Origin of the sequence: Actinokineospora fastidiosa, assembly GCF_014648415.1 — a bacterium.
GTDB classification, from domain to species: domain Bacteria; phylum Actinomycetota; class Actinomycetes; order Mycobacteriales; family Pseudonocardiaceae; genus Actinokineospora; species Actinokineospora fastidiosa.
Genome location: NZ_BMRB01000002.1, coordinates 662,776 through 718,697 on the forward strand (window position 1 = coordinate 662,776; position 55,922 = coordinate 718,697).

Below are 55,922 nucleotides of genomic sequence, written 5' to 3' on the forward strand. Positions count from 1 at the left end.
AAGTCGAAGATCCGGTTGGGCTCCTGCCGGAAGGTCACCGGGTCCGGCTTCAGCGCGTGGATCACGTCGGGGAACTTGACGGCGTCGCGGATGAAGAACACCGCGAGGTTGTTGCCCACGAGGTCCCAGTTGCCGTCCTCGGTGTAGAACTTCACCGCGAACCCGCGCGGGTCGCGCGCGCACTCCGAGGAGTCCCGGCCGCCGATGACCGTGGAGAACCGCACGGCCACGTCGGTCCGCTTGCCGCGGCCCTGGAACAGCTTCGCCCTGGTGTAGCGCTCGATGGGCTCCTCGCCCCACGACCCGTAGCTCTCGAAGTACCCGAACGCCGTCGTCCCGCGCGCGTGCACGACGCGCTCAGGGATGCGTTCGCGGTCGAAATGGCTGATCTTCTCCAGGAAGTGGTAGTTCTCCAGGGTCGCCGGACCCCTCGGCCCGACCGTCCGCTGGTTCTGGTTGTCGTAGATCGGATGGCCCTGCCGGTCGGTCAGCGTCGCCCTCCGGTCGTCCGGGCCCGGTCCCGTGTTCGCCACATCCACCATGTGCACAGGCCTACCCAGCGAGCCCCGGTCTGAACCTACCCGGCCCAGCCCTCCTGCCGGTCCGCCCGGCCTGCGTCGGTCCGCGCGGCGGCGCCCTGGGCGAGCGCGGCCACCGCCTCCGCCAGCTCCCGCCGCACCTCGCCCTTGTCCCCACGGGCGGTGTTCAGCCGCACGGCGACCCGGCTGCGGTCCCCGCCGACCTCGTGGACCACCAGTTCGCCGCGGTAGTCGTCCTGGCCGGGGACGCCCCACCGCAGCGTGCGGCTCGCCGCGTCCGCGCGGAACCACCCCTCGCCGTCGACGTGGTGCCCGTGGACGTCGGCCCGCACCTCCACCCGGTCGCCGCCCGTGCGGTGCGCCTCGGACACGACGGACAGGAACTCGGGCAGGTTCGCGGGCTCGGCGGCGTACTCGAACAGGTCCTCCGCGGGCACGTCGACCGGCGCCTCGTACTCGTGAACGGTCATCTCGTCCTCCTCCCCCACCGGATACCCGCCGACTGCCAGACCATCCGCGCGCCCGGCGACTGTGACGCGTTTCGAGAGGCCGCGCGTGCCCGGGCGGTTCGGCGTGGGGGCGGGCGCCCGCCCCCACACGGTCCCCTAGTCCTTGAACGTCAACGCGTTGCGCACCTCCGGCAACGGGAACGGGTGCGCGCTGAGGCGCTCGATGTGGGTGGCGAGGCTGCGGAGGAAGCGGCTCGCCAGGTCGACGGTGAAGCCCTGGCGGCACACCACCCTGATCACGTCGACGTGTTCGAGGTCCGGTGGGAGGCTGTAGGCGGGCACGTGCCAGCCGTCGGCCTTCAGCGCCTCGGACAGGTGGTAGACGGTGAACCCCGCCTGCTCGGGGTCGCGCATGCGGAAGGTCACCACCGGCAGGTCCTCGCCGTCGGCGACGAGTTCGAGCAGGTCCAGCTTGCGCACGCCCGCGGCGATGTGGCGGGCGGTGTCCTGGCAGCGCTGGGCGATCATCCGGAAGCCCGCCATCCCGTTGCGCAGGAACTGGTAGTACTGGGCGATCACGCCGGACGCCGGGCGGGAGAAGTTCAGCGTGAAGGTCGGGTGGTGCCCGCCGAGCACGTTGCAGTCGAAGACGAGCGACTGCGGCAGGTACTGCGGGTCCCGCCACAGGCACCAGCCCGCGCCCGGGTAGACCAGCCCGAACTTGTGCCCGGACGCGTTGATCGACACCACCCGGGGCAGCTCGAAGTCCCACCGGATGTCGGTGTCGACGAACGGGGCGAAGAAGCCGCCGCTGGCCGCGTCCACGTGCAGCGGGACGTCCGGTCCACCCGACTCGGCCAGCGCGTCCAGCTTCGCGGCGATCCGCTCGATCGGGTCGTAGCGGCCGTCCTGGGTGCTGCCGAGCACGCCCACCACGCCGATGGTGTTGCCGTCGACGGCCTCGGCGGCGAGGGTGGGGTCGAGGGTGGTCCGGTTGGGCGCCAGCGGGACCGTCCTGGCCTCGACGTCCCAGAAGTTGCAGAACTTCGGCCAGCAGACGTGCACGTGCGTGCCGAACACCAGGTTCGGCACGCCGCTGCCGCCGCGCTCGCGCCAGCGGCGCAGCATCGCGAGCCCGGCGAGCATCGCGGCCTCCGAGCTGCCGCTGGTCGAGCAGCCGACGAACCGGCCGTCGTCGTCGTGCCAGAGCCCGGCGAGCGCGTTGATGCAGTCCTGCTCGATCTCCGAGCTGGCCGGGTACTCCTCGCGGTTCATCAGGTTGATCGCGGCCGTCTCCGCGTAGACCGCCTCCAGCTCGGGCTCGGCGGCGGTGGTGCAGAAGGTGGCCAGGTTGAGCGCCGCCCTGCCGTCGAGCAGCAGGCGGGACCGGATGATCCCGGCCGCGACGGCGGCGGGCATCGGCGACTCGGGCAGCCTGCCGCGCGGGATCACGTCCTCGTCGATGCGCTGGGCGAAGACGGGTGAGATCTGTAGTTCGTCCGTGTCGGTGATCGCTCTCTGCAAACTCACGTTGGCTCTCCTCGGTCGAAACACCCTCCCGGGTCGAGCTTCCCGAGGTCGCGGCCGAGGTGACGACACCCTCACGGGTGGTCGGGCCCCCCGAACGGATGAGGAGCGCGCCGCCACGCGTCGATGACGAGAACCGGGCGCATACCAGCGTTCTCGTAGAGGCTCAAGGCAGGCGTGGTGTTGTTGGTGTCCACGTGCAGGATGGTGCCGCGCAGCCCGGCGGCGCGGTCGGCGGCGAACGCCGTGCGCAGCAGGAAGCCGGCGATCCCCCGCCCGCGCGCCTCCTTGAGCACGCCGAGGTCGGCCACGTACCCGCAGTCCTCGTCCTCGACGAACTCGCGGTTGGTGAGCAGCACGCCGACCGGCGTCCCGTCGAGTTCGGCGACGGTGAGCCCGGGCCAGTCGAACACCGGGTTGTCGTCCAGCGCGGTCTGCCAGTCCGCGAAGGGCTTGCCCACCCAGCCGAAGTGGTCCTTGAACGACTCGACGAGGACCGCGTGCGCGGCAGCGGCCACCTGCCGTCCGGACCGCAGGGTCACCCCGCGCGGGGCGATCGGCGGGTCGGCGTCGCCGTCGTGGTCGATACGCATGCGGTGGAAGGCAGTGGCGGGGGCGAACCCGTGCCGCTCGGCAGCGGCGCGCAGGGCGTCGTCGGCCCGGTAGAAGCCCATGTCGACCACGCCACCCGGGGACATCTCGTCCGCACGGGCGAGCACCCGCGCGAAGAGGAAGTCGACCGCGGGCGGTTCGGCGATGACGTCGACCTGGACCTGGCCCGCGCCCTTGTGGTACGCCCAGCCGTAGCCGAGCAGCGCGCCGTCGGGCCCGTGCACCAGCCAGGAGTCGGTCTCCGGCGCGAACCCCGGCTCGGCGAGGTCGGTGCGGATCTGGTCCAGGGTGGTGTCGGCGCGGCCGATGACCCGCTCGTTGTACGCCGACACCAGCGCCAGGATCGCCTCGGCGTCGGCCATCGTCGCGGGTCGGCTGGAGTGACCGGGGGGAAGCATCCCGACAGGGTGATCGCCCGCCCCGGTCCTCGTCCACCGGATTTCCGCCCTCGGCTGAGGAACCACATGTTCACCCGGCCGTCGATCGCCGGACGGCGAAACGACCGGAACGCCCACCTAGGGTTTCGCCCGTCCCCGCCCGACGAACCCCTCCAGGAGAGACCGTGGTCGACACCCCGCCCGCCCCCGGACGCCGCGCGTTCCTGCGCACGGGCCTCACCGCCGCCGCGGCGCTGACCGCGGCCGGTCCGCTCACCGCGCTGAGCGCGCGCACCGCGGGCGCGGCCCCGATGTCCAAGTTGGACGCCAGCCCCGACTACGGGCCGCTGATCCCCGCGCGCGACCACACCACCGGCCTGGCCCTGCTCTCGCTCCCCCGCGGCTTCGAGTACCTGACCTTCGGGTGGACCGGCGACGCCATGAGCGACGGCGTGGCGACCCCCGGCGCGCACGACGGCATGGCCGCGTTCCGCAGAGGCGACGGCAAGGTCGCGATCGTCCGCAACCACGAGGTCGGGGCCTACCGCGGCGCGTTCACCGAGACCGCCTACAACCCGACCGCGGGCGGCGGCACGACCACGCTGGTGTTCGACCCGGACAAGGGCGAGTTCACCGAGTCCTGGGCCAGCCTCGGCGGCACGATCCGCAACTGCGCGGGCGGGCCCACCCCGTGGGGCACCTGGCTGACCTGCGAGGAGACCACCGAGATCGCGCCGAACGGCACCCGCCACGGCTACGTCTTCGAGGTCCCGTTCGACGGCGCAGGGGACCCGGAGCCGCTGCGCGCCATGGGCCGGTTCAGCCACGAGGCCGTCGCCGTCGACCCCTCCACCGGTTACGTCTACCTCACCGAGGACGCCACCCCGTCCGGCCTGTACCGCTACATCCCCCGGCGCCGGGGCAACCTCGCCGCGGGCGGGGACCTGCAGATGCTGGCCATCGAGAGCGCCGAGGGCGGCTCGTACTCGACCTACACCGACGGCACCGGCACCGAGTACCGCACCTCGTGGGTGCCGATCGCCAACCCCGACTACGCCCCCGGCGAGACCCGTCCGGCCCTGCAGGGCGCGGCGCTGGGCGGCGCGGTGTTCCGCCGCCTGGAGGGCGCGTGGTGGGGCAACGACCGCCTCTACATCGTCTCCACCAGCGGCGGCCCGAAGGGCCAGGGCCAGGTCTTCGAGTACGACCCGGCCACCGAGCGGATGCGCGTGCTGTTCGCCTCCCCCGACGCGAAGGTGCTCAACAACCCCGACAACCTCTGCGTCAGCCCGCGCGGCGGCATCGTGCTGTGCGAGGACGGCAGCGAGAGCGAGTACATCCACGGGCTGACCACCGACGGGCAGATCTTCCCGTTCGCGCTCAACACGGTCGTGATCCCCGAGGGCGGCGTGCCCGGCAAGTCGGTCCGCGCGGGCGACTACTCCGGCTCGGAGTGGTGCGGCTCGACGTTCGAGCCGAAGAACGGCAACTGGCTGTTCTTCAACGCCCAGTCCCCCGGCATCACCTTCGCCGTCACCGGCCCGTGGCGGCGGGGCTCGCTCTGACACCGCGCGTCCGACACCGCCGGTTGACATTGCCATCCTGATGACCAGGTGTTACTGAGAGAGGGGTAGTCAAGGGCCGATCGACACCCCGGAGGCCAGTGATGACGGCAGGCGAGCGCAGGTCCGTGGTCGAGCGTTTCCCGAGCGGGCACCTGCCGCCGCCGCAGGTCAGGCCGCTGCCGGACGCGCCTGCCTCGACCTGGCGGATCATCGGGCCGGGCGTCATCGCCGCGGGCGTCGGCCTGGCCTCCGGGGAGTTCATCCTCTACCCCTACATCGCCTCCCAGGTCGGGCTGGTGTTCGTGTGGGCGGCGCTGGTCGGGCTGGTCACGCAGTTCTTCCTCAACATGGAGATCGAGCGCTACACCCTGGCCACCGGCGAGACGGCGCTGACCGGGTTCAGCCGGTTCTGGCGGCACTGGGGCCTGGTGTTCGCCCTGATGACGTACTTCGCCAACCTCTGGCCGGGGTGGGCGACCAGCTCGGCGACGCTGATCACCTACCTGTGGGGCGGCGAGGCGCGGTGGATCGCGATCGGCATGCTGGTCGCGATCGGCCTCATCCTCACCCTCGCCCCGGTCGTCTACACCGCGCTCGAACGGGCCGAGATGCTCAAGGTCGCCGCGGTGCTGGTCCTGGTCGTCGTCGGGGTGTTCGTCGCCATCTCCGCCGAGGCGTGGGCCGACGTGCCCACGATCGTCACCGACGCCAGCATCCCCGTGCAGCAGCTCGGGTTCGCCGTGCTGCTCGGCGCGCTGGCCTTCGCCGGGGGCGGCGGCGGGCAGAACCTGGTGCAGAGCAACTGGATCCGGGACAAGCGCTACGGCATGGGCGGCTACGTGCCGCGCATCGAGAGCCCGGTGACCGGCAAACCGGAGGCCGCGCCCGGCACCGGGTTCATCTTCGAGCCGACGCCGGAGAACCTCGGCCGGTGGCGGCGCTGGTGGCGCTTCGCCAACCGGGAGCAGCTCTACACGTTCGTGCTGATCTCGTTCATCTCGATCGTGTTCACCTCGCTGCTGGCCTACTCCACCGTCTTCGGCCGCGACGACCTGCCCAACGACATCGAGTTCCTCCGGCTGGAGGGCGACCGGCTGAGCGCTACGGTCGGCGGCTGGTTCGGGACGCTGTTCTGGGCCATCGGCGCCTTCGCCCTCTTCGCCGCCGCGCTGGGCATCGTCGACTACACCAGCAGGCTCGCCGCCGACGTCCTCAAGACGAGCTACCTGACCGGGCAGAAGGAAAGCACCATCTACTTCGGACTGGTGTGGGGCCTGGTCGTGATCGGCTGCGTCGTGCTGCTGGCCGGGTTCAGCCAGCCGCTGGTGCTGATCGTGATCTCGGCGTGCACGGGCGGGCTGATGATGTTCATCTACTCCGGCCTGCTCATCCTGATCAACCGCAGGCTCCTGCCGGAGGAGATCAGGATCTCCTCCGGCAGGATCGCCGTGCTGTGCTGGTCGATCGTCCTGTTCGGAACGCTGGCCGTGCTGACGATCGTCAACCAGGTGGGCAGGCTGTTCTAGCGGGCCGCCCCCGCGCCCACCGGCTCGGCCTGGGCCGGGCGGTCGGTGAGGGCGGCGCCCTCGACGTCGAGGGTCGGCAGCCACCGCAGCCACCGGGGCAGCCACCACGCGCGCTCGCCGAGCAGCGCCAGGGCGGCGGGCACCAGGACCATGCGCACGACGAAGGCGTCCGCGAGGATGCCGACGGCCAGCGCGAAGGCGATGGACTTGATCGCGGGCTCGCCCGCGGGCACGAAGCCTGCGAACACCGCGAACATGATCAGCGCGGCGGCCACGACGACCGGCGCGGCCTGCCGGAAGCCGGTCACGATCGCCGCGCGCGGCGCCGCGCCCTTGTGGTGCGCCTCGTGCATGCGCGACACCAGGAAGATCTGGTAGTCCATGGCCAGCCCGAACAGGATCCCGATCACCAGGATCGGGGTGAGGCTGATCAGCGGCCCCGCGCTGTCGAGGTTCACCGCGTCGGCCAGCCAGCCCCACTGGAACACCGCGACGGTGGCGCCCAGCGACGCGCCGACGGTCAGCAGGAAGCCGAGCACGCCCACCAGGGGCACCAGCAGCGACCGGAACACGAGCACGAGCAGGATCAGCGCCAGGCCCACGACCAGCACGAGGTACACCGGCAGGGCGTCGTCGAGCGAGGTGGCGACGTCGACGCTGACGGCGGTGGCCCCGGTGACGGCGGCGTCCGCGCCGTCGAGGTGGGCGCGCAGGTCGGCGACCAGGCGCTCGGTGGCCTCGCTGGTGGGCCCGGACTCGGGCAGCACCGTGACCATCGCCGCCGTGCCGTCCCGGTTGGGGATGCCGGGCGTGACGATGGCCGTGCCGTCGATGGCGTCGATCGGCCCGACGGCCTGGTTGGCAGCCTGCACGGCGTTCTCGCCCTCGAACAGCACGATCAGCGGTCCGTTGACGCCGGGCCCGAAGCCGTCGGCGAGCAGCTGCTGGGCCCTGGCCTGGGTGCTGTCGGCGGCCGGGGTCGGGACCAGCGTGGTGCGCATGGCGGTGACCGGCACGGCGATGACGCCGAGGCCGACGATCGCCAGCAGCAGCGCGGCCACGCGGCGGCGGGTGACCGCGCCGACCCAGCCCGCGTGGAAGCCGCGGTCGGCGGTCTCCACCCCCGCTGTGCGCTGCTTGCGGGGCAGGGCGCGGCGGCCGAGGTAGCCGAGCACCGCGGGAACCAGCGTGATGGCGACGAGCACGGCCACGACGATCGTCGCCGCGGCGGCCACGCCCATCTGGCTCAGGAACGGGATGCCGACCACGACCAGCCCGACCAGGGCGATGATGACCGTGATGCCCGCGGTGACGACCGCGGAGCCCGCCGTGCCCACGGCGACGCCGATGGCGGTCGGGACGTCCGCGCCCTGCCGCAGTTCCTGCCGGTACCGGTTGATGATGAACAGCGCGTAGTCGATGCCCACGGCCAGGCCGAGCATGCCCGCGAGCGCGGTCGTCGTGGACTGCAGGTCCATGAACCCGGTGGCGATGGTGATGCCCAGCACGCCGATGCCGACGCCCACCGACGCGGTCAGCAGGTTCATCCCGGCCGCGACGAGCGAGCCGTAGGTCAGCGCGAGGATCAGCAGCGCGATGACGACGCCGACCGCCTCGGTGGCGCCGCCGATGTGCGGGGCGGCCTGGACCGCCTCGCCCGTCACCTCGACGGTCATGCCGTCGGCCCGCGCGGCCTCGACGGTCCTCAGCAGCGCGTCCTGCTGCTCGGCGGTCACCTCGCCCATGGGGGCCGCGTAGACGACCGTGCTGTACGCGGTGTCCATGTCCCGGTTGACCGCGGGCGCGGCGGGGTCGAACGGGTTGCTCGCGCCGACCACCCCGGGCAGGGCGTTCAGCTCGGCCACCAGCTCGCCGACCGCCTGCGGGTTCTCGGTCAGGGTCCGCCCCTCCGGCGCCCTGACCACGACGCGGGCCTTGGCGCCGCCGGAGTCGAACTCCGCTGTGATGGTCTCCAGCGCGGTGGTGGACTCCTGACCGGGGATCGAGAAGCTGTTCGACGTCGTGCCGGACAGCGTCAGCGCGCCGACGCCCGAGCCGACCAGGACGACCAGCCACAACAGGACGACGGCGAGCCTGCGCCGCTGCGCGGCCATGCCGAGCCGGTATAACAGACGTGCCACGGGATTCAGGCCTCCACCTGGTTCGGACGGGACGCGAGCGCGTCGGAGCAGGTCGCGATGATCAACGGCCGCCACGCGGTCTTCTCCTCGCGCAGGTTGGCGGCCAGGCTCAGCACAGCCAGCGCGCTGAGCGCGCCGATGACGCGGACCTGCCGCTCGGTGTCGGCAGCGTCGACGGCGAAGACCTCGGAGACGAACACGTCCTGGTCGTCGAGGACCGCGTCGGACGCGGTGACCGAGCGGAAGGCCAGGGCGACCAGGCCCGGCCGGTCCAGCGCGATGTCGGTCAGCAGCTCCAGCGCGCGCCGGTCCCTGGCGGGACCCGGCGGCAGCGGCGCGACCTGGTCGAGCACCCGCCTGGCCTGCGCGTCGCCCACCTTCCGGGCGGCCTCGTACAGGGCTTCCTTGGTCGGGTAGTGGTGCAGCAGCCCGGCCTTGGACAGCCCCACGGCGTCGGCCAGCGCCTTCACCGACGTCTGCTCGAACCCGTGCCGGGCGAACAGCGCGGCCGCGCGGTCGAGGATCTCGTCGTCGACGTGGTGCCGGAACGGGCGTGCCATGAACCCGACGGTACCGGCGGACCGACCGATTCGGTCGGTAAAGCGACCGAATCGGTCTGTGAGCCTGCCGACACGGCGTCGGCTGCCTACGGTGCTCCCATGGATGCCGACCGATCCCGGCGCGAGGCGGTCCGGCGGCACGTCGACCGGGCCATCATCCTGCGCTGCCGCGTCTACCTGGCGATCTTCCTGGTCGCCTCGGCCGTCGCCGTGGTCGAGGCCGTCCTCGCGGGCGGCTGGACGCTGGTGTTCGCCGCGGCGGGCCTGCTCGCGGGCATCGCCGTCGGGCACGTCGTGAGCCGGATGTTCCGCCTGGAGTGGCACGAGTTCGAGCGCAAGGCGGTGGGCAAGATCGACGTGGTGGGCGCGGTGATCCTGGTGGCCTACCTGCTCGTCGCCGTCAACCGCGCCCGCCTGGTCGACCTGTGGGTGCCCGCCGCGTCGGCCGGGGCCACCAGCATGGCCGTGCTCGCCGGGATCATGCTCGGCCAGGTCCTCGGCATCCGCCGCGGCCTCATCGCCCTCTACCGCAGGACCGTCGCGGCGGGGTGAGGGTCAGTACGAGTGGGCCTTCCCCTTGTGGTTCGCGGCGACCGTGCGGTCGGTGTCGCGGGGGTAGGCGATCCGGTCGGGCACGCCGTCGGAGGTGTAGCGGCTCTTCGGCGCGGCCGCGAGCTTGTCCAGCCACACCGACGAGCCGAACGCGGCCTCGTCGCCCGTCGGGCCCTGCGAGCGGATGCGGGGGATGCGCAGCGGGTCGAAGTCGGCCGAGTACGGCGACGGCGCCGGGTTCGCGCCGACGAGCAGCGCGCCGATGTAGTCGTAGGCGACGCCGTCCGCGCTGCCCTTCGTCGCCAGCTCCGCGCGGTCGGGGTGGATGCCGAACGGCAGCGAGATCGTCCGCGCCCGCACGCCCGCCGCGCGGATCGCCGCGTCGCCGCGGGCGATGTCGCGCTGGGCGGCCTCGGGCGAGGCGTTGCCCAGGTTGGAGTGGGTCAGCGTGTGGTTGCCGACCTCCATGTCGTGGTCGACCAGCCACTTGAGCGTCCGCTTGCCGCCGGGGTCGTCGAACGGGTCGCCGTTGACGTAGAAGCTCGCCACCGGGCGGAAGCGCGGGTTCTGCTCGGCGACCTCCAGCATGATGGCGACCGCCGTGCCCGCCACGGGCTCGCCCTGCGGGGTCAGCGCGAACTGCGAGGGGTGCCCGTCGTCGAAGGTGAGGACGACCGGGTGCGTGCCCGCCGGGATGTCGATGTCGCCCGCGGCGTACTCGGCGGTGGTGACCGGGACGTACTTCTCCTTGGCCAGGCGCAGCAGCTCCGCGCGGAAGTCGGCGGGCGTGCGGTCGTAGACGGTGGTGGGCTTGTCGGTGATGCGGTGATACATCAGGACGGGGACGTCGCCCAGCTCGTTCGCCGCGTGCTCGGCCGGGTCCGGCGGCGGCGCCGAGGTGCGCGCAGGCGGGGCCGGAGGCGCCGCCTGCTGGACGGCGGCCGGGGGCGGCCCCGCGGTGCCGCCGCACGCGCTCAACAGGACAGTCAACGCCCCCAGTGCGCCTACCCGCATACCAGTCACACCACCACGGTCGGCGGCGGCGGTCGGAGAACGCAACGGGGCGACACGAAGGTGTGGGATTTGGTTAGCCGAGGTCATCCTGGATACGCCACAGCGGTATGAAATCGGTCGGGAGGGACGCATATGCGATCGCAGAGGAAAAGTCGCCGGACCGCCGTGGTCGTGGGAGCCGTGGTGGTGGTCGCGCTCGCGGTCGTCACCCCGCTGACCGTCCGCGCGCTCTCGGCCGATCCGGTCGTGATGGGCATGGAGGACGGCGCGGTCATGACCGCCAACGCGGCGCGCGACCTCGCGGTGACGGTGCCGGAGGGCACGAACCCCGACGAGGTCGAGCTGCTGCTCGACGGCAAACCCGTGCAGGCCAAGGCGGACGGGAACCGGCTGGTGCTCGCCGACGCGGACCTCGCCGAGGGCGAGCACACGCTGACCGCGCGCTCGCCCGGCTCGGTCCCGCTGCTGCCGGACGACGAGGTGAGCAGGCGGTTCACCGTCGACGGCACCCCGCCGAAGCTGACCGTGGCCGCCGACGCGGTGACCGACCTGCGCAAGCCGGTCGAGGTCCGCGGCACCGCCGAGGGCGCGTCCGCGCTGACGATGGACGGCAAGCCGGTGGAGCTGGCCCAGGACGGGCGCTTCGCCGTCACCCTGCCGACCGCGGCGACCGTCCAGTTCCAGGCGCGGGACGCCGCGGGCAACATCGCCGAGCAGAAGTTCACCGTCGACACCCGCCACCCCGGGATGCGCGCGGTGCACATGTCGGCGGCCGGATGGCAGTCCAAGGGGCTGCGCGAGCCGGTGCTCGCGATGGCCAGGGAAGGCCGCATCGACACCGTGCAGCTGGACATCAAGGACGAGAGCGGCGAGATCGGCTACAAGTCGAACGTGCCGCTGGCCAAGGAGATCGGCTCGACCCGGGACTACTACGACGCCAAGGCCGTCACCGACGAGCTGCACAAGATGGGCGTGCGCGTCGTCGGCAGGCTGGTCGCGTTCCGCGACCCGATCATGGCCCGCGCGTCCTGGGAGTCCGGCAAGAAGGACCGGGTCATCCAGACCTCGGGCGGCACCCCGTGGGCCAGCTCGTACGGGCAGTACTCGTTCACCAACTTCGCCCACCCCGACGTGATCGCCTACAACATCGGCCTGGCCGAGGAGGCCGCGAGCCTGGGGTTCGACGACATCCTCTACGACTACATCCGCAGGCCCGAGGGCGCGCTGTCGAGCATGAAGCTGCCCGGGCTGAAGGGCACGCCGGAGGACTCGATCGTCGACTTCGTGGCCAAGAGCCGCGACGCGGTGCGCAAGCACGGGGCGTTCCTGGGCGTGTCGGTGTTCGGCATCGCGGTCACCCGGCCCGCGCCGGTGGCGCAGGACATCCCGGGCATGGCCAAGTACGCCGACTACATCGCGCCGATGGTCTACCCGTCGCACTGGGGCCCGGGCGAGTACGGCGTCGCGCGTCCGGAGAGCCAGCCGTACGACATCACGGCGCGCTCGGTGGGCGATTTCGTGAAGAAGGTCGAGGGCACCGGCAGCGAGATCATCCCGTGGCTGCAGGCGTTCAGCCTGGGCGTGTCGTACGGGCCCAAGGAGGTGCGGGCGCAGATCGACGCGTCCAAGTCGGTCGGAGCGCCGTCGTTCCTGCTGTGGGACCCGGCCTGCCGGTACAACCCGGCCGCCCTGGACCCGAAGACCTGACGGCCGTCGCCACGACCAGCGGCGGCGTGTCCTGGCCCCTCGGCAGCCCCGACGGCCAGCGACGATCGATGCGGTCGTCGCCGCAGGCGCGGTGTGAACGGCGTCTTCTCCCGTTGACAAGCACCTGACAAAGATCCACTGTCAATTTGGGACCCCAGCCCCGCCCGCTTACGCTGGAGATCGATATCCGCGTGAACGGGGGAGGCGCCTCATGCCCGACGACGAGCGAAAGCCCCCCGACCACGCCCAACTCACCCCCAACCCCCCAGCCGAAACCGACACCCCCACCGACGACTGGCCCTGGCTAGGCATCCAGTGCTGCTCAGAACACGGCTGGCCCATGCTCAACAACCCAGGCGCAAGCTAGAACAGCGAGAGCCAGGGAGAGGCCCGAAGCCGGGACAGGCTGAGGCAGGAACCAGCCGACCGGGGAAGACCGAGGGCAAGCAAGAAGGCCATCGAGGTGACCACACCGGGCAGAACCGGTCAGGTTCGCCGGACGTAGGGACAAGCAACCGAACTGAGGGACAAGCCAGCAGCGGCCCCCACAGCGAAGGCAACTCCGCACGCCAACAAGGCAAGTAGTACAGGCAGAGCACGACAAACGGGACGAGCACTCCCACTGTCCACTCTCTACTACCCTCCGAAGCAACGGGACCACAACGCAACGCAACACGCCCCGGATAACTGTCCGATGGGGTGGACTCGCATTCGTGGGGAGCGAGACGGTGCTACCCTCGCTCGGCGCGGAACGGCTTCGCCGCTCCGCCCTTCTTTCCGCGCCGCGCCGTCTCGCTTAGGGGCCCCGCGAATGCGAGTTCACCCCATCGGACACCCACAAAGCAACTCGCGAAACACCCCACCCCCCGCCACCCGGCAACGCCACTCCCCGCCCACCGCCCGGCCCCGCCAAGCGCGCCACCCACGGCCCTACAGCGCCAGCAACCTCACACCCAGCAAACAGCACCCGCAGCCCAGCAACGAAGCACACACCACCCCGCAGACACACAAGCACCCCGATCGCGGCAACAGGTTTGTGAGTACCCGCCGCAGGTAAGCCCTACCCGACCCCTTCAGGGAGGACCGATGACGGGTGTGTTCGGGCCAGGTGGTCCTGGGCGGAGCTTCGACGAGTTCCTGGCGCAGTTCTTCGGGGCGGGCGGCGGCCGCGGGTCGTATTCGGTGGACATCACCCGGTTGATGAGTGATCAGGCGCGTGACCTCGTCTCCGACGCGGTCAACCAGACCGCGGGGTGGGGGCGCACGGACCTCGACACCGAGCAGTTGCTCTGGGCCGCCACCCGGCAGCAGGCCACCCGGGTGCTGATCGAGCGCGCGGGCGCCGACCCCGACGAGCTTGCCAGCCGGATCGAGGAGCGGTCGCAGGTGGGTGAGCCGCGGCAGGGTCCCGTGCGGCTCACGCCCGCGGCCAAGCGGGCGTTGTTGGACGCGCACCAGATCTCCCGCGGCCTCGGCTCGTCCTACATCGGCCCTGAGCACCTGCTGCTCGCGCTGGCCACCAACCCGGAGTCGGGCGCGGGCAAGATGCTCTCCGACCAGCGCGTCGCCCCGGAGACGCTGGCCGGGCGGGGGCGCGAGGAGCGGAGCAGGCCGGAGCAGGCCACCACGCTGGAGCAGTTCGGCCGGGACCTGACCGCGATGGCCCGCGAGGGCGGGCTCGACCCGGTGATCGGCCGCGACGAGGAGATCGAGCAGACCGTCGAGGTGCTTTCCCGCCGCACGAAGAACAACCCCGTGCTCATCGGCGAGGCGGGTGTGGGCAAGACCGCGGTCGTGGAGGGGCTGGCCCAGCGCATCGCCGAGGGCGACGTGCCCGACACGCTGGCCCGCCGCCGGGTCGTGCAGCTCGACCTGGCCGCCATGGTGGCGGGCACCCGCTACCGCGGCGACTTCGAGGAGCGGATGACCAACCTGCTGGCCGAGATCAGGGCCAAGCGCGACGAGCTGATCGTCTTCATCGACGAGCTGCACACCATGGTCGGCGCGGGCGCGGCGGAGGGCGCGATGGGCGCGGGCAACATGCTCAAGCCCGCGCTGTCCCGCGGCGAGCTGCACATCGTCGGCGCGACGACGCTGGACGAGTACCGCCGCGACATCGAGTCCGACCCGGCCCTGGAGCGCCGGTTCCAGCCCATCCTGGTGCCCGAGCCGAGCGTCGAGGACACCGTCGCGATCCTGCACGGCCTGCGCGACCGCTACGAGGCCCACCACCAGGTCCGGTTCACCGACGAGGCGCTGGACGCCGCCGCGACGCTGTCCGACCGGTACGTCACCGACCGGTTCCTGCCGGACAAGGCCATCGACCTGCTCGACCAGGCGGGCGCGCGGGTCCGGCTGCGCTCCGGCCGGGGCCCGGCCAAGGTGCGCGACCTGCAGGCGCAGCTGGACCAGGTCACCCGCGACCGCGACCAGGCCGTCAGCGAGGAGGACTACGAGCGCGCCGCGCGGCTGCGCGACACCATCGCCGCGCTGCGCGCCGACATCGAGGCCACCCGCTCCGGCGGCCGCCCGACCGACGTGCCCGAGGTGGTCACCGAGGACATCGCGCAGGTCGTGTCCCGGCTGACCGGCATCCCGGTCAGCCAGCTCACCCAGGCCGAGCGCGAGCGGCTGCTGAAGCTGGAGGAGCACCTGCACGGCCGGGTCGTCGGGCAGGACGAGGCGGTGCAGGCCGTGGCCGAGGCGGTGCGCCGCTCGCGCACGGGGCTGGCCGAGCCCGACCGGCCAGCGGGCAGCTTCCTGTTCCTCGGCCCGACCGGCGTCGGGAAGACCGAGCTGGCGCGCACGCTGGCCGAGGCACTCTTCGGCGACGAGACCCACATGATCCGCCTCGACATGAGCGAGTACGGCGAGCGGCACACGGTCAGCAGGCTGGTCGGCGCCCCGCCCGGCTACGTGGGCTACGAGGAGGCCGGGCAGCTGACCGAGGCGGTCCGCCGCCGCCCCTACTCGGTGGTCCTGCTCGACGAGATCGAGAAGGCCCACCCCGAGGTGTTCAACGTCCTCCTGCAGGTCCTCGACGACGGCAGGCTCACCGACGGCCGCGGCCGCACGGTCAACTTCACCAACACGGTGCTGATCATGACCAGCAACCTGGGCTCGGAGCTGATCACGGCGAGCACCCAGGGCGCGCTCGGCTTCGCCCCCGCGACCGAGCGCGACACCGACCAGCCGCTGCGGGAGCGCATCATGCGGCGGCTGCGGGAGAGCTTCCGGCCGGAGTTCCTCAACCGCATCGACGAGATCATCGTCTTCCGCAGGCTGGAGGAGGACCAGCTGCACCGCATCACCGAGCTCATGCTGGAGCAGACCAGGCGCCGCGCCCACGCCCAGGACATCCGGCTGGAGATCAGCCCGGACGCGGTCGCCTGGCTGGCCAGGCGGGGTCACCAGCCCGAGTTCGGCGCCCGGCCGCTGCGCCGCACCATCCAGCGCGAGGTCGACAACCGGCTCTCCCGGATGCTGCTCGACGGCACGCTCAGCCCGGGCGCGCACGTGCGTGTCGATGTCGCCGACGACAATCTCACCGTGACGAGCCTGCAGTCCGCCTGAGCAGCCGCTTGACGACATACCGCGCGTCGCGCCCGACACCGCGCAGCGTCGCCGACGCGAGGCTGCGCTGCCATTCCATGCCGACGAACCCGAGTCCGGGATGGACGGACAGGCCGCGGCGCGGCTGCCCGGGGTCGGCCAGGTAGGGCAGGTCGGGCCGGTAGCCGGTGGCGAGGATGACGGTGTCCACGTGCTCGCTCGTGCCGTCCGGCCAGGTCAGGCGCGTGCCGTCGGCGGCGGTGTGCAGCGGTCTGCGGTCGGTGACGGCGCGCTGGTAGCGCCCGTCGTCGAGAACCGGTGACGACGGCGGGTCGCGCAGCAGCGGCCCGATCGGGAGGGCGTCCACCCCGGACCGCGTGGACCAGAAGTGGACGTCCCGCCCGAGCGGGCGCTGCGGGACGAACCGCACCGGCGTCCGCGAGGCCAGCGTGACGCGCGCGTGCGGGGCGAGGTCGGCGGCGATCTGGACCGCCGAGTTGCCCGCTCCGATCACGACCACCCGCTGTCCCGCGAACGGACTCGGTTCGCGGTAGTCCGACGAGTGCAGGACCGTGCCGGTGAACCCGGGCAACGGTGGCCGGTGCGGCCGCCCGAAGTAGCCCGAGGCGCAGACGACGATCCGGGCCCGCAGCGCGGAGTCGTCGGTCGCCACCTCCCACCCGTCGCCGTCGCGCCGGACCGACCGGACCCGGTGGCCGACCCGGATGTCGGCGTCGAGGTTCTTGGCGTAGCGGCGCAGGTAGTCGACCACGTCGTCGCGCCCCGGGTAGCGGTCCAGGTCGCCGGGGAACGGCAGGCCCGGCAGCGCGCTGTACCGGGCCGGGGAGAACAGGGTCAGGCTGTCGTAATAGGACGGCCAGGAGCCGACCGGCTCCGGGCCCGCCTCCAGCACGACGGGCACGACGCCCGCCGTGCGCAGGGCGTGCGCGGTGGCGAGCCCGGCCTGGCCCGCGCCGATGACCAGTGCGTCGATCATGGTTTCTCCTTCGGGTGACTGGCCAGGGAGGTGACGGCGGCGACCACGGCGAGGCAGGCCAGCACGAGGAACGCGGCCGGGTAGCCGCCCAGCAGGACGGCCAGGGCGGCGCCCGCGAACGGGGCGAGCGCGCCCGCGGCGGTCGCCGGGGCGGACAGCAGGCCGGTGAGCCTGCCGTAGTGGGCGGTTCCCCACCTGTCGCTCACCGCCGTCGCGTGGAGCAGGGTGAACACGCCCCGCGCGAGGCCTGCGGCGACGGCCGCGACGATCAGCACGGCGATGCCGGTGGCGACCGCGAGGGCAGCGGTGGTCGCGGCCATGGCGAGCAGGACCACCGCCGTGCGGGTCCGCACGCCCGCGCGGCGGGCGAGCGCCGGGTAGCCGAGCCTGCCCGCGACCTGGCCCGCGCCGCCGAGGCCGAGGGCGACGGCCGCGGTCGCGGTGTCCGCGCCGCGGGCGATCAGCAGCGGGACCAGGTTGACCACGACCGCCGACGCGACGAACCCGGCCAGGCACACCGCGGCGGCCAGCGCCACGAACGGCAGGCCGACCGCGGGCGCCGCCGCGGGCCGGGTCCCGCCGGGCCGGTCGGGCCAGGGCGGCCGGAGCCCGAACCAGTGCCCGGGGACGGTCACCGCGGCCAGGATCGCCGCCAGCGCCAGGTACGCCCCGCGCCAGTCCAGCCACTCGGCCAGCGCGGCGGTCAGCGGCGCGAACACCGTGCTGGCCAGGCCCGCGGCCAGGGTGAGCACGGTCAGCGCCCGGACCCGGTCGGGGCCGTGCCAGCGGGTCAGCGCGGCGAAGGCGGGCGGGTAGAGGGTGGCGCCCATGGCAGCGCCCGCGAGCAGCCAGCCCGCGGTGAACCAGCCGGGGTCCGGCGCGGCGGCCACGATCACGACCGCGAGCACCCCCAGCGCCGAGCCCGCGGTCATCACCGCCCGGGGGCCGTGCCGGTCGAGCACGCGGCCGACCGGGATCCCCACCCCGGCGGCGACCAGCTGGCCCGCGGAGAAGGCAGCGGTGAGCACGGTCGCCGACCACCCGGTCGTCGCCGTGATCCGGGACGCCAGCACCGGGAAGGCGTAGAACAGCACGCCCCAGCTGGTGATCTCGGTGACGCACAGGGTGATCAGCACGCACCTCGGGCCCGCCGACCGGGCCCGGGCCATCAGGGCGCGGTCAGGGACAGCGGCTGCGGACCGGCCGGGGCGCCGCAGCAGCCGCTCGTCTGCTCCTCGGCGACGTCGAACAGGCCCGCTCCCCCGCACACGCCGGTCTCCGGCAGGACCAGCTCGACGCGCTCGGCGGCGGCGTGGTCGCCCGCGATGGCGGCGGCGATCGAGCGGACCTGCTCGTAGCCGGTCAGCGCCAGGAACGTGGGCGCGCGGCCGTAGCTCTTCATGCCCGCCAGGTAGAAGCCCGGCTCGGGGTGGGACAGCTCCTTGACGCCGTGCGGGTACACCGTGCCGCAGGAGTGGACGTTCGGGTCGATCAGCGGGGCGAGGGCCACCGGCGCCTGGAGGGTGGCGTCGAGGTCCAGCCGCACCTCGGACAGCCAGGACAGGTCCGGGCGGAACCCGGTGAGCACGACGACCTCGTCCACGTCCGCGACGCGCGCGCCCTCGTCTGACACCAGGGTGAGCCCCGGTTCGACGGCGTGGGTGCGGAACCCGGTGACGACGGTGACCTGACCGGCCTCTACGGCGGCCCGAGCCCGCTTGCCCAGCGCGCCGCGGGCGGGGAGCTGGTCGGCGTCGCCGCCGCCGAACACCGCGCCGACCGCGCCGCGGCGCAGCAGCCAGGTGATGCGGGTGTCGGGCAGCGACGTGAGCGCGACCAGCGCCGTCAGCGCGGAGTGCCCGCTGCCCGCGACGACGACGTGCTTGCCCCGGTACCGGTCCGCCTCGGCGGACAGGTCCGGGACGCGGTAGACGATCCGGTCGGCGTTGGCCGCCTCGCCGACGGCGGGCAGGCCGTCGCCGCCGAGCGGGTTCGGCGAGCCCCAGGTGCCGGAGGCGTCGACGACCGCGCGGGCGGTGATCCGCTCCTCCCCCGCCGCCGTGCGGACGTGCACGGTCAGCGGCTCGGTCTCGCGGCCCGCGTCGACCACCCGGTCCCGGCCGCGGCGGGCGACGCCGACGACCTCCGCGCCGAACCGCACGTGCGCGCCGAGCGCGTCGGCCAGCGGCAGCAGGTACCGCGCCGCCCACTCCGCGCCGGTCGGGTAGCCCTCCGGGTCCGGCGCGGTCCACCCGTGCCCGGCCAGCAGCTCGCGCGCGGCCGGGGCGACCAGCTCCGACCAGCGGGAGAACAGCCGCACGTGGTGCCACTGCGCCACCGCCGCCCCGGCCTGGCCGCCGCGCTCCAGCACGAGCGGGGTCAGGCCGCGGGCGAGCAGTTCGGCAGCGGCGGCCAGCCCCGACGGCCCGGCTCCGACGACCACCACAGGCAGGTCCATGTCCAGCAACTCCTTCATCGACCGACTTCGATTGATTGAGACCATATCGACGGCCGTCGATGGATGCAACCATCGTTTCCGGTCGATATAGTGGCCGCATGCCGATCGAGTTGCCGCAGGCCCAGGTGCTGCCCACGGGCGAGGCGGCCACGTACGCGGAGTGGTTCGCCTGTCTCGCCGAACCGGTGCGGGTGCGCCTGCTGCACGCGGTCGCCACCAGCCGCGCCGGGATCACGGTCGGGGCGCTCACCCGGGTGCTGGGGACCAGCCAGTCCACCACGTCGCACCACGTGCGCAAGCTGGCCGAGGTCGGGTTCGTGCGGCTGCGCAAGGAGGGCACGGCCACGATCGTCACCGTCAACGAGGCCTGCTGCGCCGGGCTGCCGCACGCCGCGGACGCGGTGATGGGCCTGCTCGCGCCCCGGCCGTGCTGCCCCGACGACCTCCCGCCGGACGTCACGGTCCGCGCGCTGGCCGAGGACGACTGGGCGGACGTGCGGCGCATCTACGCCGAGGGCATCGCCACCGGGCTGGCCACCTTCGAGACGGCGGTGCCCAGCCGGGCCAGCCTGGACGCCAAGTGGCTGCCCGGGCACCGCTGGGTCGCCGAGGTCGACGGCGCGGTCGTCGGCTGGACGGCCGCCACGCCGGTCTCCGCCCGCGAGTGCTACTCCGGGGTCGCGGAGACGTCGGTCTACGTCGCCGACGGCCAGCGCGGCAGGGGGGTCGGCCGGGCGCTGCTGCACAAGCAGGTCACCGCAGCCGACGCGGACGGGCTGTGGACGCTGCAGACGTCGATCTTCACCGAGAACCGCGCCAGCATCGCCCTGCACCACGACGCCGGGTACCGCACCGTCGGCATCCGCGAGCGCATCGCCCAGCTCGACGGCGTCTGGCACGACACCGTCCTGCTCGAACGCCGCTCGGCGGTCCGGTGAGGATCGGCACCTTCAACGTCCTCAACCTGGCCCGGCCCGGTGAGGAGTGCTACCCGAACGAGCCGGTCTACACGGCGGCGGAATACGCGGACAAGTGCGCGTGGATCGGCGGGCAGCTGCGCCGGATGGCCGCGGACGTGGTCGGGTTCCAGGAGGTCTTCCACGAGGACGCGCTGCGCGAGGCGGGCGCGGGCGTGTTCGAGCCGGGGTCGATCGTCGCGCCGGGCGCCGACGGGGTGAGCGGGCCCCGGGTCGGCCTGGCCACCCGGCTTCCGCTGGCCGGTCCGCCGGAGTCGATCACGGACTTCCCGCCGGGCCTGGACGTGCCGGTCGAGGGGCTGGCCCTGCCCCTGGGCTCGTTCAGCCGCCCGATCCTCCGCGCCCGCGTGCTGGTGGGCGCGATGACGGTGTCGGTGTACGTCGCGCACCTGAAGTCCAAGCGGCCCGTCCACGCCGACACAACCGACCCCAGCGACCCGCGCGAAGCGGCCCTGGGCAAGGCGCGGGCGCTCATCCGCCGCGCCGCCGAAGCGGCCGCCCTGCGCTTCCTGGTCCTCGACGACCTCGCGACCACCGCCCAGCCCGTGATCCTCCTCGGCGACCTCAACGACGGTCCCCGGGCCGTCACCACGGACATCATCCTGGGCGACCCCCGGGAGCCCCACGCGCTGTACTCCACGCACGACATCACCACCCGGATCACCGGGCAGGACGTCAGCTACTCGCACATCTACCGGGGCCACTACGAGAACCTCGACCACATCCTGGTGAGCGGCGACTTCCACGACCTCAACCCCGACCGCATCGGCGAGGTCACCCGCCTCCACCACTTCACCGACCACCTCACGGGCCTGGACGAGGACCGCGCCACCCGCGCCGTCTCCGACCACGCCCAACTGGTGGCGGAGATCAGGCTGCGTCCTCCCGGGAGCTGAGCGGACCCGGTTCCCGGCCGGGCGGGCGCTCCCGATTCAATGATCGACATCGCAGTCGAACCCCTGGGAGATCCCGTGACCGCAGCACCCCGTGACATCGAGCGCGTCTACTCCACGGCCGAGGTCGTCGCCAAGCTCCGCCGCCTCGCCGACGCGCTGGAGTCCGAGACCGCCTTCCGCATCCAGATCGCGGGGGAGCGCATCCGGGTGCCCGCCCGCGCCCAGTTCTCCATCGAGCACGAGCGGGGCGAGACCGAGGAGGAGATCGAGTTCCAGCTCAAGTGGACCCTCGACGACGACGCCGACGACGACGAGGCCGCCGAGGTCGTCTGACCGTTCACGCACGACGGCGGCCCGGAACCCTCCGGGCCGCCGTGGTCGTCGGGTCACCGGTCCAGGAACTCGTCCACCATCGGCGCGATCCACTCCGCGCGCTGGGTGATGCCCACGTGGGTCGTGCCGGGCAGGACGGCGAGCTGGGCGTCCGGCAGGCCCGCGACGTCGCCGAAGACACCGCCGCCGAACAGCCGGAACATCTCCACGGCGTGCTCGGGCCGGGCCAGGTCCGAGTCGCCGATGAGGACCATGGTCGGGGCGGCGATCCCGCGGACGGCCTCCTCCGACCAGCCGCGCCAGGACAGGTCGAACCCCTTCACCTTCTCCACCAGCGCCGGGAACGCCTGCGGGTCCGGCGCGAGGCGCAGGTACTCCTCCTCGAACGGGGTGCCCACCAGCATGTCCGGGGTCAGCTCGGCCATCCCCTCGAACAGCCCGGGGTGGCAGCCGTCGACGGTGTAGGTGACCGACGCGAGCACCAGCTTGCGCACCGCGTCCGGGTGCCGCATGGCCAGCTCCAGCGCGATCCCGCCACCCATGCTGTAGCCGAGCACGTCGGCGCGGTCGACGCCGATGTGGCGCAGCAGCGCGGCGACGTCGTCGGCCAGCTGCGGGTAGGTCAGCGGCCGGTCGACGTCGGCGGTGCGGCCGTGGCCCTGGAACTCCACGGCGATGACCTGGCGGTTCTTGGCGAGCAGCGGCAGCAGGGCGCCGAAGGACGTCTCGATGCCCGACAGCGCGCCGTGCAGCAGGACGACGGGGTCACCGGCGCCGTGGATCTCGTAGTACATCCGCAGACCGTTCACCGGGGCGTAGGCGTTCATCGTGGGGTTCCTTCCGTTCGTTCCGGACACCACGAACACTGCTCGGCCGCGCTTAAGGCCCGCTTACCGTCGGCTTCAGGTCGGTAAGTTGTGCGGCATGCGATTCGGCGTGCTGGGACCGTTGGCGGTCTGGACCAGCGCCGGGGAACCGGTGACGGTCCCCGGCCTGAAGGTCCGGGCGGTGCTGGCCGACCTGATCGTCCACGATGGCCGTCCGGTCTCCACCGACCGCCTGGTCGAGGACCTCTGGGGCGCCGACGTCCCGGCCAACCCGGCGGGCGCGCTGCAGGTGCGGGTGTCCCAGCTGCGCAAGGCCCTGTCCGACGCCGAGCCCGGCGGCCGGGACCTGATCGTCTCCCGCCCGCCCGGGTACCTGCTCGCCGCCGAGCCGGACGCTGTCGACGCCTGGCGCTTCGCCGCGCTGGCCGCCCGGGCCGAGCAGGCGCCCGACGCGCGGACCAGGGCCGGGCTGCTGGCCGACGCGCTCGCGCTGTGGCGCGGGAACGCCCTGGCCGACTTCGCCGACGACGAGTTCGCCAGGGCCGCGATCGCGCGGCTGGAGGAGCAGCGCCTCGCGGTCATCGAGCTGCACGCCGAGGCGCGGCTGGAACTCGGCGAGCACAGCCTCCTGGCGGGCGAGCTGGGCGACCTCGTTGCCCGCTATCCGCTGCGCGAGCGGCTTCGCGCCGTCCACATGCGCGCCCTCTACCAGGCGGGCAGGCAGAGCGAGGCCCTGGACAGCTTCGCCGACCTGCGCCGCAGGCTCGACGAGGAGATGGGCCTGGAGCCCGGCCCCGAGCTGGTCGCGCTCCAGCAGGCGATCCTGGAGCAGGACAGCGCCCTCGAACCCGAGCGCGCCACCCGCAGGCCGCGCACCAACCTCACCGCCCCGCTGACCGAGCTGATCGGCCGCGACGCGGCGGTGACGGAGGTGCGGGCGCTGCTGGGCGGCGCCCGGCTGGTGACGCTCACCGGACCGGGCGGCGTGGGCAAGACCCGGCTCGCGCTGGAGACGGCCGCGCGCCTGGTGGACGAGACCGCGGACGGCGTCTGGCTCGTCGAGCTGGCCCCGGTCGACGCCGACGCCGTCGCCGACGAGGTGCTGGCCGTGCTGGGCATCCGCGACAGCGACCCCGCCCCCGCCGCCGAGAAGCTGGCCGCCGCGCTGCACGCCCGGCACACCCTGCTCGTCCTGGACAACTGCGAGCACCTGGTCGAGTCGGCCGCCGCGCTGGCGGAGGGCCTGCTGCGCGCGGCCCCCGGCGTGCGCGTGCTGGCCACCAGCCGGGAGCCGCTGGGCGTGCCCGGCGAGGTCGTGTGGGACGTCCCGCCGCTGGACGTGCCCGGCCCCGGCGACGACGACCCGACCCGCTCCGGCGCGGTCCGGCTGTTCGCCGCCAGGGCGGCGGCCGCGGCCCGCGGGTTCGCCGTCGACGCGGGCAACCGCGACGCCGTGGCCCAGCTGTGCGCCCGGCTCGACGGCATCCCGCTGGCGCTGGAGCTGGCCGCGACCCGCGTCCGCACGCTCGGCGTGCACGGTCTCGTCGAGCGGCTGGACGACCGGTTCCGGCTGCTGACGGCGGGCGCGCGGGGCGCGCCCGCACGGCAGCGGACGCTCGCCGCGGTGATCGACTGGAGCTGGGAGCTGCTGAGCCCGGCCGAGCAGGCCGTGCTGCGCAGGCTCGCCGTGCACAACGGCGGCTGCACGGTCGAGGCGGCCGAGGCGACCTGCGCCGGGGACGACGTGTCCGCCGTCGAGGTGGTCGACCTGCTGACCCGGCTGGTGGACCGGTCGCTGGTGGTGCTGGCCGACCAGCAGGACGGCCCGCGGTTCCGGCTGCTGGAGACCGTCGCGGCCTACTGCGCCGACCGCCTGCGCGACGCGGGGGAGTTCGACGAGGTCCGCGCCCGCCACGCGGCGTACTACACCGACCTGGCCGTGCGCGCCGAGCCGTTCCTGCGCGGACCCGAGCAGTCCCGCTGGCTGCGCAGGCTGGACGCGGAGTCCGGCAACCTCCACGACGCGATCGCCCACGGCGCCGACACCCTGCGCCTGGTCAACGCGCTGACCTGGTACTGGTTCCTGCGCGGCAGGCTGCCCCAGGCCCGGCGCGCGCTGGCAGCGGCCATCGCCGGACCCGGACCGGACGACCAGCGCGCCCGCGCGGTCGCCTGGCACGCCGCCGTCGAGGTGATGCAGGGCGAGTCCGCGGGCTGGAGCACCCGCAGGCAGGCAGCGATCGACGCGGTCGACGCCATCACCGACGAGAGCGCGTCGGCGCGGGCCCGGTGGATCCTGGCCTACGCCGAGAACGGCCTGGTCGACACCGCGGGCACCGACCGGCTGCTCGCCGACGCGCTGGCCGTGTTCGAGCGGATCGGCGACCGCTGGGGCGTCGCCGCGGTGCTGACCACCCGGGCGACGATGGCCCACGCCCGGACCGACGTCGCCGCGCTGGAGGCCGACGCCGAGCGCGCCGCCGAGCTGTTCCAGGCCATCGGCGACCGCTGGGGCGTGCTCCAGGCGACCGAGTGGGTCGCCGCGCTGGCCGAGATGACCGGCGACCACGAGCGCGCGATCCGGCTGCACCGCGAGGGGCTGCGGATGGCCGAGGAGCTGGAGCTGTGGCCGGATGTGGCGGGCAGGCTCGGCTGGCTGGGCTGGCTGGCGCTCCAGCTGGGCGACCACGACCAGGCGCGGGAGCTGTGCGAGCAGGCGATGCGCCTGGCCGCCGAGCAGAACTCGCACGCGAACCTGGTCTTCGCCGAGCTGGGCCTGGGCTTCGCCGCGCGCCGGGCGGGCAAGCTGGACATCGCCGAGACCCACCTGCGCAACCTGGTGGAGACCGCCAAGCGCCAGGACGACGGCGCGCACCCGCCGTACCTGTCGATGGTCCTGGTCGACCTGGGCTTCGTCGCCGAGGCCCGGGGGGACGCCGAGGAGGCCATCGCGCTGCACCTGGAGGCCTTCGACGTCGCCGAGCGGATGGGCGACACCCGAGGCGACGCGTACGCCGCCGAGGGCCTGGCAGGGGCGTTGACGCTGGCCGGACGCCCGGTCGAGGCCGCACGGCTGCTCGGCGCCGCCGACGCCCGCCGCCGGTCCCTCGGGCTGCCGCAGCCGCCGGAGGAACGCGACGAGGTCAACCGCATCGGCGCCGCGGTGCGGGCCGCGCTGGGCGATGACCGGTTCGCCGCCGAGTTCGCCGTCGGCGGCGAGACCGGACTCGCCGAGCTGCGGGCCACGCTGGGCCCTCAGCCCTCGGCGGCCGCCGGGCGGTAGCACAGGATGATCACGCCGGAGCCCAGCCGGTGGGTCTCGGCCAGTTCGAGCGGGACCTTGTTGCCGTCGCGGAACAGCAGGCTCTCCGGGGTGCTGTGCCCGGCCAGGATCGGGTGCAGCCAGACCCGGATCTCGTCGAGCACGCCGTTGCGCAGCAGCTCGTGGGCGAGCGGGCCGTAGCCGTACATCAGGATGTCCTGGCCGGGCTGCTCCTTGAGCTTGGCGACCTCGGCGACGACGTCGCCGGTGATGACCGTGGTGTCGCCCCAGTCGGCCTTCTCCAGGGTGGACGAGACGACGTAGTGCGGGAGGGTGTTCATCCGGACGCCGAAGTCGCCGGTCTGCTCCTCCATGTTCGGCCAGCTCGCGGCGAAGCCCTCGTAGGTGCGGCGGCCCATCAGCAGCGCGTCGCTGGAGAACAGCTGGTTGCGGGCGAACTCGGCCGAGTCGTCGTCGAAGTACTGGAAGTGCCACTCCTCCATGTGGTCGACAACGCCGTCGAGCGACATGTTGAAGGATGCGATGATCTTCCTCATCGGGACCGACCTCCGTGGTGTGCCGTGGTGTGTTGTCACCACAGTGCCGGGCCCAACTTACGATCGGCTTCAGGTCGGCTTACGGCCGGTCTAGTCGAAGAACCGGGCGAGGTGCTCGCGGCTCGGCGCGGGCGCGTCGGCGTCCACCCGCATCAGGTCGGCGAAGACGCTCGCGCCGTCGCACCCGGCGTGCAGCGGGTGCCAGCGGCGGTCGGTGTCGGCCCGCTCGCAGATGCCCTTCATGGTCTGCACGTCGAGCAGGCGGACGTGGGTGGGGTCGGCGACGGCGTTGACGAAGCGCCACCACGGGGAGAGCACGTGCAGGATGCCGCCGGGCCGCAGGACGCGGTGGCACTCGTCGACCAGGGGCAGGAAGTCCACCAGGTGCTCCAGGATGTGCACCGCGAAGACCCGGTCGGCGCTGGCGTCCGGGAAGGGCAGGCCCGCCCGCAGGTCGGCGACCACGTCGACGCCGTCGGCCTGCCGCAGGTCGACGCCGATGTTGCCCGGGTACTGCTTCGTGCCGCCGCAGCCGATGTCGATGGCGACCGGCTCGCGCCCGGCGACGCGCACGCGGTCCCACACCGCGAAGACGCCGTCCAGCCGCCCGATGAGGTCGCGGGCGGTCCGCAGCCGTCCCGGGTCGTCGACCGCGCCCGCGAGGTGGGCGACGCCGCCGCGGAACTCGACGCGCAGGTCGAGGCCGCGCAGGCGCTCGTCGTGGGCGAACAACTCGCGGGCGGCGCCGTCGAGGTAGGCGTCGAGGTGCCGGGAGCGGCTTTCGGTGAGCGGGGCGAGGAGCACGGGGCGGTCCTTTCCGGGTCCGGGGGTGTCGATCTCGGGTACCCGGCGACCGGACCGGTGAACGTCGTCCGTCCGGTGGGCCGCGCGCGGCGGGCCCGCCTAGGCTCGGGGCACCATGAACTGGATCGTTCTCGTCGTCTCCGGGCTGTTCGAGACCGTCTGGGCCATCGCGCTGGGCAAGAGCGCGGGCTTCACACGGCTGGCGCCGTCGCTGGTGTTCGGCGTGGCGCTGCTGGTCAGCATGGCCGGGCTGGCGTACGCGATGCGCTCCATCCCGGTCGGCACGGCGTACGCGGTGTGGGTCGGCATCGGGGCGGTCGGCACGGCCGTGTTCGGCATGCTCTCCCTCGGCGAACCGGCGACCACGGTCCGCGTCCTGTGCCTGGTGCTGATCGTCGCGGGGGTCGTGGGGCTCAAGGTGACCCACTGACCGGGTCGAATAGGGTGCGCCGGTGATCAGCATCCAGGAACGCCTGTACCCGTCCCTGCCGTGCTTCGGCTGCGGCCACGGCAACCCCAAGGGCCTGCGCCTGCGCAGCTACCAGGGCGCGGACGGCACGGTCACGGCCACCTTCACCCCCTGGGCCGAGCACGACAACGGCCTCGGCTTCCTCAACGGCGGCATCATCTGCACGGTCCTGGACTGCCACAGCGCCGCGGCGATGATGGTCGAGGCGGAGAAGCAGGGCTGGGCGGCGCTCGGCGGCGCCGCGCTGCCCTATGTCACCGCCGGACTGGACGTGCGCTACCTGCGGCCGTCCCCGCTGACCGAGTCCGTCGAGCTGCGGGCCGAGGTGAGCGCGGCCTCCGAGGCCGAGATCAGCGTCGACGTCGCGCTCTGGTGGGACGACAAGCCCCGCGCGCAGGCGAGCGCGCTGTGGAAGCGGTGGCGTCCGCGCTGATCAGCGGCCGAACAGGCCGACGAGCGTGCCGTGGGCCAGCACATGGCCGTCCACGGCGTTCCTGAGGTCGTCCGCGGTCGCGTCGGCGCCGAGGCGCAGCGGCGTGTCGACGGCGAACACCCGGAACAGGTACCGGTGCGGCTCGTCGCCGACCGGCGGCTCCGGCCCGCCCCAGCCCGTCTCGCCGAAGTCGTTGCGGCCGGGCGTTGCCTGGGCGGGGACGGCGTTCTCGTCGAGCGCGGTGACCTCGGCCGGGATGCCCGACACGACCCAGTGGTGGAAGGTCCCGCCGGGGGCGTCCGGGTCCTCGCACAGCAGGGCGATCTCCTCGGTGCCGGGCGGGACGGCGTCCCACTCCAGCGGCGGCGAGCTGTTGCCGCCCCGGTGCGAGCAGCGGTCGGGGATCATGGTGTGGCCGCTGAACGCGCTGCTGCGCAGCCGCAGGCCGCCGTCGGCCTCGACGCCGCCGCCTCCGCCCAGCGGGCCGCCCGCCCGTTCGCCCACCGGCCGCGGCGGGTGCTCGCGCTGCAGCAGCTCGTTGGCGGCGTCGTCGGCGTTCTGGTCGGGGACACCGTGGTCGTCGAGTTCCCCGCGCAGCCGGGTGCGCCTGATGTCGTAGCGGTGGCTTCCGGGATCGGGCATGTCGGCCTCCCTCACCGGTCGAGGTCGTCGGGCGCGGCGGCCCGGAAGACCTCGGTCAGGTTCGCGTAGTCGACCGGCGGGATGGCGCGCAACGCCTGGACCGCGGTGCTGTCGCCCCGCCGCACGGCGGCGTCGAGCAGGTCGTCCTTGGTCGCGGGGAAGTCGATCTGGTCGAGGCAGTCCCGCAGGTGGTCCCGGGTGGTCGAGGCAGCCATCGTCACTCCAGCCCTCTCTGGTGTGCGGTCACCTCGGGCGGTACCCGAGGGACCAGACGGGGAAACCACCCGCGCGGTGGGTGGGGAAACCACCCGCGCGGTGGGTACAGAGGGGGTGTGTTCGAGGGATTCCGACTCACCGAGATCGAGGTCGGCGCGGTGCGCCTGCGGGTGCGGCACGGGGGCCGGGGGTCGCCGGTCCTGCTGCTGCACGGCCACCCGCGCACCCACGCGACCTGGCACCGGGTCGCGCCGCTGCTGGCGCGTGACCACACGGTCGTCTGCCCGGACCTGCGCGGTTACGGTCGCTCGACCACGCCCGCCCCGATCCCGGAGAACCACACGAAACGGGCGATGGCGGGCGACTGCCTGGTGCTGATGCGGTCCCTGGGCCATGACCGCTTCGCCGTCTTCGGCCACGACCGCGGCAGCTACGTGGCGCTGCGGCTCGCCCTCGACCACCCGGACGCCGTCGACCGGCTGGTCCTCGGGGACTGCCTGCCCATCAGCGAACACCTCGACCGCTGCACCGACGAGTTCGCCCGGCGCTGGTGGCACTGGTTCTTCTTCGCCCAGCCGGACAAGCCGGAGCGGGCGATCCTCGCCGACCCGGCCGCCTGGTACGGCGGGGACCCGGAGCGGATGGGCGCCGAGGCGTGGCGGGACTACCAGGAGGCCATCCACGACCCCGGGACCGTGCGCGCGATGCTGGCCGACTACCGCGCGGGGCTCGGCCCGGACCGCGAGCACGAGCGGGCCGACCGCGCGGCGGGCAGGCGCGTGGCCTGCCCGCTGCTGCTGCTCGACTCCCGGCACGACGACCTGCGCGAGCTCTACCCGGACCTCGACGACATCTGGCGCGGCTGGGCCACGGACCTGCGCACCGCCACCATCGACAGCGGCCACCACATGGCCGAGGAGGCGCCCGAGCAGGTGGCCGCCGAGGTCCTCGCGTTCCTGGGCGGCCGCTAGTCGACGGTGATCTCGCCCATCTTGGACCAGCCGGTGGCGCCCTCGATGGTCGTGCTCACGATGTCGGGGGTGCGGGCGACCAGCTCGCGCATGACCGCCAGGCCCTCGGCGAAGTGCGCGGAGTTCACGTGCGCCTCCCCCGCCCCGTCCTCGAACGCCTCGACCAGCACGAACGTGTTGGGGTCCTCCACGCTGCGGGACCACTCGAACCAGAGGTTGCCCGGTTCGGCGCGGGTGGCCTCGGTGAACGGGCGCACCTTGTCCAGCCAGCTGTCGACGTGCTCGGGCTTGACCGGGAACTTGACCACGATGAAGATCATTCACTGCTCCTGGGAAGGGTGCCGAGGATCGCCGTGACGTCCGCGAGGGCCGTGCCGAGGGGCAGGTCGACGCGGACGGCGGCATAGCCGTCACCGCGGGTCTCCCCGCGGGTCACGATCAGGACGGGCTTGCCCGCGTTGGCCGCGTGCCGGACGAAGCGCAGCCCGGACATGACGGTCAGCGACGAGCCCAGCACCAGCAGGGCGCGCGCCTCGTCCACCAGCCGGTAGCACTGCTCGACGCGCGGGACCGGCACGTTCTCGCCGAAGAACACCACGTCCGGCTTGAGCACCGACCCGCAGTCGGCGCAGTCGACGAGCTGGAACCCGCGCACCACGTCATCGGGCAGGTCGACGTCGCCGTCGGGGTTGATGTCGTCGCTCACGGCGGCGAACCCGGGGTTGGCCGCCCGCAGCCGGGCGTCCAACTCCTCGCGGGGGCTGAGCCTGCGGCAGCCCAGGCAGACCACCCGGTCGAGCCCGCCGTGCAGTTCGACCACGTCCGGGACGCCCGCAGCCTGGTGGAGCCCGTCCACGTTCTGCGTGATGACGCCCGACAGGTATCCGCCCGCGCGCAGCGCGGCGACGGCGTGGTGCCCGGAGTTCGGCCGGGCCCTGGCGATGGCGCGCCAGCCGACGTGGCTGCGCGCCCAGTACCGCCGCCTGCCCTCGACGCTGCCCACGAACTCCTGGTAGGTCATCGGCGTGTGCTTCCGCAGGCTGCCGGACGGGCCGCGGTAGTCCGGGATGCCCGACTCGGTGGACAGCCCCGCCCCGCTCAGCACCACCACGTCGCGGTCGGCCAGCACGCGTACGACCTCGTCCACGCTGGTGGTGCGCGGTAGGGGCGCACCGGTCGCGGTCCAGCTCAGCGTGGGCCGTGTGCGCATGCTGCCAGCTTACGGACGGTGCGTGGCTAACCTGGCCGCATGCGCATCCGACCCGCCGAACCCGCCGACGCCGCTGCGATCGCCGAGATCTGGCGCCTGGGCTGGCTGGACGCCCACCTGGGCAATGTGCCCGACGCGCTCGCCGAGGCCCGCATCGAGGCGGGCTTCACCGACCGCGCCGAGCGCCGCGCCCGCGGCGACGACGATGCCGCGCGGACCCTGGTCGCCGAGGTCGCGGGCGCGGTCGCCGGGTTCGTCATGGTCGTCGGCGACGAGGTCGAGCAGGTCTACGTCGCCGCGGAGCACCGCGGCCGGGGCGTGGCCGGACCGCTCCTCGCCGCCGCCGAGGACGCGGTGCGCGCCGAGGACCACCGGCAGGCGTGGCTCGCCGTGGTCGCGGGCAACACCCCGGCCCGCCGCTTCTACGAGCGCCAGGGCTGGACCGACACCGGCCCGTTCGACCACCACGCGCCCGGCGGCTTCGTCGTCCCGGCCCACCGCTACGTCCGAGACCTCACCCAGCCTGCCCGCCAGGACGCCGGGTAGGCCGGGAACGCGCCCGCCACACCAGCGCGGACCACACCCGGTCCCCGCGTCAGTCCCTCGCCTCGCAGGCCCGATCCAGCGGACGGGCAGGCCGCCCGCCGAGATCGTCCGCTGCCCGGCCGACCCGGCGGCGACGCTCGGCGACCGAGGCGCGGGCTCGGGATTGGGCTGCGGGTGGGATGGGTAGCCGGTGCGCGCCAGGGGTCCGACGATGAGGAGTTTGGTCGTGCGTAGTCGCGTGCGGGCTGCCGGTCACGCCGTGCATCCCATGCTGATGGTGTTCCCGCTGGGGCTGCTGGTCACGGCGGCCGTGTTCGACCTGTTGCAGCGGATCACCGGCGGCTCCGACTGGGCGATCGCCGCGGCGTACACGATGGCCGCAGGCGTGCTCGGCGGGCTGGTGGCGGGCCTGACCGGATGGGCGGACTGGGCGCTGAGCGTGCCGAAGGGCACCCGCGCCCGCCGCGTCGGCCTCGTGCACGGCGCGATCAACTCGCTGGTGTTGGCGCTGTTCGCGCTCAGCTGGGTCCTGCGCCTCGGCGAGCCCGGGTGGGCGCCGGGCTGGACGGCCGTCATCGTCTCCTGGCTCGGCGCGCTCCTGCTGGGCGTCGGCGGCTGGCTCGGCGGCGAGCTGGTCGAGCGCCTGTCGATCAGCGTCGACGAGGTCGCGCAGCCGGACGCCACCAGCTCGCTCAGCGGGCACCAGCAGCGCTTCCGCGCCGCACGCGCCTGACGAGCGGGTCGAGCAGCACGAAGGCCAGCAGGCTCACCCCGAACACCGGCATCGCCCACGCGAGCACCACCGCCACACCGACCAGGGCGAACACCGTCGGCCACGACGCCTGCGACCAGACCGGCCCCGGGACCGGGGCGGGCCTGCGCCGCCACCACATCCGGTAGCCCAGCACGAGCAGCGCCACCGCGGCGGCGGCCAGCAGGGCGAGCAGGATCTGGTTGGCCAACCCGAACAGCGTCCCGCTGTGCGCGTCGATGCCGAGCGTCGTCAGCTTGGCGAGGAGGGGGTAGTCGTCCCAGCCGACCCGTCCGGTCACGTCGCCGCTGCCGGGGTCGATGGCGATGGTGTCCACCTGTGGCCCGGGCGAGCTCTCGGCGACCTTGAGCGGCCGGTCGGGACCGGCGGGCAGGCTGACGGTCAGCTCCCCCGCCAATCCGTCCGCCCTGGCCACGGCGACGGCCTGGTCGAGATCGATCCGGTCGATCCCCGCGGTGGCGGCGGGAGCGGTCAAGGTCGGCGCTCGGCTGTCCAGGGCATCGATGACCTGGTCGACCCGGTCCCCGGCGAACGTCGACCAGGTCAGCCCGGTGACGCTGATCGCGAGCAGCCCCACCGCCGCCCAGATCCCGATTGTCGCGTGCAGACCCCGCAACCGCGCCCGTCCCCGACCGCGGCCGCGCTGCCCCATCCACAGGATCACGCCGCCGACCACCAGCACGGGCAGCCAGCTCGCGACGAACTCCGAATACAGCCTGCCCGCCTCGCCGAGGGTGAGGTTGCCGTGGAACTCCCGCAGCCACACCTGCACCGGCGGCCGCCCGTTGACCGTCGCCAATTCGCCCTGCACGGCGGCGGTGTAGGGATTGACGTAGACGGTGGTTCCGTCGCTCAACACCACCTTAGTGGTCCGTTCCGGGTCATCGGCGACTATCACCGAAGTGACATCCCCGGAGCGCCCGCTCATCGCCGCCCGCACCTGGTCGTCGAGCGGCCGAGGCGTCTCCCCCACCTCGTCGACGTACAACTCCTCGGCGTACACCAGGTCATTGATCTGCGGACTGAACGCATAAACGCCACCGCTCACGGCCAGCACAAAAAGAAAGGGAGCGATAAGCAGGCCCGCGACGAAATGCACGCGCCGGGCCAGCAATCGGACCACGGTGCGCGCAGGCAGCACAGGCGCAGGCGGATCAGCCAATGAAGTCACAGCAACCACCCACGGGTCGGGAACCGGGGAACGGAAAACGCGCAGCCCCACCGGGAATGCGGCAGCGCCGCTCCCGCGTCGAACCGGCGCGGAACCACCACGCCCGAACCTAGCCAATCCGAGGAATGCAAGGATAGTGAGACCGCGAACAAACCCGACGGGGAACTTACGCGCGATCCGCAACGGCGCCCGCCTCGGTGGAGAGTGGTCCAGTCCCCTCCACCGAGGCGAGCCGTGGCCCGAGTCGGCGAACGCCGCCCTTCCCCGACGACGTTCAACCCGGACGGCCCCACCCTACCACGGCCTCGAACGCACGTTCGACTCCTATCGCGATCCTGCCGATAAGCCGAACAGCGCACGATCGCGGATGACGCGATCGGCTGGACGGACCAGGCTGGGCCGGAACCGGACAGGAGAGATCGATGACCACGCTCGACGGCGGACCGGGCCGTCCCGGCGACGCCGTGTTCGCCGATGCCGTCCGGACCGCGAACCTGGCCGCCCCGGCGGAGCCCGCCGCGGCGGTGACCGTCCGGTCGGCCAGGGAGGCCGAGGCCGCCATCCGGTTCGCCAGGGCGAACGGCATGTCGGTCCGCGTGCACACCACCGGCCACGCCGCTGCCACCCAGCTGCCCATGGCGGGCGCGCTGCTGGTCCGCACCGATCTCGCCGAGCCGGTCACCGTCGACGCCGAGAACCTCGTGGCCCGGGTGCCCGCTGGCGCGGTGTGGCGCGAGGTGGTCACCACGGCTGCCCGTCACCAGCTGGCCGCCGTGCACCCGATCGCCCCGTCCGTCGGCGTGGTCGGCTACCTGACGCGCGGCGGTGTCGGCGTCCACGGGCGCGCCCGCGGCGTGGCCGCCAACGCGGTGCGGGCGTTCGACCTGGTCACCGCCGACGGCGCGAGCAGACGCGTGGACGCGGCGTCGGACCCCGAGTTGTTCGACGCGCTGCGCGGCGGCGGGGGCGGGTTCGGCATCGTGACCGCCGTCGAGCTGGCCCTGTTCCCGCTCGCGTCCCTGGTCACGGGCGCGGCGTACTGGTCGCTCGAGCACGCCGACCAGCTGGTGCCGCTGTGGCGGGACTGGACCGTCGACGCCCCCCGTGAGGCGACCACGACGCTGCGGATCCTGTCCGGACCCGCGGTCGCGTGGGCGCCCGGGCCGGTGCTCTGCGTCGCGGGCGCGGTCATCGGCGGCTCGGCCGCGGCCAGCGACGCCGACGACCTGCTCGACCCGCTGCGCGCCGTCGCCGCCCCGCTGCGCGACACCTGGCACGCCGACGGCCCCGCCGCTGCCCTGTTCGCGCACGAACACCCGGCCGGTCCGCGCCGCACCGTCGGGGACCATCTGCTGCTGGACGAGATCGGACGCGACGGCGTCACCGAGTTCCTGCGGGTGGCCGGTGAGGGCTCGGGCTCGCCGCTGCTGGCCGCGGAGCTGCGGCACCTGGGCGGGGCGCTGGCCGAACCGGACCCGGCGGGCGGCCTGCTGGACCACATCGACGCCCAGTTCGCCTACGTCGGCACGGGCTCGGCCGCCGATCCGACGATCACGGCGGCCGCCGTCGAGCACAGCGCGGTCGTGCGGGCGGCGCTGTCGCCTTGGGATGTGGGCACGACCGTGCCGAGCATGGTCGCCACCCGGACGCAGCCGCAGGGGCACCTCGACGCCTCGCGCGCCCTGCGCGCCGAGGCGGTGCGGGCGCGGGTCGACCCCGACGGGCTGTTCGCGGGGGACGTGCTGCCTGGCTCCCCTGGGTGACCGGTCGGGCCGCCCCAGGGGGAAGCGTCAGTCCAAGCCTCGAACGATGGTGGGTTCGTAGTCGTCGTCCTCCGGGGTGCGGGGACGTGGCCAGGTGGGCGCCCGGCCGCCGATGACCCAGTCTTCGGGTGTATCGCTGCTGCCGGGCACCGACTCGGTTGTCGTCATGGTGCCCTCCTGCCGGTTACGGTGCGTTGACCCCTCTGAGGGGACCACACCGCGGGCCGCGGAGCGAGCGCGATTCCACTATTCGGCACACGGGGCCACCGTTTCGGGCGGAAAGCACTCACCCGGTAACAGGTTGTGGCCTCCCGGCGATACAAGGTTTTCGACCCCATACCGCGATGCTGATCTGGGGAATGTCCACGAAGGCCGGTTCCAGCAGCCGGGAGCGGAACTCGGCCAGGTCGTCCTCGGTGACCAGCCCGCGGGCCAGCAGCGCAGGCGCCGCCTGGTCGATCAGCGGTCGCCAACGGTCACGGTCCAGGTTGCCCATGCAGGCCGGGCGGGCGGCGAACCCGATGTCGGCGAGCCCGGCAGCGCCCATCCGGGACGGCACGCCCCGCACCCACGTCAGATCGGCCCCGGTCTGCAGCTTCCGGTAGGCGGCCATGATCCGGGCGACCACCGGGAACGCCGCGGTCTCCTCGGGCAGCTGGAACGGGTCGGTGACCACCAGCCAGCCGCCGGGCCGCAGCCAGCCCGCCGCCCTGGCCAGCACGTCGTCGCGGGCGGCGAGGTGGCAGAGCACGAACCGGGCGTGCACGAGGTCGAACGCGCCGGGGTCGAACGCGGGGTCGGTGATGTCGGCCTCGACGACCTCCGCGGGCGAGTCGGCCAGGTGGGACACATCGATGTCGACGGCGACGACCCGGCCGCGCGGGCACCGTGCGACCAGGTCCTCGGCCACCGAGCCCGCGCCCGCGCCGAGGTCGAGGCAGTGCGCGTCGGGCGGCAGGCCGAGGCCGTCGAGCACGCCGAAGGTGAAGCCGTCGGTGCTCGACTGGATCGAGCCGAGGCGGACGGCCGGGTCGACCGCGGTCACCGCACGCCCTCCCGGGCTCCGGCGCCCGCCAGCTCGGACTCGCGCAGCCGGGCCAGCGTCCGCAGGAAGGCGATCTCGCCAGCCCAGTCGGCGTCGTCGGCCGGGGTGTGCCCGCCCGACGGCGGCGAGTCGACCGGCTCGGTGCCCGCGCCGCGCGCGGCGATGGCCGCCGACAGCCAGTAGGCCACCGCCAGCGCCTCCCGCTCGGCCGGGTCGGCCGCGCCCTGCGCGCGGGCCTGGGCGGCGGCGATCTCGGCCGGGTCGACGTGGTCGCGCAGCACCATGAGGGCGTCGCGGATCTCGATCACCCGCCGGTACAGCCGGAAGTCCAGCGAGCGGCGCGGCACCGCGGATGCGGGCAGCCGCACGTGCGGGACGGCCGAGGTCGTCTCCGCCCACAGCGGCTCCAACGCCCGCAGGTCCCGCGCCTCCCGGACGGCGCGGACACCGCGGGCGACGACCGGGACCAGCACGCCCGCGACCATCAGCCAGGTGGTGATGCCGATGTTGAGCGGGAAGAAGGCGCCCAACCAGGCGTTGTGGGTGAACAGGTAGGCGATGATGACGACCGACCAGAAGAAGGTCGACGAGGTGAACCCGGCGGCCAGCAGCCCGAGCCCCACCCGCAGCGGCCGCGTCTCGGCCAGACGGGCGTACCGGGCGCACAGGACCGCGCACGGCAGGACGGCGACGACGTGCGCCACCGACAGCAGCCACCAGAACGGGCTGTACCAGGGCACGGAGATCGAGGTGACGCAGCCTGCGGCCCCGGCGCCGGTGTCGAGCAGGATCAACGCGACGCTCACGGCGACCGCGCCACCGTAGACCGCCAGGGGCCGCCGCCTGGCGAGCGCCGCGAGCACGAAGTCCAGGATGAACGCCGAGGCGATGACGCCCCAGATGTTCATGATGATGCCGCAGCTGTGACCCAGGATCGTGTTGCGGTTGAGGATGGCGGTGATGGGGTTGAGGTACGCCGTGACGGACCCCGCCAACCCGACCACCGCGATCAACAGCCGCCGCTGCGGCTGCGAATGCCGCGCCCCCGGCAACCGCACGAGCAGCGCCAACCACAGGACGATGCACCCGGAGGTCACCACGACGGTGCCGACCTCCCGCAGGTCATTGGGAGTCACCGCCCGCCCCACCCCGCCCCAACCGCCCCAACCCGCACCGAGTCGCTCATCGCCCACTCCCGGAGATCCATAACCCGCACCGACACTCCGACAAACTCATTCACCCGCGCGGCCCGCCTTCGCCCGCCGCCCAGCCTTCGCCCGCAGCACGCCCCCACAGGCCCAGAACCTCCAAGCCCCCGCCAACCGCCCCGACGCGCACCGAGCCGCCCTTGCCCACCACACGCCCCGACAGGCCCACTGCCCAGCCCGCCCGTCCGCCAAGCGCACCGACTCGCACCGCTCCGCCCTTGTCCACCGCATGACCCGGCAGGGTTACCGCCCGCACCGAACCCCCGCCGATCAGAGCGCCTGTCCGTGCTGAACAGCCGGTGTCCGCCACAGGCTCCGGCAGGCCCGCTGCCCGTGCCGAGACGTCTCGGGCCAGCCCGCCTGCCCGGGGCGCATCGCTCTGGCCCACCACACGCCTCCGCAGGCCCACGGCCCGTGCCGAATCGCCGCCCTCCAGACCGCCTCGCCGTACCGGACAGCTCTTGCCCGCCACGCGCCCCCGCAGGTCCGCGGCCCGCGCCGAGGTGGCTTTCGTCAGTGGGCGGCTCTCAAGGTTCGCGGGCTGGGTGGTCAGCGACCATCCCCACAGGTCAGAGTCGGGTCGGGTGGGCCGGGGGGCAGGTGGGTGGACCGCAGGGGTCACCGGGTGCCCCGGCCGAGGCCGAGAGCGGCGGCGAGGTTGCCGAGGACGCCGGGCTGGGCGTTGGGCGCCCTGGTCTCCGCGGTGATCCGGATGAGGCTGGCCACCAGTTCGGCCTCCTGTTCCTCGTCGTTGGTGTAGGCGGTGCGGTTGAGCATTCGGCGCACGAGGTCCGGGGAGAGGTCGGGGAGGAGTCGGGTGAGGTCGCCGAAGGTGTCGCCGCCGCGGTGGTCGCAGAGCATGTGCCCGAGCTCGTGCAGGACGATGTGGTCGCGGTGGAAGGCCGAGGTGTTCTCCTCGACCAGGATCACGTCGCGGTCGACGAGTTGGAACCACACGCCGCAGGTCTGGGCGGTGGCGCCGCCCGGGAGGGTGCCGATGTCGATGGGCCTGCCCCGGCGCTCGGCGATGGCGGCGACCAGGTCGGGGACGGTGAACGGGTCGGGCAGTGGGAGGTCCGCCACCAGCGCCCGCCATTTGCGGTACGCGCGTCGAGTGACCATGCCGCGGCTTGACCTCCCGGGTGCACCTGCCAGGCCGGAGGGTACATCGTAGCGCTCGGGCATGGTGCTGCCCAGACCCGCGGCTCAGTCGCCAATGGACAGTCGCGGCCGGACGCTTCCCCGCGCATCACCCCCCGGTTCACCCACACGGCCCCCGCCGGATGACCCCCCATCCCAGGCCCGTCCGGCCCACCTCAGCCGCGATCGACCGCACCACCGACCCCCAAGCGGCGCCGCCCTCTTTGTTGCCCACTGTTCAAGAAACGCCCGGTGACCTCGCCGTGGTCAACTAATCTGGGCGGATGGCCAGGCCGACACCGACCCGCCCGCGCTCCCGTCCGGCCGCGGGACTGCCCGCGGTCACCCCCGCCCGGATCATCGACGCGGCGGTGGCGCTGACGATGGAGCACGGGCTGGAGAAGTGGACGGTCCGCCAGCTCGCGGCCGTGGTGCAGGCGTATCCGGCGGTCGTCTACCACCACGTCGGCAGCCGCGACGCCGTGCTGGCCGAGGTGCTGGAACGGGTCGTCGGCATGCTCCCCGTCCCGCCCGAGGAGCTGCCGTGGCGCGGCTGGTTCCGCGTCCTGCTGGGCGAGCTGCGCGGCCTGCTGAGCCGCTACCCGGGCGTGGCCAGGCGGTTCGCCCTGCACGGCCCGGGCGTGCGCGCGGCCGCCCCCATCGTCGACCGCGGTGTGCGCCTGCTGCAGGAGGCCGGTTTCGGCAAGGAGAGCGTGCTGACCTACAACCTGCTACTGGTCACCGCGTGCCAGTTCCTCGCCATGGAGGACGACCGCGCCGCGAACCCCGAGGCCCGCCCGGCCGAGAACCCCGAACAGGTGGCCGGGTACTACGCGAGCTTCTACGACTACGCAATCGAACGCTGCCTCGACGGCGCCGCCGCCCGCCTCGCGGTCCTCACCGGCTGACCCAGGCCACTGTGGACATCGAGACCGCAGCAGGCGACCCCTCTAGAACAGCGTTCAAGAACCGCCACCTACTCCGGCGGCAGCAAATGTTCGATGAAGTCCTCTTGTCGCCGACCGACGCGCCGGTCTAACGTCCGTGCTCAATGTGAGGCGGATCACTTTGGGCGGGAGGGGCCGTGGCGGACCCGATCCTGGCGGTGGCGAACCTGGAGGTCGTCTACGACGACGTCGTCCTGGTCCTGCGCGGCCTGAGCCTGACCGTCCCGGAGGGCGCCGTCGTCGCCCTCCTCGGCGCGAACGGCGCGGGCAAGACCACGCTCCTGCGCGCGGTGACCGGCCTGCTCGGCCCCCACCGCGGGCGGATCACCAAGGGCTCGGTCGCCGTGGCGGGCGTCGACGTGACAGGCGCGGACCCCGCCGATGTCGTGCGGCGCGGCGTCGCGCAGGTCATGGAGGGCAGGCGCGTCTTCGCCGAGCTGACCGTCGAGGAGAACCTGCGCGTCGGCGCGCACACCCGCCGCGCCCGCGCGCTGGTTAAGGAGTCGCTGGAGCGCGTGTTCGACCTGTTCCCCGTGCTGGCCGCCCGGCGCGGGTCCGTCGCCGGGTACCTCTCGGGGGGCGAGCAGCAGATGCTGGCCATCGGGCGGGCGCTGATGGCCGCGCCCCGGCTGCTGCTGCTCGACGAGCCGTCGCTGGGGCTCGCGCCGAGGCTGGTGGCGCAGGTGCGCGACATCATCGCCGAGATCAACGCCCAGGGCACCAGCGTGCTGCTGGTCGAGCAGAACGCGGTGATGGCGCTGTCCATCGCCGACCACGGCTATGTCCTGGAGGTCGGCTCGGTCGTGCGCGACGGCCCGGCCGCCGACCTGCTCGCCGACGCCGACATCCGCGAGTTCTACCTCGGTGCCCCCGCCGACGGGGAGCGCCGCTCGTTCGCCGAGGTCAAGAGCTACCGGAGGAAGAAGCGATGGAGCGCGTGAGCGCCCCGGCCCCCGCCGCCTCGGGGCAGGCGTCCGGGCCACTGCTGGCGGTGGCGGACCTGACGCTGCGCTTCGGCGGCGTGACCGCGCTCGACGGCGTCGGCTTCACCGTCGCCCCGGGCGAGCTGCTGGCGGTGATCGGCCCGAACGGGGCGGGGAAGACCTCGGTGTTCAACTGCCTCAACGGCGTCTACCGCCCGCAGCGGGGCACGATCGAGCTGGGCGGCCAGTCGCTGATCGGCAGGGCCCCCGCCGCGATCGCCGGACTGGGCGTCGCGCGGACGTTCCAGAACCTCGGCCTGTTCCCCCAATTGTCCCTTGTGGACAACCTGATGCTGGGCCGCCATCACCTGATGCGGACCGGGTTCCTGGCCGGAATGGCGTGGTGGGGTCGGGCCAAGCGGGAGGAGATCGAGCACCGCGCTGCCGTGGAGGACGTCATCGAGCTGCTGGAGCTGGAGCCCTACCGCCGCACCCCGGCCGGGCTGCTGCCGTACGGGGTGGCCAAGCGCGCCGAGCTGGGCCGCGCCCTGGCGATGGAGCCGCGCCTGCTGCTGCTCGACGAGCCGGTCGCCGGGATGAACGTCGAGGAGACCGAGGACATGGCCCGCTACCTGGTGCAGGCCCGCCGGGAGCTGGGCCTGGCGATGATCCTGGTCGAGCACGACATGCGCCTGGTGATGGACCTGGCCGACCGGGTGGTGGCGCTGGACTTCGGCGTCGTCATCGCCGCGGGCACGCCCGACGAGGTCCGCGACGACCCGCGCGTCGTCGAGGCGTACCTGGGCTGTGGCGCGTGACGGCGGCGGACTCCCTGCCGGGCAGGCTCCTGCGGCTGGCGGCCGAGCGCCCGGACGACGTCGCCCTGCGCCACAAGCGCCGGGGTGTCTGGCGCGAGTGGACGTGGTCGGAGTACGCCGACTGGGTGGCCAGGACCGCCGAGGGACTGCGCCGCCTGGGCGTGCGCCCGGGCGACCGGATCGCGGTGCACGCGGAGAACCGTCCGGAGTGGGTGGTCGCCGACCTGGCCGCGCAGGGCATCGGCGCGCAGACGATGGGGGTCTACCCGACCTCGCCCCCCGCGGAGGTGGAGTACCTGCTGCGGCACTCGCGGGCCGTCCTGCTCATCGCCGAGGACGAGGAGCAGTACGACAAGGCGGTGGCCGTGCGCGACCGGCTGCCGCACCTGCGCCACATCGTCCTGATCGATCCCAAGGGCGTCCGCCTGTCCGACGGCGTGCTGACCTTCGCCGAGCTGGCCGCCGACGGCGAGCGCGCCGACTACGCCCGCGCCGTCGCCGCGCTGGACCCGGGGTCGACCGCGATCCTGGTCTACACCTCGGGCACCACGGGCCCGCCGAAGGGCGCGATGATCTCGCACGCGAACCTGGTGGCCGCCGGGACGGCGTTCATCGAGGCCCTGGGCGCGGCGCGGGACGACGAGGTCCTGAGCTACCTGCCGCTGTGCCACATCGCCGAGCGCCTGCTGACCGTCATCGACGGCGTGTGGGCGGGTCTGGTGGTCAACTTCGGCGAGGGCGGCGCGGCGTTCCGGCAGGACCTGCGCGAGGTGCAGCCGACGGTGTTCCTCGGCGTGCCCCGGGTGTGGGAGAAGCTGATGGCGGGCGTGGAGATCCGCATGGCCGACGCCACGCGGCTCAAGCGCGCGGTCTACCGCGCCTGCCTGAGACAGGGCCGCCGGATAGCGCCCCGCCGGATGGCCGACGCCACCACCGCCGCGGACAGGATCGTCCTGGCGCTGACCGAGGTGCTGGTGTTCCGGGCGCTGCGGGAGAAGCTGGGGATGGCGCGGGTGCGCGTGGCGATCAGCGGGGCCGCGCCCATCGCGCCGCAGGTCCTGGAGTTCCTGTGGGCCATCGGCATCCCCGTGCGCGAGGGCTACGGCCAGACGGAGAACACCGCCATCTGCACGCTGACCCCGCCCGGCGACGTGCGTCTCGGCGCGGTGGGCCGCCCCCTGCCCGGGGTGGAGCTGCGGATCGCGCCCGACGGGGAGATCCTGACCCGCTCGGCGGGCGTGTTCCAGGGCTACCTCGACGACCCCGCCGCCACGGCCGCCGCGGTGGACCCCGACGGCTGGCTGCACACCGGCGACGTCGGCGAGCTGGACGACGGCTACCTGCGGATCACCGACCGCAAGAAGGACATCATCATCACCGCGGGCGGCAAGAACGTCTCCCCGTCGGAGATCGAGAACCGGCTGAAGGTCTCCCCCTACGTCCGCGAGGCCGTGGTCGTCGGCGACCGCCGCAAGTACCTGAGCGCCCTCATCGGGATCGAGCGGGACACCGTCGGCGACTGGGCCACCCGCAGGGGGATCGCCTACACCACCTACGCCGACCTCTCCGCCAAACCGGAGGTGCACGCGCTCATCCAGCAGGTGGTCGACGAGGTCAACGCGGAGCTGTCCCAGGTGGAGCGCGTCAAGCGCTTCACGACCATCACCCGCGAACTGGACCACGAGGACGGCGACCTGACCGCCACCCAGAAGGTCAAGCGCGCGGCCATCACCGAGCGCTTCGCCGAGCGGATCGAGGCGATGTACCGGTGACCGCGCTGCTGCAGAACGTCTTCGCGGGCCTGTCCCTGGGCTGCACCTACGCCCTGGTGGCGCTCGGTTTCGTGGTCATCTACAAGGCCACGGGCGTCATCAACTTCGCCCAGGGCGGCCTGCTGGCCCTGGGCGCGTACCTCGGCTACACCTTCTCGACGAGCCTGGCCATGGCCTTCGCGGTCGCCGTGGTCCTGGCGTGCCTGGCCGCGGCGGTCGCGGGCGCGGCCGTCGAGCGGATCGTGCTGCGGCGCATGGTCGGGCAGCCGCCGTTCGCCGTCATCATGATCACCATCGGGCTGCTGTTCGTCATCGAGCCGGTCATCACCGCGATCTGGGGCTTCGAGAACCTCCAGGTCACCAACCCGTGGAACATCGACACCGTCACCGTGGGCGGGCTGGTGCTGGGCGTGCGGGACCTGTGGACGATCGGGCTGACGGCCGCGGCCGTGGTCGGCTTCTTCCTGTTCTTCCGCCACTCCGACTTCGGCCTGGCGATGCGCGCCACCGCGTTCGACCCGGAGGCCGCGCTGGCGCAGGGGATCAGCGCGCGCCGGGTCTACGCGGTGTCCTGGGCGATCGCCGCCGCGCTGGCCGCGCTGGCCGGGATCACCCTCGCCGCGGGGCCGGGCGGGCTGTCGCCGTCGATCGGGTTCATCGCGCTGGCCGCGTTCCCGGCGATGATCCTCGGCGGCGTGGACTCCCCCACCGGCGCGGTGCTCGGCGGGCTGGTCATCGGCCTCGTCGAGGCGCTGACCCGCGGGTACCAGGACCACCTCTTCGCATGGGCGGGAGACAACGTGTCGGTGATCGTGCCCTACCTCATCATGATCCTGATCCTGCTGGTCAGACCGTACGGCCTGCTGGGCACCCGAGACGTCCGGCGGATCTGATGGCCCGCCCGCACCGCAACCTGGTCCGCGACCACGGGCAGGACCTGCGCCTGTTCGGCACCCCGGCCGCCCGCACCGGCCTGGTCGCGATGCTCGCGGTGTTCGCCGTGCTCCCGACGGTCGTCCGCGAGGACTTCTGGCTGTCCGTCCTCATCTACGTGGGCATCACCGCGATCGGCGCGATCGGTCTCAACCTGCTCACCGGTTACTGCGGCCAGGTCTCGCTGGGCCACGCGTTCTTCATCGGCGCGGGCGCCTACTGCACCGCGATCGCGGGCGGCACGCTCGGCCTGCCGCTCCCGCTGTGGCTGGCCGCGGCCGCCATGGTCGGCGCGGCGCTGGGCGGGCTGATCGGCCCGTTCACCCTGCGCCTGCGCGGCCACTACCTGGCGATCGTCACCCTGGGCCTGGTCTTCGTCGGCGAGCACCTGTGGCGCAACCTGCGCCCGGTGACCGGCGGAAACTCCGGCACGTCGGTCACGGCCTCGACCGCACTGGGGCCGGTTGACCTGTCGCGGATCGAGGTCGCTGGCGAGGTCTACTCCCGCAACCAGGGCTGGTTCTGGCTGGTCTGGGCGCTGGTCGGCCTGACCGCCCTGCTGGCCAAGAACCTCGTGCGCACGCGCCCGGGCCGGGCGCTGCAGGCCATCCGCGACCGCGACCAGGCAGCGGAGGTCATCGGGGTCCGCGCGGGCCGGTACAAGATCGCCGCCTTCATGGTCTCCAGCGCGATCGCGGCGGTCGCGGGCGCGCTGTTCGGGGCGTACCAGCAGTTCGTCAGCCCGGACGAGTGGAACCTGCTGCTGTCGATCCAGTACATCGCGATCGTCATCGTCGGTGGGCTGGGCACGATCTTCGGCGCGGTGCTCGGCGCGATCTTCGTCGGGGCGCTGCCCGCGCTCATCGACCGCTACAGCGACGTCATCCCGGGCGTGCAGACCTCCGTCGGCGGGGACGGGTTCATCAGCGTGTTCGCCCTCAACCAGGCGATCTTCGGCGTGCTCATCGTGGTGTTCCTGGTGGTCGAGCCCCGCGGGCTGGCGGGGATCTGGCTGCGGATCAAGACGTATTTCCGGACCTGGCCGTTCTCGTACTAGGAGGCCGAGAGAATGAACCGAGCGGCACTCACCGCGGCGCTGGCCGCACTGGCCCTGACCGCGTCCTGCGGCGGCGCGGGCGGAGACGGCGGGAACGCCGGGGCGGGCGCGGCGGGCGCGCCCGCCGCGGTCCCCGGCTTCGACGGCACGACCATCCGCCTCGGCGTGCTCTCGCCGCTGTCCGGGCCGGTCGCGGTCATCGGGCAGCCGCTGACCACCGGGAACAAGGTCTGGTTCGACCAGGTCAACGCCGACGGCGGCATCGCGGGCAAGTACAAGGTGGAGCTGGTGCAGGAGGACACCCAGTACCAGCCGGACGTGACGGTCCAGCAGTACAACAAGATCAAGGGCGAGGTCGCGGCGTTCACCCAGGTGCTGGGCACGCCGTCCACCCTGGCCGTGCTGCCGCTGCTGCGCGCGGACCGGATCGTCGCCGCGCCCGCGTCGCTGGACGCGCTGTGGGTGCGCGAGGAGAACCTGCTGCCGGTCGGCGCGCCGTATCAGATCCAGGCCATCAACGTGATGGAGCACTACCTGTCGGACGGTGGCGGCTCACCGCAGTCGGTGGTGTGCACGATGATCCAGGACGACGTCTACGGCGAGGCCGGGCAGGCGGGCATCGACTTCGCCGCCGAGCGCATGGGCTTCGCGGTGGCCAACACCCAGCGGTTCAAGGCGGGCACGGAGAACTACGCCGGCCAGATCCAGGCCCTGGCGGGCGAGGGCTGCCAGATGGTGTTCCTGGTGGCGACCCCGACCGACGCGGGCAAGATCTGGGGCACTGCCGCGCAGGCCCGGTTCGCGCCGCGCTGGTACGGGCAGTCGCCGTCGTGGGTCGGGGCGCTCGCGCAGTCGCCGCTGGCGCCGTATCTGCAGGCCAACGTGCTACTCGCGGCCGAGGGCACCGAGTGGGGCGACACCGAGGTGCCCGGGATGCAGGACATGGTGTCGCGGATGGAGCGGTTCGCGCCGCAGCAGCAGCCGGACTACTACTTCGCCTTCGGCTACAACCAGGCCCGCGCCATGACCGCGCTGCTGGAGAAGGCCGTCGAACGCGGCGACCTGTCCCGTGACGGCCTGCTGGCCGCGTCCCGCGAGTTGGGCGCCGTGGCGTTCGACGGCCTCTCCGGGGAGTACCGGTACGGCCCGGCGGAGAGCCGCAACCCGCCGCGCAGCACGACGATCTTCCGCGTCGACCCGGCGAAGCCGTTCGGCCTGGCGACCGTCAAGTACAACATCACCTCCCCCGCGGCCAGCGCCTACGAGTTCGTGAAGGCCGACATCTAGGGAACGCCGGACTCGGTCTTCACGTTGACGTGAACATGACGATCGGAGAGCTGGCGGCGCGGTTCGGGCTGGCCACCCACGTGCTGCGGCACTGGGAGGAGATGGGCCTGCTGTCCCCGGCCCGCCGCGCCAACGGCAGGCGCGTCTACGACGAGAGCCACGTGACGACGGTGGCGGTCATCCGCATCGGCAAGGACAGCGGGCTGTCGCTGGAGCAGATCCGGACCCTGCTGGCGCGGCCGGGCTCGCGCCGCGCGGTGCTCGACGAGCACCGCGCGGCGCTGCGGGCCAGGATCGCGGCGCTGCGGGCGTCGCTGGAACTGCTCGACCACGCCGCCGAGTGCCCGGCGGAGGACTTCCGCACCTGCCCGGACTTCACCGCGAAGGTCGACGCCTACGTCAGCTCGCCGCCAGCCGGGCGAACGCCAGCCGCACCGGCGTTCGGGTGACCTGCCCGAACTCCGCGCGCATGGCGGCGGCCGCCGCGCCCATCCTGACGAAGCGGAAGTCGTAGGCGAGCAGCCGCCCGCCCGGGCGCAGCACCCGGCGGGCCTCGGCGGCGGCCTTGGCGTGGTCGACCCAGTGGTGCAGCGACAGCGACGACACCAGCAGGTCGACCGACGCGTCCGGGAACGGCAGGTCCTCGGCGGACCCGGTGGCGAAGGACAGCCGCTCGGCCAGGCCCTCGGCGTCGGCCGCCGCCCGGGCGATGGCGACCATGTCCGGCGACGGGTCGACGCCGTGCAGGACGCCGCCGGTCCCCGTCATGCGGTGCAGCAGCAGGCCGGGCCCGGTGCCCACGTCGACGACGACGGCGCCGGGCCGGACGGGGATGTCTGCGGCGATCAGCCGGTACACCCCGCGCAGCATCCCGGTCGCGCGGCGGTGGTAGGTCTCGCTGGCGGTCTTGCCCCAGACGGTCATCGGTGGTCTCCCTTTCCTGTGGGTCGACCACCACCGTGCTTCTTCAGGTCGACATGAAGTCAAGCGTCATCGACACGCCCGCGAGCGCGACGCCGTCCGGCATCGGGATGGCGGTGCGCTCCACCTCGCGGAACCCGTACGCCCGGTACAGCGGCACGCCGGGCAGGGTGGCCATGAGCACGAACGACCGGAAGCCCTCCGCCCGCGCCGCCGCCACGCACGCGTCGAGGATCGCCCGCGCCAGCCCGCGGCGGGTCCAGTCGCGGTGCACGAACATCGCCCGCACCCGCGCGGGCTCGGTCGCCGGGTCGAGCACCCGGTCGTCCCCCGGCTGCGCCCCGGACCCGGTGTAGACCTTCCCGCGCTTGCTCCACCCGCCACACGCCACGACCCGCCCGTCGACCTCGTGGACGAAGTACGTGCCGTCCCCGATGAGCACGGTGTCCGGCTCGGTCAGGTACACCGCCGCACTCGCCGTCTCCCGCTCGTCGTGGAACCGGGGAAACAACTCCTCCACCGACCCCCGCATCAACTCGGCGATCCGCGGAACGTCATCAAGGCGCGCTTTGCGCAGTTCGGGAACCACGCGGCGACGATATCCATGCGGCCTGCGGCGCCGCGCGGGGATTACGCCCGGCCGAGCAGTCCCCACGGCGGTGTCGGCGACGGCATGGTGTCGCCGTCGGCGAGGGGGCGGGCGTCGCCGGTGAACTCGGGGATGTGGTCGCCTGCCAGGCAGCGGGCCGGGAACGGGGCGGCGGCGGCGCGGGCGGCGACGCCGGGGGTCGGGAGCGGGGTCGCCGACGCGGCGAAGGCCAGGTTGCCGTAGCGGCGGCCGCGCAGGACGCCGGGCTCGGCCAGCAGCAGGACGTGCTCGAACACCGCCGACAGGGTGGCCGCGACGCGCCTGCCGAACATCAGGCCGGGGCCGTCGGAGACGTTCAGCAGGTACATCCCGGTCGCGGTCAGCACGCGGGCCACGGCGCGGGTGAACTCGATCGTGGCCAGGCCGCCGGGCACGGACGCGCGCTCGAAGGCGTCCAGCACGACGAGGTCGGCGACGTCGTCGGCCAGGCCCTCGACGTACTCGCGCCCGTCGCCCACCGTGATCCGCACGCCGGGGATGTCCAGGCCGAGGTGCTCGCTCACGAACTCGACCAGCTCGCCGTCGGCGTCCACGACGCGCTGGGCGGAGCCGGGGCGGGTGGCGGCGAGGTAGCGCGGCAGGGTGCACGCCCCGCCGCCGATGTGGACCGCGGCCAGCGGCGCGGACGGCGGCGCGGCCAGGTCGACGACGTCGCCGAGCCTGCGCACGTAGTCGAACTCCAGGTGCCCGGGATCGTGGAGATCCACATAGGACTGGGCGACGCCGTCGACGGTGAGCAGCCAGCCGCCGGGGTGGTCGAGGTCGGCGAGCAGTTCCGCGGCGCCGAAGCGCACGCGCGCCCGCCCTGGCCGTGCCTCGCCCATGCCGCCCCCCGTTGTCCGCCGCCGACGGAGGGTAGCCCAGAACTAGCGTCCCTTGCGCAGTGCCCGCAGCCGCAGCACCGCCTCGGCCTCGAACCGGAAGTCCGGGTCGGCCAGCCGCTCGCCGAAGACGTCGTCGAGCTGGCGGAGCCGGTAGCGGGCGGTCTGCGGGTGGATGCCCAGCTCGGTGGCGATCTCCGGGGCGGAGCGGCCCCAGGAGCCGAGCAGGGCGTGGAAGGTCTCCTCCAGCCGGGCCGCCTTGCCCGCGCCGAGGTCGGCGAGCCGGTCGACGCCGCGTCTGGCCAGCAGCGCGCCCAGCGGCTCGCCCGCCAGCAGGAACAGGTCGAGCAGGTGGTCCTCGGCGACGATGACGCGCTGCGAGCGCGGCAGGGTGCGCAGGGCCAGCCGGGCGCAGTAGCGCGACAGCCACGTCTCGGCCAGCGGCAGCGCGGGCCCGATCGCCGCGCGCGTCCCGGCGACCAGCGCCGACGCCGCCGCCGTCCCGGACTCGGGGACGATGGCGGTCAGCTCGCCCGTGCGCTCCAGCAGCAGCACGTCATCGGCGAAGCGGAACCGGCCGGTCGCCGGGTCGTCGACGACCAGGCAGGCGACCCGGTTCGGCAGCGGCCAGCGGGCGCGGGCGGCCAGCTCCACCGTCGACGGCCCGGTGTCCGGCGGGTCGCGGCGGACCAGCCGCTCGGCCAGCACGCGGCGGCGCTGCGCCGGGTCGTCGGCGCCGCGCGCCTTGGCCTCGGCGTAGCCCTTGGCCGACTCGTTGGCGAGGTGGTCTATGTGCACGAGCACCGCGTCGCTCAGGCTCAGCACGGTGGTCATCGGCAGCGCGGCGGCCTGGGCGATCTGGGCGTAGCGGCGGCAGGCGACCCGGGCGCCGACGCGGTAGGCGGCCTGCAGGTCGTCGAGGTCGCGGCCGTTGCGGTACTCCGTGCGGCCCAGCCTGCGGAAGAACTCGACGTCCTCCGGCGACGGGCCCACCGGGTTCTCGATGAGGGCGACGAACTGGACGATCGCCCTGCGCACCGCGGCGAAGACGTCCCGGCCGACGTCGGTGTTGGGCGCGGCGCGGTAGCCCCCGACCTCCAGCCGGATCGTCTCGACCATCTCGGCGGCGATGGCGTCGATCCTCGGCCGCAGCGCGCGGGCCGCGGCCGCCGGGATGTTGCGCCAGGGTCCGTAATCCTCACGCGTCCGTAGAGCTGTGGCCACGGCGATCACCCCCGCGAATCAATGACAAACGCGCACTGACCCTTGGAAGTTACGAGAGAGTCAACTAGGCGTCAACGATCCTTGAGATCGCAAGCAAAGTTGTTGCCCCCGGCGGAGAAAACACTCACGAACGGCCGAACGCCCGGACCGGGACACGGTCCGGGCGTCCGGGGTCGGGTCAGGCGTGCGGGCAGCTGGCCCGGTACTCCTGGATGGCCCGGTCGTCGGGGGCCGGGCAGAGGAACTGGTCGTAGCGGGTGTCGTTGTCGATGAACCGCTTCAGCCAGGAGACCATGTACTTGGCCATGGTGGTGTTCGGCGACTGCGGGAAGAAGTGGCCCTCGCCGTCGAGCTCCATGTACGCCTTCTCGCGGGCGTTGCTCAGCGACTGGTAGAACGGTTCGGCGTGCGAGCCCACCGAGGCGATGGTGTCGGTCTCGCCGCCGATGATGAAGGTGGGCGTGCGCACCTCGGGCCAGGTCTTGTCGCCGTTCCACGGCGCGATCGGCACGGCGGCCTTGAGGCTGGTGCGGTCCTTGGTCGCCTCCAGCGAGCCGCCCCCGCCCATCGAGTGCCCGGCAACGCCCAGGCGCGAGGCGTCGATCCGGGAGCGGACCGAGCTGCGCTGCGTCAGGTAGTCCAGGGCGGCCAGCAGCTGGTCGCCCCGGGACGCGGGCTGGTCATAGCGGGAGTTCGTGTCGATGATCATGACCACGAAGCCGTGCGAGGCCAGGCGCGGGCCCAGCCAGGCCAGGCTGGACTGGTCGGCGGTGAAGCCCGGCGAGACGGTGATGGCCCCGAACGTGCCCTCCGCCGTGGTCGTCGGGTAGTAGATGGTGCCGCCGCCGAAGCCGGTGACCGACCAGGACGAGACCCGGTCCTCTGCGGTGGCGAACGGGCCGCGGGAGGCCTCGATCAGGGACTCGGTCGGGTCGGGGCCCCGCTCGTAGGGGTTGTCCGCGGCGTGGGCTGGGCCCACGGCGACGCTGCCGACCAGGGCGAGTCCGGCTAGCACAGGGATGACTCGGCGCACGGCGTCGTACTCCTTCGTCAGTGGGGGAGGAACGCATCCGACTCTGGCAACCGGGGGCGGCGGCGCGCATCGGCGAAATCACCGGTTGTGAAACATTCGGCAATGTTGTTTCATCGAGTGATGCACGGCCGCGCGGACGTCATGGCCCGCCTCTCCACCCTGGCGACCGGCCGGGGCGGCGCGGTGGTGCTCACGGGCCCGCCGGGCATCGGCCGCAGCGCCCTGCTGGCCGCCACCGCCCGGCTGGCGCGGGGCCCGGTGGCGCGGGTGGCGGGCGTGGAGTCCGAACGCGACATCGAGGGCGCGGGCCTGGACCGGTTGGGCGTCGAGGACTTCACGGGCGTGGTGTGCCTGGTCGACGACGTCGACCTGCTGGACCAGTCCACTGTGGATGTCCTGATGCATCACGCCCTGCGGTGTTCTTCCCTTGGGGCGGTGTTAGTTTTCGCGGGCACGGCACCACTTCCGGGCGTGGACGTGATCGAACTGTCCCCACTGGACGACGACAGCGCGGACCAACTGCTGGCGGACACCGCCCCTCTCCCCGCCGACGTCCGCGGCGCCCTCGTGGAGATCGCCCGGGGCGTCCCCGGCCACCTGCTGGAACTGGCCCGCGCGGTCGACCCCCGAGACCCAGTGGTGACAGCGGCCCTCTCCGGCCCCTACGGAACAGAGATCGCCCGCGCCTACGACAACCACCCCCCGGACGCCCGCCTGGCGATACTCCACGCCGCCTGCGGCGGCCAGGTCCGACCTCCAGCCACAGCGGTGCGCGCAGGCCTCCTCACCCCCGACGGCCGATCCCCCTCCCCCACCACGGCCGCAACCATCCGCACCCACGCGGGCCCCCACGCCTGCCGCGCCGCGTGGGCGGCTCTGGCGGAGCTGGAGCGAGACCCGGCGAAGGCCCTGTGCCACCGCGCACTGGCCGCCCCCGGCGCGGTCACAGCCACAGCCCTAGCCGAAGCCGCCCGCCGCGCGGACCCACCCACAGTCTCCCGCGCCCTACGCCAGGCAGCCGCCCTGACGACGGACCCGACCGCCCGCGCCCGCCACCTCCTCGACGCCGCCCACGCCGCCTGGTCCTCCGGCCGCCCCGCCCGCGCGAAGGCCGACCTCACCCACCTGACCGCCCCACTCCCCACCGCGGAACCGACACACCCTCAGGCGACCACCGATCTCACACTCGCGTCAGCCGAGCCAAGTCCGCGCCACGGCTCCGCTCCCCCGACCACCCCGTGCGCCCACAACACCCAACCACTGGCGGACGCGGCAGCACCTCCCAACGCTGACCCGGCTGTCCACGTGCCCACGGCGTGCCCCACCTGCATGCGCGCAACCGACCACGCCCACGCCAGCGAACCGACCACCGCCAGCCACCCCCGGCCGCAGGCTCACCCGACGAACACGCCAACCCACGACCAACCCACCCGCGCCAGCCACCCCCAGCCGCAAACTCGCCCAACGAACACGCCAACCCACCACGACCAACCCACCCGCGCCAGCCACCCCCAGCCGCAAACTCGCCCAACGAGCACACCAACCCACGACCAACCCACCCGCGCCAGCCACCCCCAGCCGCAAACTCGCCCAACGAGCACACCAACCCACGACCAAGCGACCCGCGCCAGCTACCCCCAGCCGCAGACCCACCCAACGAACACACCCACCCACCACGACCAACCCACCTGCGCCAGCCAGGCCCGGCCGCAGACTCATCCGACGGACCCACCAACCCACCACGACCCGACCTGCGCCAGCCACGCCCAACCCCACACCCACCCAACAGACCCACCAAGCCACCACAACCCGACCTGCGCTGGCCATCCGCGCCGGGGTCAGGCGTGTCCCGCCTGCGCAGCCGCGACCGGCCCCGCTCGGCAGGGCAACCTGGCCAGCGTCCACGCTTGTCTCGACTCGACTGCGCCCGAACCAGCCCCGCGTGGCAAGTCCGGCATTGGGGGCGAGGCAGCGGGCGCACCGGCATGGGTCGTATCCCGGACAGCGGCCAGCTCAGCCCGGCGCGGTGGCGGCGTTGGTCAGGTGGCGGTTGCCGAGCGGGTGGGTTCCGAGTCTGTGGCCATCGACCCTGCGCTTGTGGGGGAGGCGGCGGTGTTGCGGGGGGAGATCGAGCTGCGGGACGGGGATCCGGCGATCGCAGCGCATGAGTTGGTGGTGGCGGCCGGGTTGCTTGTCGATGCTCGGAGTCGGGCCGTCGCGCTCATGTTGGCCGGGGAGGCGCGGCGGATGGCTGGGGACGTGGGTGGGCTTGCGGAGCTGGCGCGAGAGTTGGCGGTCCTTGGGGCGGCCGAGCCGTTGGCGGCGGCGCATGGGGCGGGGCTGGCGGCCACCTTCGCGGGGAAGCACGGAGCGGCGCGGACGCCGTTGCGGCATGCGGTGGCGTTGGGCGGGCGGACGCGTGATCCGCGCAGGCTGGTGTGGGCGGGCGAGGTGGCGTTGACGTTGGGGCAGGTGGACCTGGCCTACGAGTACGCCACCGCGGCCGTCGCGCGGGCGCGGGGCGGGGCGTTGCTGCCGACGGCGCTGGCGCACTTGGCCGTCGTCGCCCTCGCCGCCGATCGAGTGGCGGTGGCGGTGCGGGCGGCTACCGAGGGGCGGGCGGCGGTGGGGCAGCGCAACGTCGTCGCGGAGCACACGGTGTTGTTGGCGTTGGCGGCCGTGTCGCTCGGTGACCGCGACACCGCCTTGGCACGATTGGACGAGGCCGCCCCGCGCATCGCCTCGCGCGGGTTGGGACGCCCGGCGGCATACGCGGCGTGGACGCGCGCGTGCGTCGACCTGATCGACGACCGCCCGGATGACGCGCTGTGTCGACTGCGGACGATGGCGACAGGGGTCGGGCGGGCGCACCCGGGCATCCGCGCGCTGGCCGTCCCGCAGCTGGTGGAGGCCGCCGTCCGCTGCGGCGAGCCCGACCTGGCCGCCCGCGCCCTGTCCCGCTTCGACGCGTGGGCGTCGAGCCTGCGCGGACCGAGCTGGCGGGCCCTCTCCCACCGCTGCCACGCCCTCCTCGGGCGCACCCCGCACACCCACTTCGACCGCGCGATCGCCCTCCACCGGCAGGCGGGCGCGACCCTCGAACTGGCCAGGACACACCTCCTCTACGCCCACCACCTCCGCCGCGACCGCCAACCGACCGCCGCGCGCGGGCACCTACGGGAAGCCCTACACCTCTTCCACCTCCACGGCGCGACCTACTGGGAAGACCGTGTCCGCACCGAGCTCCGCGCCGCCACCCCCACCCCCGCCGTAGGCACCCTGACCCCCCAGCAATCCCAAATCGCCCGCCTGGTCGCCGACGGCGAAACCAACCGCGAAATAGCCCGCCGCCTGGTCCTCAGCCCCCGCACCGTCGACCACCACCTTCGCAACATCTACACCCGCCTGGGCATCCGCTCCCGCACCGAACTGGCCAGACTCGTAGCCTCCACCGAAGCCCCCCACCCCCTGGCCGCCTCCGTGTGATTCCAGATGATCGGAACATATGATCCGACCATCTGGATGATGCAATCAACTGAAATCAGGATGGGCCGAGGGCGGGCGAAGCGGACACGGTCGCGCCGGAGGACGGGGAAACCATCCCAGATGGCGCCGCTGCCGGGGACGGCACGGCTGGCGGCGACTGGCGAGGACGGCGCGGCCAGCGGGGACCGCGCGGCGGGACGGTGCGCCCGGCAGAAACCGCCCGGCGGGACGGTGCGGCCGGCAGAAACCGCGCGACGGGACGGTGCGCCTGGCGGGGACGGTGCGGCTTCGGGGAGGGTGTGGCTGGCGGGGAACGGCGGCTGGTCAAGGCGGCTTCGGCGGGGAGGAAAAGCGACGGGCGCGGTGGCCACAGCGAATACGCGGTGATCAACGCGACGGATCGGCTAGGGCGCAGCGCACTCCGGTCAGGTGTCCACAGGGTGGAAGCCGCAGCGCGGACGTAGCACCGGTCAGGACAGCGGAGTGACAGCTGGCTGGCGATCATGATCGAGCCGAGGCACGGGCAAACTGATCGGCACCAACGGGTTCTTGCTGGTCGCGGTGCACTGCGGCAGCCAGGAGGGCGGCGGCACAGCGTTCACGGCGAGCCTCACCGTGCGACTCCAGGAAGCGGCTTAGCGGCGAAAGCCCGACTCCGACGCGCGTTGAAGGCGGTTCATGCCTGCCAGCCACCGGTCCGGTTCTGTGGCTCGGCGGTGGTAGTACTCCGCCACCTCCGGATGAGGCAGCACCAGGAAACTGTCTCCCGCCAAAGCCTCCATCACCACGTCCACCACCTCCTCCGGCGTGATCGCCGACTCCAACAGCGGCCCCTCCGTCAACATCGGCGTCAAGACCCCCTGCGGACACAGCGCCTGGACAGTCACGCCGCGATGGGCATACGTCGCGCGCAGCCACTCCGCGTACGCCAGGGCCGCGTGCTTGGTCACCGCGTAAGGCGCGTTCCCCAACAGGGTCAGCAGGCCCGCCGCCGACACCGTGGACAGGAAGCGACCCCGGCCCCGCTCCAGCCAGTGCGGCAGCACGGCCTCGGCCGCGTGCACATGAGACGTGACGTTCACCCGCCACGCCGTCTCCCAGTCGGCTGTGGCGACCCCTGCGTTCGCGCAGAAAAGGTCCACACCGCCCAGCCGCTCCCCCACCGCCACCAGGGAGGCGACGAACTCCGCGTCCGCGGCGTCCCCGGGGTGCGACACCGCCCCGATCGACGCC

Annotated in this window: 53 protein-coding genes (2 of these 53 only partly in view); 24 read left to right on the plus strand and 29 right to left on the minus strand. The window is 73.2% G+C overall.

Annotation, left to right across the window (positions count from 1 at the left end; genetic code table 11):
* The 4 genes from IEY98_RS12940 to IEY98_RS12955 form a co-directional block, all read right to left on the minus strand.
* On the minus strand, positions 1-542 hold the 5' portion of the coding sequence (locus IEY98_RS12940; protein ID WP_189210668.1) for a catalase. The gene continues 1,111 nt to the left of window position 1, outside the view; only the first 542 of its 1,653 coding nucleotides appear in the window; the start codon lies at positions 540-542; its stop codon lies off the left edge, out of view.
* Between the two features lie 35 nt (positions 543-577).
* Positions 578-1,009 (minus strand): SRPBCC family protein, encoded by a 432-nt coding sequence (locus tag IEY98_RS12945; RefSeq protein WP_189210669.1) that lies wholly within the window; start codon positions 1,007-1,009, stop codon positions 578-580.
* A 135-nt stretch (positions 1,010-1,144) separates the two neighbouring features.
* On the minus strand, positions 1,145-2,518 hold the full coding sequence (gene gad / locus IEY98_RS12950; protein ID WP_189210670.1) for a glutamate decarboxylase: 1,374 nt from the start codon (positions 2,516-2,518) through the stop codon (positions 1,145-1,147).
* 71 nt (positions 2,519-2,589) lie between these two features.
* Positions 2,590-3,525, minus strand: coding sequence for a GNAT family N-acetyltransferase (locus IEY98_RS12955; protein WP_189210671.1), 936 nt, complete (start codon positions 3,523-3,525; stop codon positions 2,590-2,592).
* A gap of 164 nt (positions 3,526-3,689) precedes the next feature.
* Here IEY98_RS12955 and IEY98_RS12960 point away from each other — a divergent pair, with 164 nt between their 5' ends.
* A complete protein-coding gene (locus IEY98_RS12960) occupies positions 3,690-5,069 on the plus strand; it encodes a PhoX family protein (protein ID WP_229786871.1) in 1,380 nt (459 codons plus the stop codon).
* A 101-nt stretch (positions 5,070-5,170) separates the two neighbouring features.
* Positions 5,171-6,595, plus strand: a complete 1,425-nt coding sequence (locus IEY98_RS12965; protein WP_189210672.1) for an Nramp family divalent metal transporter — start codon at positions 5,171-5,173, stop codon at positions 6,593-6,595.
* On the opposite strand, the gene IEY98_RS12970 is transcribed toward IEY98_RS12965, so the two are convergent.
* The gene (locus tag IEY98_RS12970; RefSeq protein ID WP_189210673.1) at positions 6,592-8,736 is read right to left on the minus strand and encodes an MMPL family transporter; all 2,145 of its coding nucleotides are present in this window, start codon (positions 8,734-8,736) and stop codon (positions 6,592-6,594) included. The two genes, IEY98_RS12965 and IEY98_RS12970, sit on opposite strands and share 4 nt — an antisense overlap.
* A 5-nt stretch (positions 8,737-8,741) precedes the next feature.
* Positions 8,742-9,296, minus strand: coding sequence for a TetR/AcrR family transcriptional regulator (locus IEY98_RS12975; protein WP_189210674.1), 555 nt, complete (start codon positions 9,294-9,296; stop codon positions 8,742-8,744).
* Between the two features lie 99 nt (positions 9,297-9,395).
* Between IEY98_RS12975 and IEY98_RS12980 the strand changes: the two genes are divergently transcribed.
* Positions 9,396-9,848, plus strand: coding sequence for a hypothetical protein (locus IEY98_RS12980; RefSeq protein WP_189210675.1), 453 nt, complete (start codon positions 9,396-9,398; stop codon positions 9,846-9,848).
* Between the two features lie 3 nt (positions 9,849-9,851).
* Here IEY98_RS12980 and IEY98_RS12985 read toward each other — a convergent pair whose 3' ends face one another.
* Positions 9,852-10,862: a polysaccharide deacetylase family protein gene (locus IEY98_RS12985; RefSeq protein ID WP_189210676.1), complete on the minus strand. Its 1,011-nt coding sequence runs from the start codon at positions 10,860-10,862 to the stop codon at positions 9,852-9,854.
* A 171-nt stretch (positions 10,863-11,033) separates the two neighbouring features.
* On the opposite strand from IEY98_RS12985, the gene IEY98_RS12990 reads away from it, so the two are divergent.
* Together IEY98_RS12990 and IEY98_RS12995 are read left to right on the plus strand one after the other, a co-directional pair.
* Positions 11,034-12,569 carry a putative glycoside hydrolase gene (locus IEY98_RS12990; protein ID WP_308425883.1) on the plus strand — a complete coding sequence of 512 codons (1,536 nt, stop codon included), beginning with the start codon at positions 11,034-11,036 and terminating at the stop codon, positions 12,567-12,569.
* Between the two features lie 1,086 nt (positions 12,570-13,655).
* Entirely contained in the window at positions 13,656-16,142 is a 2,487-nt protein-coding gene (locus IEY98_RS12995) for an ATP-dependent Clp protease ATP-binding subunit (protein WP_189210678.1), read from the plus strand.
* On the opposite strand, the gene IEY98_RS13000 is transcribed toward IEY98_RS12995, so the two are convergent.
* From IEY98_RS13000 to IEY98_RS13010, 3 genes are read right to left on the minus strand one after another with little or no spacing between them, the layout of a single operon-like run.
* On the minus strand, positions 16,114-17,118 hold the full coding sequence (locus IEY98_RS13000) for a flavin-containing monooxygenase (RefSeq protein WP_189210679.1): 1,005 nt from the start codon (positions 17,116-17,118) through the stop codon (positions 16,114-16,116). The genes IEY98_RS12995 and IEY98_RS13000 overlap by 29 nt on opposite strands.
* On the minus strand, positions 17,115-18,287 hold the full coding sequence (locus tag IEY98_RS13005) for an MFS transporter (protein WP_189210680.1): 1,173 nt from the start codon (positions 18,285-18,287) through the stop codon (positions 17,115-17,117). The genes IEY98_RS13000 and IEY98_RS13005 overlap by 4 nt, the downstream gene beginning before the upstream one ends.
* The gene (locus IEY98_RS13010) at positions 18,287-19,576 is read right to left on the minus strand and encodes an NAD(P)-binding domain-containing protein (protein ID WP_189210681.1); all 1,290 of its coding nucleotides are present in this window, start codon (positions 19,574-19,576) and stop codon (positions 18,287-18,289) included. Before IEY98_RS13010 ends, IEY98_RS13005 begins: the two co-directional genes overlap by 1 nt.
* Positions 19,577-19,674: 98 nt before the next feature.
* Between IEY98_RS13010 and IEY98_RS13015 the strand changes: the two genes are divergently transcribed.
* The 3 genes from IEY98_RS13015 (at position 19,675) to IEY98_RS13025 (ending at position 21,782) form a co-directional block, all read left to right on the plus strand.
* Positions 19,675-20,514: a helix-turn-helix domain-containing GNAT family N-acetyltransferase gene (locus IEY98_RS13015; RefSeq protein ID WP_229786873.1), complete on the plus strand. Its 840-nt coding sequence runs from the start codon at positions 19,675-19,677 to the stop codon at positions 20,512-20,514.
* Positions 20,511-21,449: an endonuclease/exonuclease/phosphatase family protein gene (locus IEY98_RS13020; RefSeq protein WP_189210683.1), complete on the plus strand. Its 939-nt coding sequence runs from the start codon at positions 20,511-20,513 to the stop codon at positions 21,447-21,449. Before IEY98_RS13015 ends, IEY98_RS13020 begins: the two co-directional genes overlap by 4 nt.
* Positions 21,450-21,524: 75 nt before the next feature.
* Positions 21,525-21,782 (plus strand): amphi-Trp domain-containing protein, encoded by a 258-nt coding sequence (locus IEY98_RS13025; protein WP_189210684.1) that lies wholly within the window; start codon positions 21,525-21,527, stop codon positions 21,780-21,782.
* 53 nt (positions 21,783-21,835) lie between these two features.
* Here the strand turns inward: IEY98_RS13025 and IEY98_RS13030 are convergent, their stop codons facing one another.
* Positions 21,836-22,609: an alpha/beta fold hydrolase gene (locus tag IEY98_RS13030; RefSeq protein WP_189210685.1), complete on the minus strand. Its 774-nt coding sequence runs from the start codon at positions 22,607-22,609 to the stop codon at positions 21,836-21,838.
* Between the two features lie 97 nt (positions 22,610-22,706).
* On the opposite strand from IEY98_RS13030, the gene IEY98_RS13035 reads away from it, so the two are divergent.
* Complete coding sequence (locus IEY98_RS13035; RefSeq protein WP_189210686.1) at positions 22,707-25,892, plus strand: AfsR/SARP family transcriptional regulator; 3,186 nt, start codon at positions 22,707-22,709, stop codon at positions 25,890-25,892.
* Here IEY98_RS13035 and IEY98_RS13040 read toward each other — a convergent pair.
* Together IEY98_RS13040 and IEY98_RS13045 are read right to left on the minus strand one after the other, a co-directional pair.
* Positions 25,865-26,428 (minus strand): dihydrofolate reductase family protein, encoded by a 564-nt coding sequence (locus tag IEY98_RS13040; protein WP_189210687.1) that lies wholly within the window; start codon positions 26,426-26,428, stop codon positions 25,865-25,867. The two genes, IEY98_RS13035 and IEY98_RS13040, sit on opposite strands and share 28 nt — an antisense overlap.
* Before the next feature lie 90 nt (positions 26,429-26,518).
* Entirely contained in the window at positions 26,519-27,232 is a 714-nt protein-coding gene (locus IEY98_RS13045) for a methyltransferase domain-containing protein (RefSeq protein WP_189210688.1), read from the minus strand.
* A gap of 115 nt (positions 27,233-27,347) precedes the next feature.
* Between IEY98_RS13045 and sugE the strand changes: the two genes are divergently transcribed.
* Positions 27,348-27,662, plus strand: coding sequence for a quaternary ammonium compound efflux SMR transporter SugE (sugE, locus tag IEY98_RS13050; protein ID WP_189210689.1), 315 nt, complete (start codon positions 27,348-27,350; stop codon positions 27,660-27,662).
* A gap of 22 nt (positions 27,663-27,684) precedes the next feature.
* The gene (locus IEY98_RS13055; RefSeq protein WP_189210690.1) at positions 27,685-28,134 is read left to right on the plus strand and encodes a PaaI family thioesterase; all 450 of its coding nucleotides are present in this window, start codon (positions 27,685-27,687) and stop codon (positions 28,132-28,134) included.
* On the opposite strand, the gene IEY98_RS33285 is transcribed toward IEY98_RS13055, so the two are convergent.
* Positions 28,135-28,776, minus strand: a complete 642-nt coding sequence (locus IEY98_RS33285; protein WP_189210691.1) for a YbhB/YbcL family Raf kinase inhibitor-like protein — start codon at positions 28,774-28,776, stop codon at positions 28,135-28,137. It lies immediately after the preceding gene.
* 11 nt (positions 28,777-28,787) lie between these two features.
* A complete protein-coding gene (locus IEY98_RS13065) occupies positions 28,788-28,991 on the minus strand; it encodes a DUF2795 domain-containing protein (protein WP_189210692.1) in 204 nt (67 codons plus the stop codon).
* A gap of 117 nt (positions 28,992-29,108) precedes the next feature.
* Here IEY98_RS13065 and IEY98_RS13070 point away from each other — a divergent pair, with 117 nt between their 5' ends.
* Complete coding sequence (locus IEY98_RS13070; protein ID WP_189210693.1) at positions 29,109-29,963, plus strand: alpha/beta fold hydrolase; 855 nt, start codon at positions 29,109-29,111, stop codon at positions 29,961-29,963.
* Here the strand turns inward: IEY98_RS13070 and IEY98_RS13075 are convergent.
* Both IEY98_RS13075 and IEY98_RS13080 read right to left on the minus strand, forming a co-directional pair.
* Positions 29,960-30,283 (minus strand): putative quinol monooxygenase, encoded by a 324-nt coding sequence (locus IEY98_RS13075; protein ID WP_189210694.1) that lies wholly within the window; start codon positions 30,281-30,283, stop codon positions 29,960-29,962. The two genes, IEY98_RS13070 and IEY98_RS13075, sit on opposite strands and share 4 nt — an antisense overlap.
* Positions 30,280-31,173, minus strand: coding sequence for an NAD-dependent protein deacetylase (locus IEY98_RS13080; protein WP_189210695.1), 894 nt, complete (start codon positions 31,171-31,173; stop codon positions 30,280-30,282). Before IEY98_RS13080 ends, IEY98_RS13075 begins: the two co-directional genes overlap by 4 nt.
* A gap of 39 nt (positions 31,174-31,212) precedes the next feature.
* On the opposite strand from IEY98_RS13080, the gene IEY98_RS13085 reads away from it, so the two are divergent.
* Complete coding sequence (locus IEY98_RS13085; protein WP_189210696.1) at positions 31,213-31,719, plus strand: GNAT family N-acetyltransferase; 507 nt, start codon at positions 31,213-31,215, stop codon at positions 31,717-31,719.
* A 226-nt stretch (positions 31,720-31,945) separates the two neighbouring features.
* Positions 31,946-32,452: a DUF2231 domain-containing protein gene (locus IEY98_RS13090; RefSeq protein WP_189210697.1), complete on the plus strand. Its 507-nt coding sequence runs from the start codon at positions 31,946-31,948 to the stop codon at positions 32,450-32,452.
* On the opposite strand, the gene IEY98_RS13095 is transcribed toward IEY98_RS13090, so the two are convergent.
* Positions 32,412-33,713 carry a PepSY-associated TM helix domain-containing protein gene (locus IEY98_RS13095; RefSeq protein WP_308425901.1) on the minus strand — a complete coding sequence of 434 codons (1,302 nt, stop codon included), beginning with the start codon at positions 33,711-33,713 and terminating at the stop codon, positions 32,412-32,414. The genes IEY98_RS13090 and IEY98_RS13095 overlap by 41 nt on opposite strands.
* 371 nt (positions 33,714-34,084) lie before the next feature.
* On the opposite strand from IEY98_RS13095, the gene IEY98_RS13100 reads away from it, so the two are divergent.
* Positions 34,085-35,425, plus strand: a complete 1,341-nt coding sequence (locus IEY98_RS13100) for an FAD-binding oxidoreductase (RefSeq protein ID WP_189210699.1) — start codon at positions 34,085-34,087, stop codon at positions 35,423-35,425.
* A gap of 27 nt (positions 35,426-35,452) precedes the next feature.
* Here IEY98_RS13100 and IEY98_RS13105 read toward each other — a convergent pair whose 3' ends face one another.
* The 4 genes from IEY98_RS13105 to IEY98_RS13120 form a co-directional block, all read right to left on the minus strand.
* Positions 35,453-35,593, minus strand: coding sequence for a hypothetical protein (locus tag IEY98_RS13105; RefSeq protein ID WP_189210700.1), 141 nt, complete (start codon positions 35,591-35,593; stop codon positions 35,453-35,455).
* A gap of 118 nt (positions 35,594-35,711) precedes the next feature.
* Complete coding sequence (locus IEY98_RS13110) at positions 35,712-36,470, minus strand: class I SAM-dependent methyltransferase (protein ID WP_189210701.1); 759 nt, start codon at positions 36,468-36,470, stop codon at positions 35,712-35,714.
* Complete coding sequence (locus IEY98_RS13115) at positions 36,467-37,606, minus strand: MAB_1171c family putative transporter (protein WP_189210702.1); 1,140 nt, start codon at positions 37,604-37,606, stop codon at positions 36,467-36,469. The genes IEY98_RS13110 and IEY98_RS13115 overlap by 4 nt, the downstream gene beginning before the upstream one ends.
* 690 nt (positions 37,607-38,296) lie before the next feature.
* Positions 38,297-38,800, minus strand: a complete 504-nt coding sequence (locus tag IEY98_RS13120) for a hypothetical protein (RefSeq protein ID WP_189210703.1) — start codon at positions 38,798-38,800, stop codon at positions 38,297-38,299.
* Between the two features lie 302 nt (positions 38,801-39,102).
* Here IEY98_RS13120 and IEY98_RS13125 point away from each other — a divergent pair, with 302 nt between their 5' ends.
* The 8 genes from IEY98_RS13125 (at position 39,103) to IEY98_RS13160 (ending at position 47,004) form a co-directional block, all read left to right on the plus strand.
* On the plus strand, positions 39,103-39,726 hold the full coding sequence (locus IEY98_RS13125) for a TetR/AcrR family transcriptional regulator (protein WP_189210704.1): 624 nt from the start codon (positions 39,103-39,105) through the stop codon (positions 39,724-39,726).
* A gap of 188 nt (positions 39,727-39,914) precedes the next feature.
* Complete coding sequence (locus IEY98_RS13130; RefSeq protein WP_189211768.1) at positions 39,915-40,706, plus strand: ABC transporter ATP-binding protein; 792 nt, start codon at positions 39,915-39,917, stop codon at positions 40,704-40,706.
* On the plus strand, positions 40,694-41,506 hold the full coding sequence (locus IEY98_RS13135; protein WP_189210705.1) for an ABC transporter ATP-binding protein: 813 nt from the start codon (positions 40,694-40,696) through the stop codon (positions 41,504-41,506). Before IEY98_RS13130 ends, IEY98_RS13135 begins: the two co-directional genes overlap by 13 nt.
* Complete coding sequence (locus tag IEY98_RS13140) at positions 41,503-43,278, plus strand: AMP-dependent synthetase/ligase (RefSeq protein ID WP_268244579.1); 1,776 nt, start codon at positions 41,503-41,505, stop codon at positions 43,276-43,278. The genes IEY98_RS13135 and IEY98_RS13140 overlap by 4 nt, the downstream gene beginning before the upstream one ends.
* Positions 43,275-44,171 (plus strand): branched-chain amino acid ABC transporter permease, encoded by an 897-nt coding sequence (locus tag IEY98_RS13145; RefSeq protein ID WP_189210706.1) that lies wholly within the window; start codon positions 43,275-43,277, stop codon positions 44,169-44,171. The genes IEY98_RS13140 and IEY98_RS13145 overlap by 4 nt, the downstream gene beginning before the upstream one ends.
* Positions 44,171-45,268 carry a branched-chain amino acid ABC transporter permease gene (locus IEY98_RS13150; RefSeq protein WP_189210707.1) on the plus strand — a complete coding sequence of 366 codons (1,098 nt, stop codon included), beginning with the start codon at positions 44,171-44,173 and terminating at the stop codon, positions 45,266-45,268. Before IEY98_RS13145 ends, IEY98_RS13150 begins: the two co-directional genes overlap by 1 nt.
* A 12-nt stretch (positions 45,269-45,280) precedes the next feature.
* Positions 45,281-46,555: an ABC transporter substrate-binding protein gene (locus IEY98_RS13155; protein ID WP_189210708.1), complete on the plus strand. Its 1,275-nt coding sequence runs from the start codon at positions 45,281-45,283 to the stop codon at positions 46,553-46,555.
* 35 nt (positions 46,556-46,590) lie between these two features.
* Complete coding sequence (locus IEY98_RS13160) at positions 46,591-47,004, plus strand: MerR family transcriptional regulator (protein ID WP_189210709.1); 414 nt, start codon at positions 46,591-46,593, stop codon at positions 47,002-47,004.
* Here the strand turns inward: IEY98_RS13160 and IEY98_RS13165 are convergent.
* The 6 genes from IEY98_RS13165 to IEY98_RS13190 form a co-directional block, all read right to left on the minus strand.
* On the minus strand, positions 46,955-47,479 hold the full coding sequence (locus IEY98_RS13165; protein WP_189210710.1) for a class I SAM-dependent methyltransferase: 525 nt from the start codon (positions 47,477-47,479) through the stop codon (positions 46,955-46,957). The two genes, IEY98_RS13160 and IEY98_RS13165, sit on opposite strands and share 50 nt — an antisense overlap.
* Before the next feature lie 43 nt (positions 47,480-47,522).
* On the minus strand, positions 47,523-48,065 hold the full coding sequence (locus IEY98_RS13170; RefSeq protein ID WP_229786876.1) for a GNAT family N-acetyltransferase: 543 nt from the start codon (positions 48,063-48,065) through the stop codon (positions 47,523-47,525).
* A gap of 41 nt (positions 48,066-48,106) precedes the next feature.
* Positions 48,107-48,949: a spermidine synthase gene (locus IEY98_RS13175; RefSeq protein ID WP_189210711.1), complete on the minus strand. Its 843-nt coding sequence runs from the start codon at positions 48,947-48,949 to the stop codon at positions 48,107-48,109.
* A gap of 42 nt (positions 48,950-48,991) precedes the next feature.
* Positions 48,992-50,170 carry a PucR family transcriptional regulator gene (locus IEY98_RS13180; protein WP_189210712.1) on the minus strand — a complete coding sequence of 393 codons (1,179 nt, stop codon included), beginning with the start codon at positions 50,168-50,170 and terminating at the stop codon, positions 48,992-48,994.
* 178 nt (positions 50,171-50,348) lie between these two features.
* Positions 50,349-51,203, minus strand: a complete 855-nt coding sequence (locus IEY98_RS13185) for an alpha/beta hydrolase family protein (RefSeq protein ID WP_229786877.1) — start codon at positions 51,201-51,203, stop codon at positions 50,349-50,351.
* A 78-nt stretch (positions 51,204-51,281) separates the two neighbouring features.
* Positions 51,282-51,608 (minus strand): hypothetical protein, encoded by a 327-nt coding sequence (locus IEY98_RS13190; protein ID WP_189210713.1) that lies wholly within the window; start codon positions 51,606-51,608, stop codon positions 51,282-51,284.
* 1,842 nt (positions 51,609-53,450) lie between these two features.
* Between IEY98_RS13190 and IEY98_RS33115 the strand changes: the two genes are divergently transcribed.
* The gene (locus IEY98_RS33115; protein WP_189210714.1) at positions 53,451-54,689 is read left to right on the plus strand and encodes a LuxR family transcriptional regulator; all 1,239 of its coding nucleotides are present in this window, start codon (positions 53,451-53,453) and stop codon (positions 54,687-54,689) included.
* 635 nt (positions 54,690-55,324) lie between these two features.
* Here the strand turns inward: IEY98_RS33115 and IEY98_RS13200 are convergent.
* A protein-coding gene (locus tag IEY98_RS13200; protein ID WP_189210715.1) for an SDR family oxidoreductase crosses the window boundary here: on the minus strand, positions 55,325-55,922 show its 3' portion. 146 nt of this gene lie beyond the right edge of the window; the window shows 598 of its 744 coding nt (coding positions 147-744); the start codon falls outside the window, past its right edge — the gene reads right to left on this strand; its stop codon occupies positions 55,325-55,327.

What these genes read in the sequence shown, in the direction of transcription:
- IEY98_RS13085 (WP_189210696.1), top strand. Translation starts at nt 31,213, where the DNA reads ATGCGCATCCGACCCGCCGAACCCGCCGACGCCGCTGCGATCGCCGAG.
- IEY98_RS12955 (WP_189210671.1), bottom strand. Translation starts at nt 3,525, where the DNA reads ATGCTTCCCCCCGGTCACTCCAGCCGACCCGCGACGATGGCCGACGCC.
- IEY98_RS13105 (WP_189210700.1), bottom strand. Translation starts at nt 35,593, where the DNA reads ATGACGACAACCGAGTCGGTGCCCGGCAGCAGCGATACACCCGAAGAC.
- IEY98_RS13120 (WP_189210703.1), bottom strand. Translation starts at nt 38,800, where the DNA reads ATGGTCACTCGACGCGCGTACCGCAAATGGCGGGCGCTGGTGGCGGAC.
- IEY98_RS13040 (WP_189210687.1), bottom strand. Translation starts at nt 26,428, where the DNA reads ATGAGGAAGATCATCGCATCCTTCAACATGTCGCTCGACGGCGTTGTC.
- IEY98_RS13010 (WP_189210681.1), bottom strand. Translation starts at nt 19,576, where the DNA reads ATGGACCTGCCTGTGGTGGTCGTCGGAGCCGGGCCGTCGGGGCTGGCC.
- IEY98_RS13190 (WP_189210713.1), bottom strand. Translation starts at nt 51,608, where the DNA reads ATGCATCAGGACATCCACAGTGGACTGGTCCAGCAGGTCGACGTCGTC.
- IEY98_RS13000 (WP_189210679.1), bottom strand. Translation starts at nt 17,118, where the DNA reads ATGATCGACGCACTGGTCATCGGCGCGGGCCAGGCCGGGCTCGCCACC.
- IEY98_RS13015 (WP_229786873.1), top strand. Translation starts at nt 19,675, where the DNA reads ATGCCGATCGAGTTGCCGCAGGCCCAGGTGCTGCCCACGGGCGAGGCG.
- IEY98_RS13030 (WP_189210685.1), bottom strand. Translation starts at nt 22,609, where the DNA reads ATGAACGCCTACGCCCCGGTGAACGGTCTGCGGATGTACTACGAGATC.
- IEY98_RS13100 (WP_189210699.1), top strand. Translation starts at nt 34,085, where the DNA reads ATGACCACGCTCGACGGCGGACCGGGCCGTCCCGGCGACGCCGTGTTC.
- IEY98_RS13075 (WP_189210694.1), bottom strand. Translation starts at nt 30,283, where the DNA reads ATGATCTTCATCGTGGTCAAGTTCCCGGTCAAGCCCGAGCACGTCGAC.
- IEY98_RS33115 (WP_189210714.1), top strand. Translation starts at nt 53,451, where the DNA reads ATGGCTGGGGACGTGGGTGGGCTTGCGGAGCTGGCGCGAGAGTTGGCG.
- IEY98_RS12965 (WP_189210672.1), top strand. Translation starts at nt 5,171, where the DNA reads ATGACGGCAGGCGAGCGCAGGTCCGTGGTCGAGCGTTTCCCGAGCGGG.
- IEY98_RS12985 (WP_189210676.1), bottom strand. Translation starts at nt 10,862, where the DNA reads ATGCGGGTAGGCGCACTGGGGGCGTTGACTGTCCTGTTGAGCGCGTGC.
- IEY98_RS12980 (WP_189210675.1), top strand. Translation starts at nt 9,396, where the DNA reads ATGGATGCCGACCGATCCCGGCGCGAGGCGGTCCGGCGGCACGTCGAC.
- IEY98_RS13005 (WP_189210680.1), bottom strand. Translation starts at nt 18,287, where the DNA reads ATGGCCCGGGCCCGGTCGGCGGGCCCGAGGTGCGTGCTGATCACCCTG.
- IEY98_RS13175 (WP_189210711.1), bottom strand. Translation starts at nt 48,949, where the DNA reads ATGGGCGAGGCACGGCCAGGGCGGGCGCGCGTGCGCTTCGGCGCCGCG.
- IEY98_RS13160 (WP_189210709.1), top strand. Translation starts at nt 46,591, where the DNA reads ATGACGATCGGAGAGCTGGCGGCGCGGTTCGGGCTGGCCACCCACGTG.
- IEY98_RS12975 (WP_189210674.1), bottom strand. Translation starts at nt 9,296, where the DNA reads ATGGCACGCCCGTTCCGGCACCACGTCGACGACGAGATCCTCGACCGC.
- IEY98_RS13135 (WP_189210705.1), top strand. Translation starts at nt 40,694, where the DNA reads ATGGAGCGCGTGAGCGCCCCGGCCCCCGCCGCCTCGGGGCAGGCGTCC.
- IEY98_RS12995 (WP_189210678.1), top strand. Translation starts at nt 13,656, where the DNA reads ATGACGGGTGTGTTCGGGCCAGGTGGTCCTGGGCGGAGCTTCGACGAG.
- IEY98_RS13125 (WP_189210704.1), top strand. Translation starts at nt 39,103, where the DNA reads ATGGCCAGGCCGACACCGACCCGCCCGCGCTCCCGTCCGGCCGCGGGA.
- IEY98_RS13150 (WP_189210707.1), top strand. Translation starts at nt 44,171, where the DNA reads ATGGCCCGCCCGCACCGCAACCTGGTCCGCGACCACGGGCAGGACCTG.
- IEY98_RS13080 (WP_189210695.1), bottom strand. Translation starts at nt 31,173, where the DNA reads ATGCGCACACGGCCCACGCTGAGCTGGACCGCGACCGGTGCGCCCCTA.
- IEY98_RS13165 (WP_189210710.1), bottom strand. Translation starts at nt 47,479, where the DNA reads ATGACCGTCTGGGGCAAGACCGCCAGCGAGACCTACCACCGCCGCGCG.
- sugE (WP_189210689.1), top strand. Translation starts at nt 27,348, where the DNA reads ATGAACTGGATCGTTCTCGTCGTCTCCGGGCTGTTCGAGACCGTCTGG.
- IEY98_RS13065 (WP_189210692.1), bottom strand. Translation starts at nt 28,991, where the DNA reads ATGGCTGCCTCGACCACCCGGGACCACCTGCGGGACTGCCTCGACCAG.
- IEY98_RS13155 (WP_189210708.1), top strand. Translation starts at nt 45,281, where the DNA reads ATGAACCGAGCGGCACTCACCGCGGCGCTGGCCGCACTGGCCCTGACC.
- IEY98_RS12945 (WP_189210669.1), bottom strand. Translation starts at nt 1,009, where the DNA reads ATGACCGTTCACGAGTACGAGGCGCCGGTCGACGTGCCCGCGGAGGAC.
- IEY98_RS33285 (WP_189210691.1), bottom strand. Translation starts at nt 28,776, where the DNA reads ATGCCCGATCCCGGAAGCCACCGCTACGACATCAGGCGCACCCGGCTG.
- IEY98_RS13035 (WP_189210686.1), top strand. Translation starts at nt 22,707, where the DNA reads ATGCGATTCGGCGTGCTGGGACCGTTGGCGGTCTGGACCAGCGCCGGG.